Raw genomic sequence first — 51,223 nt, forward strand, 5'->3', positions numbered from 1 at the left:
AGGGTGGCGAGCTCACCGCTCAGGCTCGGGTCCGGCCAGACCGACGTCTGCGGGATGGGCGGTTTCGGCGGCGATGTGCAGGAAGACGCGGCGGACGGACCAGAAGACTCCCGGGGGTTGCCAGGGGGCGGCGGGGAGCTCGTAGCTGGTGTTCAGGTCGAGGGTGCGGACGAGGTCGTCGGTGGCGGCCGCGACCTTCTCGTACTCGGCCAGTACGCCGGCCAGCGTCTCGCCCTCGGTGAGGCGGAACTGGCTCTCCCACTCGGCGATCAGCTCGGGAGTGAACTCGGTCTCCTCAGGCGTGTCCTCGCCACCGCCGTTCTGGGCGAACTCGGCCCACCGGCGCTCGACCGCGGTGACGTGCTTGATCAGGCCGCCGACCGTCAGCGCGCTGACGGTGCTCCGGGTGTTCGCCTGCTCGTCGGAGAGCCCTTCGGCGGTGTACCGCAGGAAGTACCGGTGCTTCCCGAGGAAGTCCAGAAGGTCGGCCCGCTCACCGGTGACACTTTGCTGCTCGTTCACTGTCATGCTTCGAGCCTAGAAGCGGTAGCGGCCAGTTCGTGTCCGCTACCCGGATGATCCCGAGACTCGACGACGTTGCCGGGGTTAGGGTGACGTGGGGCCGCCCGAAACCGTTGTGCACAAGGGTTTTCTCGAATCGAGGGGGCAACACCGTGGGTACTGTCACGACCAGCGACGGGATCGAGATCTTCTACAAGGACTGGGGCAGCGGTCAGCCGATCGTGTTCAGTCACGGGTGGCCGTTGTCGGCCGACGACTGGGACGCGCAGCTGCTGTTCTTCCTGCAGCAGGGGTACCGCGTCATCGCCCACGACCGCCGCGGCCACGGCCGGTCGACGCAGACCGCCGACGGTCACGACATGGATCACTACGCCGACGACCTCGCGGCCGTCGTACAGCATCTCGACCTGCACGACGTCATCCACGTCGGCCACTCGACGGGCGGCGGCGAGGTCACCCACTACCTGGCCCGGCACGGCGAGTCCCGGGCCGCCAAGGCAGCGCTGCTGTGCGCCGTGCCGCCGCTGATGGTGAAGACCGACGCCAACCCGGAGGGCCTGCCCAAGGAGGTCTTCGACGACCTCCAGGCGCAGCTGGCCGCGAACCGCTCCGAGTTCTACCGCGGGCTTGCCTCCGGACCGTTCTACGGATTCAACCGGCCCGGCGTGGAGTCGTCCGAAGCGGTCATCGCGAACTGGTGGCGCCAGGGCATGATGGGCGGCGCGAAGGCGCACTACGACGGCATCGTCGCGTTCTCGCAGACCGACTTCACCGCGGACCTGCAGCAGATCAGCATCCCGGTCCTGGTGGTGCACAGCGAGGACGACCAGATCGTCCCGTACGTCGCCTCCGGCCCGAAGTCGGCCGCGTTGCTGAAGAACGGCGTACTGAAGACCTACAAGGACCTGCCGCACGGCCTCCCCACCACGCACGCAGCCACCCTCAACGCCGACCTCCTCGAGTTCCTGCGGTCCTAGTATCCGTCGCTGTCGGTGCGCACCTGGTAGCCGGGGGCAACCACTGGACGGTTGCCCTCGGTGCCCCTTTGTTTGCAGGGATTCGCGATCTAGTACTGCGTTCCTGCCGGGCGTACTGTGCTGGCACTGTCCACTCGAAGGAGCGTGCGACTCATGCGGAACCTGTTACGTAGTTGCGCCGTACTGGCCGGCTTGGCTCTGCTGGTCACCTCGACCGCGCCCGCCGGCGCGATCGTCGGCGGCGCGCCCGACAACGGGGAACACCCGTACGTCGGCCAGTTGCTGTTCTACGTCCCGGACGCGATCGACCCGCGGTTCGACGATCCGGGCGCCTGGTTCAACTGCACCGGCACCCTGATCGACGCGGACACGGTCGTCACCGCCGGGCACTGCACGTTCGCGGTCGGTGTCGAGGGTGAAGTGCCGGACAACCCGCTGTTCGGCGGGACCGACGTGTGGTTCTCGGTGTCCGAGGCGCCGGACTACTCCGTCCTGCCGCCGAGCTCCACGTTCGTGCCGGATGGCAACGACGAGCGCTACGAGACCTGGTCGGCGATCCTCGACGCCAGCAGCGAATGGGCCGAGGCGGAGTCGACGTTCACGCACCCGGAGTACGTCGACGAGGCGTTCCTGCTGCACGACCTCGGTGTCGTCGAGCTGTCCGAGCCGATCGAGCTCGACGAGTACGGATCGCTGCCGTCGCCCGACTACCTGGACCGGTACGCCGGGAAGGCCAAGCAGCGCGCCCTGTTCGAGTCCGTCGGGTACGGCCTCGAGGACAGCGGCCCGAAGTTCTCCCTCGGCGGTGACACCCGCCGGAAGGCGGACCGCCGGCTGATCAGCTTCAGGGGCGCGTACGGTCTGCGCGACATCGCGGTGATGTTCTCGCACGCCCAGGGCGGATCCACGACCGGAGGAACGTGCTTCGGCGACTCGGGCGGCCCGACCTTCGACATCACCTCGCCCGCCATCGCGGAGCAGAACATCATCGTCGCGGTCACGTCGTTCGGCTTGAACTACAACTGCAACGCCAGCGGCAGCTACCGCATCGACCAGCCCGACGACCTGGCGTTCCTGCTCGATCCCGCCGGGTCCTACTGATCCACGGAGCAGACAGCCCGGGGCGTTCAGGCCCCGGGCTGTCGTTCGTCCGGGTGTTACGGGATGGCTGTCAGGTTGAACGCGAATCGTGCGGTGGAGTCGGCGATGGCGTCGGCGTTGACGTCCAGGGCGGTCAGGTTCGGGTTGGCGATGGTGTCGCACGCCTGGTGGTAGCAGACGTCGTACGCGACGCCCGCCGTACCGCCGAACAGGGCTGCCTCCTGCGGTGTCTTGATGCCCTCGGCGCCGGTGAAGATGCCGCCCGCCGGGATGCCGGCCGTGATGAACGGGCCGTAGTCGGACCGGCCGTCGAAGTCGGTGCCGACCGTGGCCAGGCCGCGGCTGGCGAAGAACGCCTCGAACTGGTCCTCGATCTGCGCCGATCCGGGCGGTCCGGCCGGGAAGCCGGTCGCGTCGGAGTCGTCGCCGTCGTACAGCTTGTAGGCGTAGTTCGGCGAGGCGACCATGTCGAAGTTCAGGTACACCCTGATCTTGTCCCGCTCGGCCTGGGTGAGGCCTTCGACGTACTGGTCGGAGCCGAGCAGACCGACTTCCTCGGCCGCCCAGAACGCGAACCGGACCTTGTTCTTGACCGGGAAGTTGTTCATCTGCAGCGCGGTCTCCAGGATGGCCGCCGTACCCGAGCCGTTGTCGTTGATCCCCGGACCGGCCTCGACGCTGTCGAGGTGCGCGCCGACCATGACGACGTTGTTCGGGTCGCCCTTGCGGGTCTCGCCGATCACGTTGTAGTCGGTCCCGAGGGTCAGCGTGGAGTCGACCTTCAGGTGGACGACCGCGCCCGCGGTGCCGGCGAGCTCGTTGCCGACGGCGAAGCTGGCGAAGACCATCGGCACACCGGCCCGCCACTCACCGATGTCGAGCGGGAACGGGTCGGTCCGGCCCGGCTGGCCCTCGTTGAAGATGATGATCCCGCCCGCACCGGCGAACCCGGCGTTGCGCACCTTCGTGGCGAACGGGCAGGTGCCGCGCTGGATCAGCGCGATGTTGCCCGGGGTGAACGCGGCGAAGTCGGACATCTCGCAGCCGCTGGTCGATGTCGGGGTCGGCGTCGGCGGCAGCGTGACGTCGACCGCCTGCACCGGCGCGGTCACGTCACCCGCGGGCGACGGCTGGAAGGTGAACAGGTCGACGCCGGGCGTGTAGGTCTTCTGCGTCGGCGCCGTCAGCTCCAGGACCGGCGGGCTGTTCTCCACCCAGTTCTCGACGAAGTTGATCGGGTCGAGCGTGACCCGGTACCCGGCCTGCTCCAGCTGGGCCGCGACGTACGCCGCCGACTGGTCGTAGCCCGAGGTGCCGACGGCCCGGTTGCCGCCGTTCCGGTCGGCGATCGCCTGCAACGCGACCATGTGCTTCTGGGCGTTCTGCCCGGTGACCTTCTTGGCCAGGAGCTTGGCGTACGTCTCCTCGATCGGAACGGCTCCGGCCGGTACTTGTTGGGCTGCGACCAGAGCAACGGCCGCGGCGAGACTGATTGCGCCGATGGCGCCACGACGGAACACACGCATGGTTCCCCCCACAAAGCGAATAGACCAATCCCCCAGGCCTGACGCCCTGGCAATGTAACCTGGCCGGCTGCACTCGACCAGAGGTCAGCTTTCCGGAAGTGAAACGTCCGGAACCTGCTCTACCGTGAGGCCATGGGGTTCATGGACGGGTTGACCGGGAAGCACCTCGAGCGAGCGGATCTGAGTGGCGCAATGCTCCGCCACGTCGATCTGCGGAACGCGCGGTTCGAGCAGGTGACACTGACCGGGACGCGGATGCGCGGCGTGGAGCTCGGGCACGTCACGATCGACGGCGACATCGAGGACCTGGTCGTCAACGGGGTCGACGTCGCGCCGTACGTGTACGCCGAGCTCGACCGCCGCTACCCGGACCGGGCGCGGATGCGGCCGACCGACCCGGAGGGATTCCGTACGGCGTGGGACATCCTCGAACGCCTGTGGGACGGGACGGTCACCCGGGCACGGTCGCTCCCGCCGGAGCTGCTGCACGAGAGCGTCGACGGCGAGTGGTCGTTCATCCAGACGCTCCGCCACCTGGTGTTCGCCACGGACGCCTGGGTACGGCGGGTCATCCTCGGCGACCCCCATCCGTGGGACCCGCTCGACCTCCCGTTCGACGGGATGGGCGACGTCCCGGGTGTGCCGTGGGATCGCGCCGTACGCCCCGACCTCGACGAGGTGCTTGCCTTACGCAAGGACCGGATGGCGACCGTACGGCGGTACGTCGACGAGTTGACCGTGGAGCGACTCGACGGCAACACCACCCCGGTCCCGGAACCAGGCTGGCCCGGGCCCGACAGCTACCCGGTCCGCGAGTGCCTCCTCCTTGTCCTCAACGAGGAGTGGCAACACCGCCTCTACGCGGAACGGGACCTCGACGCGTTGGAAGGCTGAAGTACTTCGGCGAGTCGGGTGACCTGGTCGGGATCGGCGGACGCCGGGTAGAGGACGACGTCGGTGGCACCGGCTTCGCGGAGTGCGGTCAAGTGGTCGTCGATCTGAGCGGGTGTGGTGAGTGTGTCCGCGCGGGCGAAGTCGAAGTAGGCGTCGCCGTAGTAGTGCCGGATGTAGTCGTCGGCAACAGTGTCCGCGTGGCGGCCCAACGCGAAGTACCGGCCGGTGACGATGCGCGGCTGACCGGTCCGTCCCGCTTCCTGCCAGGCTTCGCGTACGGCGTTCGCGCCCTGCTCGAGCGTGGACGTCCCGAACAGCGGAGCCACCCAGCCCTGCCCGTGCGCGGCGGCTCGCCGATAGGCGGCAGGCACCAAACCACCGAACAGCAACCCGGGCCGTCCATCGGGGAGCTGTGTCATCGGCCCGCCCTGGCCGCTCAGCTCACCCGCCCACACCTGCCGCCACGTCTCGAGCGTCGTCTCCCACAACCCGGCCAACCCGTCCCTGGACGCACCGCTGGCAGCAAAGTCATCCGGCCAACCGCCCAACCCGAGCCCCGCCGTCAGCCTGCCCCCGGACAGCACCTCCACCGAGGCCAGCTGCTTCGCCAGCAGTACGGCGTTGTTCCGCCACCCGACGTTCAGCACGGTCGTCAACAACTCCACCGTCGAAGTCCGTCCGGCCGCCACGGCCAACGCCGTCAACGGCTCCAGGTTGTCGTACACCAACCGGTCGATCACCCCCACCGAGTCGAACCCCGCCGCCTCGGCCTCGCCCGCCCACTCCCCCACCAACCGTCCGTCGACCCCAGGCACCGCCGCCGGCAAACCGATCCCGACCCTCATCCCACTGCTCCTCTCATCCACAGAAGCAACGTAAAACCCCCACTCACCGGGCGTATTGAACGAATCGGACGAGTAACTGGGGGTTGCGATGGCATTCGAACGGGGGCACGGTCGTGTCAGGGGGTGGTCCTGATGATGCTGGTGGTTGGGGGTACTGGCGACCTCGGTGGGCGGGTGGTCCGGTTGCTGCTGGGGGACGGGCAGGACGTGCGGTGCCTGGTACGGCCGGGGTCGGACGGTGAGCGGCTCGAGGAAGCGGGAGCGAAGGTCGTTCGGGGGGATCTGACTGATCCGGGGAGCCTGGCCGAGGCGTGTCAGGGTGTCGAGACGGTGATCGCCACCGCGACAGTGATCGGCAGGCGGCTGGCCGGCGTACCGAGTCCGTCGATTCACGAGGCCGACGAGCTGGGGATGGCTGCGCTGGTGGACGCGGCCGAGACGGCCGGCGTACGGCGCTTTGTCTATTTGTCGTACGCCGGCGTCGACGCCGGCCTCGGCACGCCGCTCGAACGCGCCAAACTGGCGACAGAACAGCGGCTGAAGCGGTCGGCACTGCGGAGTGTGGTCGTGCGCCCGGACGCCTTCCAGGAGGTTCACCTCGGACCGGTGGGCCGGTTCGACCTCGCTGCCGGCAAGGTGTCCGTGATCGGGTCCGGGATGGCCAAGCAGCGCTGGCTGAGCACCGACGACGCCGCCGCGCTCGTCGCCAAGCTCGCGGCCGAACCCGATCCGCCGGCGTTGGTCGAATTCGGCGGGCCGGAGGCGATCAGCCGGAACGAGGCAGTAGCGATCGCCGAGGACCTCACCCACCGCCGGATCAAGGTCCAACGCATGCCGGCACCGCTCGCTCGCCTGGCGATCCGCATGCTGAACGACAGGAACGACGCGATGGCGTCGGTGTTCGGAGCTGGTCTGCTCCTCGGCACCCAGCCCGCCACCTGGGACGACGAACCCTTACGCCAAAGGGGAATCACGCCACGCTCGGCCACCGACTTCCTCCGCGACCAGGCGAACCGCCTGCCGTAGCGCCGGAATCATTCGGTCAGCTGCACCGTGTCGGCGTGGCGGTGGAAGACCTTCCACTCGCCGTCCTCGCGGCGGTAGAGCTGCGTGACCCGGAGCGTGTACTTGCGCGGCTCACCGTGCAGGCTCGCGGCCGTATGCTCGTAGCCGATCGTGTACGCGATGTCGCCGTACACGTCCGCCGAGATCACCTCGTGCGTGTACGACGTGCAGTCGGAGAAGCTGTCCTCCAGCTTCCCGAAGATCTCCTCCGCCTCCGCCCAGGTGGTCCCGGTCATCCAGGCGCCGAGCACGGTCACCGGATCCTGCCGTGACCAGAGCACCCGCCGGGGGCCGGCGTCGCCGTTGTGGATCGCGACCTCCGCGTCCCGAAGCCGCGTCGTCACCCACTCGAGGAAGTCCGCTCGCTCAGTCATGGTTGCCTCCCCTCTCCTGTTCCGATTGAAGAACGCCGCCCGGGAAACCACCAGGGATCGCAGTCCCGGCCACCCGGGAGAGCGGAATCCAGGACACGGCGATCAATCCCGTTGCCACGAGCAAGGTGAGGCGCGGACCGACGAGCGTGCCGAGCGCGCCGCCGAGCAGCGCGCCCAACGGGAACAGGCCCATCAGCAGGAACCGCATGGTCGCGTTCACCCGGCCGAGCAGCCGCTCGGGTACGACGCGCTGCCGCAGCGTCACCGTCGTGATCGCGTAGACGATCTGCCCGAGCTCACCGGCCGCCGTACTCAGCACCAGCAGCAGCGTGAGCCAACCGGGCTGAGCGAGTACGCCGAGGACGCCGAGCGGACCGGTGATCGCGAGCGAAAGCCAGATGACGCGCTCGGATCCGAACAGCCGCGCCAGCCGAGGGGTGAGCGCCGCGCCGAGCATCGCCGTCACCGATCCGACCGCCAGCACGATCCCGACCAGCGCCGGCGACAGGCCGAGCGTCCGGACCATGAAGATGAAGCTCACCGCCGAGGCGATCGCGAACGCGAAGTTGTTCAGTGCGCTGGTGATCGCGATCGCGCGGATCACCCGGTGCCCGACGACGTACCGGAGGCCTTCTCGGATGTCTGTCCACAGGGTCGCGTCCGTGGCCGGCCGCCGTACCTCCGCGCGCGCCTTGATCGCCAGCAGGGACAAAGCGGACGCGAGGAAGGTGAAGGCCTGGATGAGTACGACGTTCGCCGCGCCGATCGCGGTCACCAGCCAGCCGCCGAGCCCGGGACCAGCGATCTGGCCGGTCGCTCGGACCGTCTCCATCGCCGAGTTGCCGGTGAGCAGGCGGTCCTTGCCGACCACCGTGGGCAGGTAGCTCTGGTACCCGACGTCGAAGAACACCCGCGCGAACCCGGTCAGCAACGACACGACGACCAGTTGCGTGATGGTCAGTACGCCGGCCAGCGCCGCGACCGGGATCGACGCCAGCACCACGGCCCGCACCAGATCGCTCGCCACCAGAATCCGGCGCCGCCGCCACCGATCCACCCACGCGCCGGCCGGCAACCCGATCAACGCGAACGCGACCGTGCTAGAGGCCGTCACCAGCCCCAGCTCGAACGGCGTGGCCCCCAAGGTGAGCACAGCCAGCAGCGGTATCGCCACACCACTGACCTGAGCCCCGAACTGACTGGTCGTCTGCCCAACCAGCAACCACCGAAAATCCCTCGTCACGACAACCTCCACAGAACCGGATGGAATCCCACCCGCCCGCAGAAACTCGTCGCTAGGGGTGGGGCACATTACCGGCCCCACACCCCAAGGGCAACCAGGAGCACTGGGCTACCGGGCCTGGAAAGCTCCCGACGCCCGGTAAGCGGCGTACAGCCCCAGGACCACACGTGTCGGCGGATGCAGCTCGCCAGGAGGCTCGGCAAAGAACCCGAGCTCAACCACCTCGTCCGGGCCCGCGGTCAACTCACCGGTCCACCGGCCGGCCTGGTTCGGCGGCGCCGGCGGGGAGTTCCCAGCGGCCGGTGTCTCGGCTTCGCTGGAACAGGATGCGGTCGGTGGGGTCCACCGCCAGGACCTGTGCTCCCGGCATCAGCAGGAGGCGGGAGCCGACGTGCTGGCGGAGGTGCCAGAGGTACGAGCCTTCATAGGACGGCATGGATGAGAGTGTGGACTGTGTGAAGAGGATGGCGGGGACCCTGCTGGCGGTTGGGCTGGTTTTGGGGTTGGGATGGGCGGTTGTGGTCAGCAGCGCCATGCCTAGTTGGTTTGATCCGGATGAGGCTTGTGTGTTGCGGTTCGGTGGGGCGGACAGTGCTGGGGTGGAGGTGCACACGGGGTGGTTCCCGCCGCGGGCGACCTGTGATTTCGGCGACGGGGACGTGCGGGACTTCATCTCGCTTACCAAGTCGGTGGTGTTCTCGGTCTCCGGCGTGCTGATCGCCGTACTGCTGGTCGTCGGGCTGGTTCTGACGGTACGGCGGCTGAGCGGCGACCACGGTCCGACCACGACCGCGGACGGCGTCGACCTGAGCAAGCGGCGGCGCAGCCACCTCGCCTTCGGCACCCTCGACATCGCGGTCGTCGTCGCCGTGCTGACGGCGGCCAACGTGGTCGCGATCATCCTCGGCGACCTCCCCGGCGGCATCCTGTTCGCGCTCGCCTCGTTGGTCGGCCTCAGCGCGCTGGCCGTCGTACTCGACCGCCACACCGGCCCACTCCCGAGTACGGCGCTCGACAGCCGCCGGCGTGGAACCACGGCCGGTCTGACGGTCTTCGGCGTGATCTTCGCGGCAACCGCGATCACCGGGCAGATGCCGTTCTTCCGGCTGTGGTGCGCGCCGCTGGCCGCGGCGACGTACGCCGCAGTCACCGCCGTCCAGTGGTCCCGCCTACCCCACTACAAACGGGACCACCGAACGGCGCATCACTCAACCCGCTGAGCTTTCCGGCCAGCCGGGGAGGATGTTCTGGTTGAGGTGGAACACGTTCTCGGGGTCGAACTCGCACTTCACCCGCGACAACCGGTCGTAGTTCTCCTGCCCGAACCCGGCGACCACCCGGTTCTGGCCCTCGTTCCCGATGAAGTTCAGGTACACGTACCCGGTCGCCCACTCCTGCAGGTCGCTGCACAGGTCCCGCGACCACTCCCGCCCGCGCGCGTCGTCCGCCGGATCGGACCACAGCCCGAACGGGTGCACCACCCACGCCGCCTTCCGGTGCGGCAACGGCCAGTCGTCGGCACCTCGCAGTACGGCGCCGCCCCACGGGAGCGCGATCTGCTGGGACGGCGACGGCGCCGGCATGTCCGACGACCGGTCGCAGAACAGCTGTACGGCGGGATCCGGGAACGACGAGAGGTGTTCAGCCGACCAGTAGTTGCGGTACCCCGGCGGATCGTCGAGTGCCGAGTTCAGGTCGGCGTACGGCAGCTCCGCTACGAACTCACCGGCCGGACCAAGCCCGAACATCGGCGCGAACGCGTCCCGCGCCTCCGCCTCAGGACCGGCGTACATCGCCCCGGCCGCCACGACCCGCTGCCCCTGCAGATGCTCCGGCACGAACGGCTCCGGCGGCCCGGTCAGGTACAGCACGCCGCCGCCCAGGTTCTCGGACGCGCCGGCCTCGATCATGTCCCGGTACGCGCGGATCACCGCAGGACCGGCCTCCGCCGGCCAGAGCAGCATCGCCAGCGTGGTCGTGGGCAGCTCCTCCAGCCGGAAGGTCAGCGACGTGGCGACCCCGAAGTTGCCACCGCCACCGTGCAGCGCCCAGAACAGCTCGGTGTTCTTTGTCTCGTCGGCGATCAGCAGCCGGCCGTCCGCGGTGACGAGCTCGACCGAGACCAGGTTGTCGCAGGCCAGCCCGAACTTCCGCTCCATCCACCCCGACCCGCCGCCGAGGGTGAGGCCCGCGACGCCGGTCGTCGAGACCCGGCCGCCCGTGGTCGCCAGGCCGTGCGGCTGGCAGGCCCGGTCGAAGTCGGCCCAGGTCGCGCCGCCGCCGACCCGGGCGATCCGCGCGTCCGGGTCGACCTGGACGCTGTTCATCCGGCGCAGGTCGACCACCAGGCCGCCGTCGCTCACCCCGGTCCCGGCGACGCTGTGTCCGCCGCCCCGGACCGCGATCTCGAGCTCCCGCGCGACGCCGTACTTCACCGCCGCCACCACGTCGGCCGCGGACTCGCACTGGGCGATCATCGCCGGCCGCTTGTCGATCATCGCGTTGAAGACCGTCCGGGCCTCGTCGTACGCCGGGTCCCCGCCCGTCAGCACGATGCCGCCGAAACCTTCCGGTCTCGCCCCCGCCGGCCGCTCGATGGTGTCGGACATGGTCTTCCCCCTCGGTGTGCAGCCCACCCCAGCTGACACCGCCGATCGTGCGCCCCGCAGCGGCTCTGGGTCAAGGCTCGATCCCTTACCTGCCGATGACACGATCCCTTGTCCACCAAGGGTTCCTGCCCGGTCACGGCTCGGAACTGCCAGGCAGGGCCTAGGGTGGATGCCATGGACGCGACGGTGATCGGTGGACCCGGCCAGGTGCTGACCGACGACGAGGTGACCAGCTTCGTCGGTGACGCGTTGGGCCGAGCCGGGCTGGAGGGGCGCAGCATCTGCGTGATCGTCCCGGACGCCACCCGCAGCTGCCCGCTTCCGCTGCTGCTGAAGGCGGTCCACCAGGCCCTCGAGGGCCGGGTCGCCAAGCTGACCATCCTGGTTGCCCTGGGCACCCATGCGGAGATGACGCCGGACCAGCTCCTCACCCACCTCGGCGGCGAGTACGACGGCGTCCTGAACCACGAGTGGTGGAAACCGGACACCTTCGCCGACCTCGGCACGATCGGCGCGGACCGGGTCGGCGAGATCTCCGGCGAGATGCTCCGCGACGAGGTGCCGGTGAAGCTCAACCGGGCCGTGGTCGAGCACGACGTCGCCCTGGTCGTCGGCCCGGTGTTCCCGCACGAGGTGGTCGGCTTCTCCGGCGGCAACAAGTACTTCTTCCCCGGCGTCGCCGGCCAGGAGGTGATCGACTTCTCGCACTGGCTCGGCGCCCTGATCACCAGCTCGAGCATCATCGGCACCCCCGGGACCACGCCGGTCCGGGCGCTGATCGACGAGGCCGCGGCGATGATCCCGGCGGAGAAGCTCGCCCTGTCGGTGGTGGCCCAGTCGGGCACGAACGCGTTGCACGCGGTCGCGTTCGGCGACACGATCTCCTCGTGGCGCGCGGCCGCGGAGATCTCCGCGCGGACCCACGTCCGCTACCTCGACCACCCGGTCCAGCGGGTCGTCTCGGTGATGCCGCCGAGGTACGCCGACATCTGGACCGCGGCCAAGGGCTTCTACAAGGTCGAGCCGATCGTCGCCGACGGCGGCGAGGTCATCCTGTACGCGCCGCACGTCACCCAGCTCGCCGCGATGCACCCGGAGATCGAGGAGATCGGCTACCACTGCCGGGACTACTTCCTCGGCCAGTGGGACCGCTTCCGCGACCTGCACTGGGGCGTCCTCGCGCACTCCACCCACCTCCGCGGCGCCGGCACCTGGGACCCGGCGACCGGTGAGCACCTCCGGGTCCACGTCACGCTCGCGACCGGCATCCCCGAAGACGTCGTACGGCGGGCCAACCTCGCCCACCTCGACCCGGCCGACGTCGACCTGGCGGCGTACGAGAAGGACCCGGAGACCCTGGTCATCCCGAACGCCGGCGAGATCCTGCACCGCCTCAAGCACTAGCCCGGCAACATGACCCGCCGGTAACCTACGCAGCTATGACTGGGGCTGAGGTCGTCGTCGTCGGATCCGGGTTCGCCGGGTTGTGCATGGGGATCAAGTTGCGGCAGGCGGGGTGCGAGAACTTCGTCATCCTGGAGAAGGCCGGCGAGCTCGGCGGCACCTGGCGGGACAACACCTACCCGGGTTGCGCCTGCGACATCCCGTCGTACCTCTACTCGTTCTCGTTCGAGCAGAACCCGCACTGGACCCGGATGTTCGCGCCCTGGGACGAGATCCTCGCCTACCTCAAGCACTGCGCGGACAAGTACGGCGTCGCGGACAAGATCCGGTACGGCGCCGAGGTCACCGAGGCCGTGTTCGACGAAGCGACCGGCCGCTGGACCGTCACCGTCAACGACTCCGAGACGATCGAGACCCAGGCCCTGGTCGCGGGCGTCGGCAGCCTGCACCAGCCCAAGCTGCCGCAGATCCCGGGCCTGGACTCCTTCGCCGGTACGGCGTTCCACTCGGCGCAGTGGGATCACTCCCAGGACCTGCGCGGGCGAAACGTCGCGGTGATCGGGACCGGCGCGTCGGCGATCCAGTTCGTGCCGCGGATCGCCATCGAGGTCGCGCAGCTCGACGTGTACCAGCGGACGCCACCGTGGATCACGTCCAAGCCGGACCGCGCGATCGGCCCGTGGGAGCGGCGGCTGCACGAGCGCTTCCCGGCCGGCCAGCGAGCGATCCGCAACGCCATCTACTGGGGACTCGAGGGGCGCGGCGCCGGGTTCGCGGGCAACCCGAAGCTGATGAAAGGCCTTGAGCTCCAAGCGAAACGCCACCTGTACAAGCAGGTCACCGATCCCGAGCTGCGGGCCAAGCTGACCCCCGACTACCAGATCGGCTGCAAGCGGATCCTGATCTCGAACGACTACTACCCCGCTCTCGGCCGGCCGAACGTCGACCTCGTCACCACCCCGATCGCGCGAGTCACCCCGACCGGCGTGGTCACCACCGACGGCACCGAGCGCGCCTGCGACACGATCGTGCTCGGCACCGGGTTCGACGTCTCGGCCAACCTGACCCGGATGCCGATCCTCGGCAAGGACGGCGTCGACCTGGCCGACCACTGGAAGCGCAACGGCATCGGCGCCCACCTCGGCATCACCGTGGCCGGCTTCCCGAACCTCTTCCTGCTGGTCGGCCCGAACACCGTGCTCGGGCACTCGTCGATGGTCTTCATGATCGAGGCCCAGGTCCGGTACGTGATGCAGGCGCTGCACCTGCTCCGGCGGCGCGGAGCGTCGTACGTCGAGGTCCGCGAGGACGCCCAGGAGCGGTTCGTCGGCGGGATCCAGGGCGAGCTCGGCGACACCGTCTGGCAATCGGGCTGCAACAGCTGGTACCTGGACGCCACGGGCCGGAACTCGACCATCTGGCCGGAGTGGACGGTTTCCTACTGGCGCCGCACCCGCCGGCTCGATCCGGCGGACTTCGTGCTGGTCCATTAGGGGTTGACCCGCACTCCCGAAGTAGGAGCACGGGCGGTCGGCCGTACGACCTTGGGATGAAGGCAAGACCGGTCCTCGGGCCGATGTCCGGACGGCTGCTCTGAAGGATTCTTGAGGTATGGAAATCCTTCAGATCGCCGGCGCAGCGGCCATCGTGATCGGCATCGTGGTCACGGTCCTGCTCGCCATCGTGCCTTCGGTCGTGGACCGGTAAGTCTCTCTGCGGAGAGTCAGTCGACGGACAGGTGGACCAGCAGGTCCTGCCGGGTCAGCACGCCCACCGGCTTGCCGTCGTCCAGCACCATCAGGGCGTCCCGATCCTCGAGCAGCTGCACCGCCTTCGCGACCGGCTCACCGGCGCCCAGTGACGGCAGCGCCGGGTCCATGTGCTGCTCGACCATGTCGGCCAGCCGCGCCTTGCCGGAGTACAGGGCGTCCATCAATGTCCGCTCCGACACCGCGCCGGCCACCTCGGCCGCCATCACCGGCGGCTCTGCCCGAACGACGGGCATCTGCGAGACGCCGTACTCCCGCAGGATGCCGACTGCCTCGGCGATCGTCTCGTGCGGGTGGGTGTGGACCAGTGGCGGCATGCTGCCGTCCTTGCGGGCCAGGATGTCGCCGAGCGTGGTGCCCTGGCGCGCACCGAGGAAGCCGTACTGCGCCAGCCAGTCGTCGCTGAAGACCTTGGTCAGGTAGCCGCGGCCGCCGTCCGGCAGCAGCACGACGATGACCGCGTCCGGGTCGTCGAGCTCGTGGGCGAGCCGGATCGCCGCCGCGGCCGCCATCCCGGCCGAGCCGCCGACCAGCATGGCCTCCTCGCGGGCCAGCCGCCGGGTCAGCGCGAACGAGTCCGCGTCCGAGACCTCGATGACGCGGTCGCAGATGGTCTTGTCGTACGTCTCCGGCCAGAAGTCCTCGCCGACGCCCTCGACCAGGTACGGCCGGCCGGTGCCGCCGGAGTACACCGAGCCCTCCGGGTCGGCGCCGATGATCTGCACCTTCCCGCCGGAGACCTCCTTCAGGTACTTGCCGGTGCCGCTGATCGTGCCGCCGGTGCCGACCCCCGCCACGAAGTGGGTGATCCTGCCCTCGGTCTGCTCCCAGAGCTCCGGGCCGGTGGTCTCGTAGTGCGAACGCGGGTTGTTCTGGTTGGCGTACTGGTTCGGCTTCCAGGCGCCCTCGATCTCGCGGACCAGGCGGTCGGAGACGTTGTAGTACGAGTCCGGGTGCTCGGGGGCGACGGCGGTGGGGCAGACCACGACCTCGGCGCCGTACGCCTTGAGCACGTTGCGCTTGTCCTCGCTGACCTTGTCCGGGCAGACGAAGACGCACTTGTAACCCTTCTGCTGGGCCACCATCGCCAACCCGACACCGGTGTTGCCGGAGGTCGGCTCGACGATCGTGCCGCCCGGCTTCAGGTCGCCGGACGCCTCGGCCGCCTCGACCATCCGGACCGCGATCCGGTCCTTCACCGAACCACCCGGGTTGAAGTACTCGACCTTGGCGAGCACGAGGGGCTTGGCCCCGTCCGTGGTCTTGCCCAGCTTCACGAGCGGGGTGTTGCCGACCAGGTCCAGGAGAGAGTCTGCGTAGCGCACATCTTTACTGTAGTGATACGTACGGCTTTCCCCTATTTTCACTTGCGCGGGCGTCACCGCGTGTAATCCTTGACTCATGAGTAGAGCCCGGGCAGCCAAGAAGCTGGCCCAGGCCGCAGCTGTCGGGGGCGGGGGACTCGGACTCATCGGTGCCACGTTGTACGGCGTACTGACCGCTGAGGCCGAGTACGCGAAACGCGTGATCGGACCGATGCGTTACTACCCGACTCCGGGCGACGGCCTGTTCGGCCGGTATCCAGGACATCCGATCACGTTCGCCATCCTCGGCGACTCCAGTGCGGCCGGCTACGGCACCGAGTCACCGGAAGAGACACCTGGCGTCCTGCTGGCGTCCGGTCTCGCCGAGCTGGCCAAGCGCCCGGTGCGCCTGGTCGACGTGGCGAAGACCGGGGCGAAGTCGTCCGACCTGGCCGCGCAGGTCGATGCCGCCCTGCAGGCCGGGCCGCACGTGGCGGTCATCCTGATCGGCGTCAACGACGTGAAGGCGAAGATGCCACCGTCGACGTCGGTTCGGCTGCTCTCGGCCGCGGTCCGCAGGTTGCGGGCCGCGCACTGCGAGGTGGTGGTGGGCACCTGTCCGGACCTCGGCGCGGTCCGGACGATCATGCCGCCGCTGCGGCAGGTCGCCCGGTCCTGGAGCCAGCGGCTGGCCGCCGCTCAGACCATCGCAGTGGTCGAGGCAGGCGGCCGAACTGTGTCCCTCGGGTCGCTGCTCGGCGAGGTGTTCCGGACCAACCCGTCGATGTGGGGGCGGGACAACTTCCACCCGTCGGCGATCGGGTACGCCGCCGCGTCCGCCGCGCTGCTGCCGTCGGTCGCGGCCGCGATGGGGGTCGGGCCGGAGTCGTTCGTGCACCCGGAACAGTTCCGGGGCGAGGCGATCCTGCCGATCGCGGAGGCCGCCGTACAGGCTGCCCAGACGGCCGGCACGGAGGTCGCCGCCACCGAGGTCGCCGGCCGCGAACGCGGTCCGCGCGGCCGCTGGGCGACGCTGCGGCATCGGCGCCGGCACCCGAAGGCGGACGTCGAGCGGGTCGACGAGCCAAGCTCCGAATCGCAGGACGCCGTACCGGTCTGCCATTAGCTTGACGCCGTTGTGCGTCCGCTGAGGGCTACTTTCATGAAGAGAGTCTTGCCTAGCGACGGCTGTGTGGTGCACAGTCGATAACTACGCGGTACCCCGATGACGGGAGGCGAACATGGGCTTGAACCACTCCGAGGAGACGCACCAGCGTTTGGTGGAGAAGGTGCCCAGGTGCACCGGACGCGAGATGACCGAGTGGTTCCAGCTGATGAACGACGGACCGTCGTTCCTGCGCTTCGACGACAGAGTGAGATGGCTCTCCAGCGAGTACGAGCTCGCGCACGGGCACGCGACCGCCATCGTCCACGAGTACGACCTGCGCCGAGCGCACCGCCGTATGGGCTGACGAGCCGAACAGGAGTCTGATGCAGGAGGCCTGCCCTTTCAGGTGGAGGGGCAGGTCTTCCTTGTTGTGCGTGGACATGCACCACGCGTGAAACGCCGAAGGGCCGGCCCAATTGGGCCGGCCCTTCGGGTTGGTGCGTGTGATCAGTCGCCGCCGCGCAGGATCGCGAGGATGCGCAGCAGGTTCCAGTACAGCCAGACCAGCGTGACGGTCAGGCCGAACGCGGCCCGCCAGGCCTCGCTCTGCGGGGCGCCGTGCTTGACCCCCTGCTCGATCATGTCGAAGTCGAGGATCAGGTTGAACACCGCCAGGCCGGCGCCGAGCGCGGCGAACAGCAGGCCCATCGGGCCGAAGCCGCCGATCCCGGAGTTGAAGCCGAACAGGCTGGCGACGAAGTTGATCAGGATCACGCCGGCGAAGCCCATGGTGGCGATGATGACCATCTTGGTGAACCGCGGCGTCACCTTGATCGCGAAGTACTTGTACGTCGCGAGCGTCAGACCGGCCGTGACCATCGTCGCCAGCACGGCCTGCACGATGATGCCGGAGTCGCCGACCCATCGCGCGATGAACTCGCTGCCGATCCCGAGGAACACACCCTCGGCGGCGGCGTACACCATCACCAGCGCCGGGTTGACCTTACGGGAGAAGGACAGCACCAGGCCGAGCGCGAACGCCAGCAGGGCGCCGGCCAGGAACGCGGGGGTGACCAAGGTGTCCGGAACCATGTACCAGGCGATCGCGGCGAAGAGCACGACGACGCCCAGCGTGGCGGCGGTCCGGACGATGACGTCGTCCATCGTCATGGGGCGGCTTCCGGCCGGCGCGCCTTGGTACTGCTGGGGCGGCACACCGGGTCCGCCGTACTGGCCGGGCTGACCGTTTCCGTAGGGACCCGGCTGACCGTACGGAGCGGCCCCCGGATAAGCCTGGCCTTGGCCAGGCGCGAACGCACTCGACCGGTTCAGGACCGGGTTACTGCTCTGCATTGTCATCCTCCTGGTAGCCCACATCCGGGGCCGTACAGAGATACTACGGTCCCACCCTTAACAACTGCTGAGGAACAGTCACCTGTTCCCCAACCGAAACCGCCCAATCGGCAAACGGTTGCACAACTCAATCGGTTGACGATCCAAATGCGGGCGCTGCTCGAGGTCGGGGCGGGCGATCCGGGCCGCCGCGGTGAGCAGGAAGCGGCCGCGGACCTCGCCGGCGTGCTGGACGGCGAGCTCGATCCCGGCGTTCGCCGGCAGGCCGTCGCGCTCGACCTTCAGCACCCGCCCGCCGCGCGTCACCGTGCCGTCCGCGTTCAGCACCGGCGCGCCCGACAGCTTGCCGCCAGCAACGAATTTCGCCCGTCGGGACGCCCGGGCTTGTTGCCGCCGGCCCCAGATCGCGATCTCGGTGACCGACCACCGAAAACCCGTGGAGGATCCGCACCCGCCCGCGTAGCTTGGCGACCGGCTCGGCCGCACCCAGGCCGGCGAAGAGGGCAGCGACGACAAGCTCCGCTGGATCGGATGAGAGGAGACAGGCGTGGTGGGTGAGCTGTGGGGTGTGGAGGCGGCGCGGCGGTATGACACTCCGGGGACGGGGATGTTCGCGCCGGAGGTGCTGGGGCCGACGGTCGAGCGGTTGGCGGGGCTTGCCGGGGGCGGGCGGGCGCTCGAGTTCGCGATCGGGACCGGGCGGGTTGCGGTGCCGTTGGCGGCGCGTGGCGTGCCGGTGAGCGGGATCGAGTACTCGCCGGCGATGGTCGACCAGCTGCGGACCAAGGTGGACGAGGACGCGATCCCGGTCGTCCTCGGGGACATGGCGAGCGTGCGGGCGCCCGGCGAGTTCACGCTGGTCTACCTGGTGTTCAACACGATCTCCAACCTGCTGACCCAGGAGGCGCAGGTCGAGTGCTTCCGGAACGCGGCCCGCCACCTCTCCCCCGGCGGCGCCTTCCTCATCGAGCTCTGGGTCCCCGAGCTCCGCCGTCTCCCGCTCGGCTCACCGGCAACCGTCGGCGTCGCTGAGCCCGGCTACATCCTGCTCGACACGTACGACGTACTCCACCAGCAGGTCGTCTCCCACCACTTCCACTTCGACGCCGAGGGCACCCGCGCCGAGCTCTTCCGCTCCCCGCACCGCTACATCTGGCCCGCCGAGCTCGACCTGATGGCCCAACTCGCCGGCTTCACCCTCGAATCCCGCCACGCCGACTGGTCCGGCACCCCCTTCACCGCCGACTCCCCTTCCCACGTCTCGGTCTACCGTCTGCGCGGGTAGGTCAGGTTTCCGAGAAGCCGCCGATCTGCTCCAGCACGTCCAGCCAATCCATCACCACGTCGGCCTCGACCATCACGCCACCCTCGAACCGATTCATGCTCGTCCCAGTGAAGCGCACCCGCCGCCCGGTGGGCTCGACACCCAGAAACCTGCCCTTGTGCGTCCCGTGATAGACGAAACGCACCGCCATCCGGTCCCCTTCGACCAATCGCTGCGTCACAGTCCCCGCGTAGTCCGGAAAGGCCTGCCGGATCTCGCCGATGCCCTCCTTGAACTGCCCTGCCAGCTCCGGCCCCATCAACCGGTCGAACGCGTCCAGCTCCCCCGCCGCGATCGCGTCGGTGATCGCCTGGTCGATCCGCACCATCTCGTCGCGGTCCATACCACCACCCCTCGTTCGACGCTAGAACGCAGGATGAGCAGCGGCAAGGTCCGGCGGCGTCAGGCTGGGGCGGCGCGGGTCAGCTGGTCGCGGACCGAGGAGTCGAGGTCGCCCCAGGATTCGGTGATCTTGCCGTCGCGCAGGCGGTAGAGGGCGAACTCCGGGGCCGTGATCACGCGGCCGGTCGCCGGTACGTCGAGGAACGTGCCGGAATGCGTTCCGGTGTCGATCAGGTGTGAGGACAGCAAGTCCCCGTCGACGAGCAGGTGCTGCAGCTCCCAGTGGTAGTCCGGAAAGGCGTCGACCACCGACCGCAGTCCGGCGGCGTACCCGGCGAGTCCCATCGCGTCCCCGTTGACCCGGACGTCGTCCGCGACGAACTCCCCGAGCTCCTCGAACCTGTGCTCGTTACACCTGTCCAAGTACCGCCGGTAGAAGGCTTTCATCGGCCCATCGTGTCACCATCGGTACATGACCTATCCCTCTGGAGAGGGAGCATTCCGGCAGGTGAGATCACACCTGAGAGGGTTTGTGAAAGTTTTCACGAGTGCAGTAACCTGAAGTAGACATGAAGTCGGAGATCCACTCAGGGAGAGTGAACCGCATGACAGCCCAGGTGCCGCACATCCTCGTCGTCGGAGGCGGTTACGTCGGGATGTACACCGCGTACGGACTGCGTCGCGCGGCCAGGAAAGGCAAGATCCGGGTCACCGTGGTCGACCCGCGCTCGGTGATGACCTACCAGCCGTTCCTGCCCGAGGCGGCGGCCGGATCCGTGGAACCGCGGCACGTGGTGGTGCCGCTGCGCAAGACGCTGAAGGGCTGCCGGGTGGTGACCGGCCGGGTGACCGGGATCGACCACGAGAACAAGGTCGCCAAGGTGATGCCCGAGGAGGGCCCGGAGTACGAGCTGGCCTACGACCAGGTCGTGGTCGCGCTCGGCTCGATCGCCCGGACGCTGCCGATCCCCGGCCTGGCCGAGGAGGCGACCGGGTTCAAGAACGTCGAGGAAGCGATCGCGCTGCGCAACAAGGTGCTGGACCGGCTCGACGTCGCTTCGTCGCAGCCCGACCCGGCGCTGCGCAAGTCCGCGCTGACCTTCGTCTTCGTCGGCGGTGGGTACGCCGGTGTGGAGGCGTTCGCGGAGCTGGAGGACATGGCCCGCTACGCGACCCGCTACTACGACAACATCAGCCCTGACGACATGCGCTGGGTGCTGGTCGAGGCGACCGGCCGGATCCTGCCGGAGGTCGGCGAGGAGCTGGGCAAGTACACGGTCGACCAGCTGCGCAAGCGCAACATGGACATCAAGCTGGAGACCCGGCTGGAGTCCTGCGAGAAGGGTCACGTGATCCTCAGCGACGGCGAGGAGTTCGACGCCGACACGATCGTCTGGACCGCCGGCGTGAAGGCGAACCCGGCGCTCGCGGCGACCGACTTCCCGCTGGACGAGCGCGGCCGGGTCAAGTGCCTGGCGAACCTGCGGATCGAGGGTGTCACGGACGCGTGGTCGGCCGGCGACAACGCCGCCGTACCGGACCTGACCAGCGAGCAGCCCGGTGTGTACTGCGCGCCGAACGCGCAGCACGCGGTCCGGCAGGCACGCACACTGGCCGAGAACATCCTGCGCGTGGTCGACGGCAAGGCGCCGGAGGACTACCGGCACAAGTACGTCGGCTCGGTCGCGAGCCTCGGCCTGCACAAGGGCGTCGCCCAGCTGTATGGCGTGAAGGTCAAGGGCTGGCCGGCCTGGTTCCTGCACCGGACCTACCACGTGTCCCGGGTCCCCACCTTCAACCGGAAGGCCCGTGTCATTCTCGACTGGACGCTGGCGCTGTTCTTCCGTCGTGAGGTGACCAGCCTCGGCAGCCTGCAGATGCCGCACGAGGAGTTCCGCCGCGCGGCCCGGTCCTAGTCGCCACTACGTCCACATGTTCAGGGCTCGAGGGTCTTGAACAAGTGGACGTCCTCGTTGCCGCCCGGGATGCCCAGGGTCCGGCCGGTCTCGACGTACCCGTGCCGCTGGTAGAAACCGGGCGCCTGGAAGGTGAACGACGAGACGGCGACCCGGTCGCAGCCGCGCCGCTTCGCCTCGGCCTCGGCGGCCAGCAGCATCTTGCTGCCCCACCCGTCCTTGCGGCTGTCCTCGCGGATCCACACCATGTCGATCCCGCACAGGCCGCCCCAGGTCCACGCGGCCAGTCCGCCGACCAGCTCACCGGCGTCGTCGGCGATCTTGATCGAGAACGCGCCGCGGTCCGCGGCGCCCGTGGCGGCGGTGTTGAAGTCGTCGAGTTCCCGGCTCAGTCGCTGCTCGAGCTCGGCGTCGTGTTCACCGACGGTCAGGTTCGCGTTCACGCCGCCGAGTATGCCAACTCAGCGGTCGACGGGCGGCGTGCCCCAGTCGGTGGGTGCGGCGCGGGGTGGTCGCCTCGGTCTTCCAGGCGACGCCGCCGCGAGCGCGCTGTCCTTCCAGGTGCCGAAGGCAACGACCGGCTGGTCGAAGGACGCGGTGAAGTAGAGCCGGTACTACGACTTCCGGTTGTTGGTCCCGCCGTTCGCCCGCCGGCCGCAGAACGCGCCGGTCAGCACCGAGCCGGTCACCTTCCGGCCGGCCGGTTCGATCGAGATCTCCGCGTCCTCGCTGCCGTTCAGCGAGTTCGACGTACGGAAGAGCAGGTTCGCGGCTTGGTCGGCCGAATTCAGGGACGGGTGGGGGTTGCGACCTGATGCCCTAGGCCTGGCCGAGTAGTCACTATCGACTAGTTCATAGTGACTATTTCGGAGAGGTGAGCCTCCATGGTCAAGGCCAGGAACGCTCTGTTCGTCTACGCCGCGCTGGCGGCCCTGCTGACGCAGGTGCCCTCGCCCTTCCCGCTGCGGATGCCGGAGCCGCGCGTGCCGATGCTGCTCGTGCTGGCGGCGACCGCGGGTGTTCTCGGCCTGCTGCTCGCCGTACGCCCGTCAGCGCCGCGCGCGGTGGTGCTCGGGCTGGGCTGGGCGCAGTGCCTGCTGACCATCGCGCTCGGGTTCGTGGTCGGGGACATCCTGGTGATGTTCTGCTGCTGGATCGCCGTACCGATCCTGGCGCTGCTGGCCGGGCAGCTCGCGCGACGGCCGCACCGGGCGCTCGTCGCGGCGCACGCGATCAGCGCGGCCGCGTGGGTCGGGATCGCGTGCGCAGTGGTCACGCTGGCGGTGATCGGGATGACGACGAAGGACCTCGACACCGCGCTGATCGTCTACGAGCTGATCTCGTACTTCGACATCACCGTGCTGCCGTGGGCCAACTTCGCCACCACGCTGACCGGGATCGCGCTCGGCCTGACCACCCGCTGGGGCCTGATCCGGTACCGGTGGGTGGCGGCCAAGATGATCATCTCGTTCGCGATCCTGGCCTCGGCCTTCGCGTACGTCGAGGACTCGGTGGGCGCGGTGATCGAGAAGGCCGAGCACCTTGCGGCGACCGGGGGTACGACGGATCAGCTGGGCGCGGGTGGAGGCGTGGTGTTCGCGGGGTTCGGGCTGCCGCTGCTCAGCCTGGTCGCGGCGATGTTGCTGTCGCTCTACAAGCCGGGCGGGAAGACCCGCTGGGGCCGGCGGGACGGGCTCAAGATCGCGCGAGTGACTCGTCTCGCGGAAGAGACCGTCGGTCTGTTACTGCGTCCGGTGCAGGGCAAGCTGCCGACTTGGGAGCCGGGAGCCCATATCGACCTCGTGCTGCCGTCGGGCTTGGTCCGGCAGTACTCGCTGGCGGGCGCACGGGACGGCGGATTCGAGGTCGCCGTACTGCGTGAGCCCGACGGTCGAGGCGGATCGGCGGAGATTCACCGGCTGAAGGCAGGCACGCGCATCGGGTGGCGTGGGCCGCGGAACAAGTTTCCGCTGGTGGACGCGCCGTCGTACCTGTTCATTGCCGGGGGCATCGGGATCACGCCGTTCCTGCCGATGATCGCGGCGCTCGGGGATCGCGACTGGCGCTTGCTCTATCGGGGACGCTCTCGGGCTTCGATGGCCTACGCGGACGAGCTGGGTCGCGACTCCCGCGTGACGCTGCTGCCGGCGGACGAGGTCGCGCGGCCGGAGCTCGCCGTACTGCTGGCTCAGGTCGCCCCTGGTACGGCGGTCTACTGCTGTGGACCGGAGTCGTTGATGAAGGCAGTCGAGCAGGCGATGCCGGCGCACGCCACGCTGCACACCGAACGGTTTGCGGCGACGGAACGGCCCGGCGAGGCAGAGCCTTTCGAGGCGGTGTTGCAGCGCAGTGGAGTCGTCGTCCAGGTGCCGGCCGAGCGGAGCCTGCTCGACGCGATCCATGACGTCGACCCGACGCTGGACGCTTCCTGCGAGGATGGGATCTGCGGGAGTTGCGAGGTCCGCGTCCTCGGTGGGCTGCCGGACCATCGGGACGACGTACTGCAGAATCATGAGCGGGACCGGACCGACCTGATGTACCCGTGCGTGTCGCGGGCGAAGGGCCGGCGGATCGTTCTGGACGTCTAGTGGGAGGGCGAGCATGGCAGGTGTGAGCAACCCGCTCGGCCTCGTCGTGCTCGCGTTCCTGCAAGAACGGCCGATGCACCCGTACGAGCTCGGCCGGCTGCTGAAGAACCGCAACAAGCAGGAGAGCATCAGGTACCGGCATGCCTCGCTCTACATGGTGGTGAAGCAGCTCACCCGGGACGGGTACATCGAGCCGCAGGAGACCAGCCGGGCAGGGCAACTGCCGGAGCGGACCGTCTACGCGCTCACACCGGCCGGTCGGGAGGTGCTGACGCGGGAGATGCGGGAGCTGGTCGCCGTACCCGCGAAGGAGTATCCGCGGTTCGAGGCTGCGCTGGCGTTGATCGTCGTACTGCCGCCGGCCGAGGTCGTCACGCTGCTCGGGGAGCGGCTGCAGGCGTTGAAAGAGCGGATCGCCTACCTGCGGGACAAGCAGCGGGGCGACGTGGAGTGGATCCACCTGATCGAGTACGAGTACCAGCTCGCGCTCGCCGAGGCCGAGGAGAAGTTCGTACGGCGTTTCCGCGCGTCGGTGGAGCGTGGTGACGTCGGGGAGCTCTGGCAAAGCCTGCACCCACCGCGTTAGTCGTGCAGCATGCCCGCGTCGTGCACCAGGAGGGCGATCTGGACGCGGTTGTTCAGGTCGAGCTTGGTGAGGATGCGGGAGACGTGCGTCTTCACCGTCGGGACGCTGAGATAGAGCGTCGAGCTGATCTCGGCGTTCGACTTGCCCTCGCCGACGGCCACGGCGATCTCGCGCTCGCGGTCGTTCAGCTCCGCCAGCCGGTCGAGAGCTTTGGTCTTGCGCTGGTCGGTGCCGGACGACGCGACCCTCGTGATCAGGCGCTTGGTCACGGCCGGCGACAAGACGGGCTGTCCGGCGGCCACTCGCCGTACCGACTCGACGATCTCGGCGGGCGGGGTGTCCTTGAGCACGAACCCGGCGGCGCCGGCTCGGAGGGCACGCAGCACGTGTTCGTCGGCGTCGAAGGTGGTGAGGATGACGATCTCGGGGGCGTTCGGGCGACGCCGTACCGCCTCGGTCGCGGTCAGGCCGTCGGTGCCGGGCATCCGGATGTCCATCAGCACGACGTCGGGCGCGAGCCGGTCGATCAGCCCCTGGACGCCGCTGCCGTCGCCTGCCTCGCCGACCACGCGGATGTCGGGTGCGCCGCCGAGCATCAACTTCAGACCGGCGCGCAGCAGCGGATCGTCGTCGACGATCAATACCCGAATACTCATCCACGTCCTCGCTTCGCTCCGGGCGCGGATGAGGCACAAGATGGGCTGTGCTTGATGATGAACTCGCTCCGCTCGTTCATGCGGGCCACGGTAGCCAAGCGAAGAGGCGGAATTCGCCGTCGGGGGTGCGGCCGTGCTCGATCCGGCCGTCGACGAGCGCGGCGCGTTCGGTGAGGCCCAGCAAGCCCTTGCCGTCTCCACGTCGGCGGTTCGGGGCGGGGTTGCGCACTTCCACCTCGAGGCCGTTGCCTGGGGCACCGGTCACGCTGATCTGCACCGGCTCGCCGGGCGCGTGCTTGAGGGCGTTGGTGAGACCCTCCTGCACGATGCGGTACGCCGTACGGCCGACATGGTCCGGCATCGCGCCAGGAGCGTCCAGGACGAGCTCGACCGGAAGGCCGGCCTCTCGCGAGCCATCGACGAGCACCGGGAGATCGGCGAACGTCGGCTGCGGGAGCTCGCCGACGGGCGCCCGCAGTACGCCGATCACCTCGCGAAGATCCTGGAGCGCCTGGTGCGCGCTGGCCCGGATGATCTCGGCGGCGCCGGCGACCTCTTCGGTCGACGCGTCGGGCCGGTAAGCGAGAGCGCCGGCGTGGACGCTGAGCAGGGACAGCCGGTGGCCGAGTACGTCGTGCATCTCGCGGGCGATCTCCTCGCGCGCCCGCAGCTGGGCCTGCTCCGCCTGCAGCTTGGCGACGATCTCGGCACGGTCGGCCCGGTCGCGCAGCGTCTGCAGGAGCTGACGGCGGGACCGGATGTAGAGGCCCCAGACGACGAGCGCCACGTAGAACGACACGGCCGCGATGGCGACGGCCGCGGGGTCGTCCGGCTTGTTCCGCACGTCGAGGTAGATGACCAGGCTCACTGCGTTGGCGACGAAGACCCCGAGCGAGACTCTCAGCGGCCGGTGGATGGCCACGGTCAGAATCAGGATCAGGGTCGCACCGCCGGCTGTGTCCGAGAACGTCCCGATGGCCGCGCCGACCAGGGCGAGTTGGACCGGCCAGCGGCGCCGGAACCACAGGGTCAGGCAGAGCGCCATCCCGAAGTAGAAGTCGAACGCCAGCAGGTTCGGGCTGATCGGGTCCTTGCTGCCCTCGTCGTACAGCAGGAAGCCGGTGAACACCGCGACCACGAAGGCAAGCGAGTCCACGGCCCAGTCCCGCGCGCTGCGGCGCGGACGTGCGGACCTGGACTCTGCCATGGCACGAATGTAGCGGTGCGTAAGCGCTCTCCGGCGTTCTCGCGGCTGTCCGGATACCGAAGTCGGGTCATCGGCTACTTAGGTCGGGCGGTAGGTTGCCGGGCATGAGTCAGCTCGCAGTCACCGTCATCGGCCCCGACCGCCCGGGCATCATCGCGGACGTCACCGAGGCCCTGGCCGGGACCGGAGTCAACCTCGAGGACTCCACGATGACGCTGCTGCGCGGCCACTTCGCGATGATGATCGTCTGCTCCGGGCCGTTCGAGGAGGTCAAGACCGCGGTCGAACCGCTGCGCGGCGAGCTCGTGATCACGGTCCGCAAGGTCGGCCCCGAACACGAGCACGCACCGATCGGACCGTCGTACATCCTCAGCGTGCACGGCGCCGACCGGCCCGGGATCGTGGCCGCGGTGACCCGGATGATCGCGTCCGCGGGCGGCACGATCACCGACCTGACCACGCGGCTGGCCGGTGAGCTGTACGTGCTGACCGCCGAGGTCGAGCTGCCGCTGACCGCGGAGCTGGAGATGCTCAACCGCGCCCTGGAGATCACCGCCGAGGAGCTCGGCGTCGGCGTCACCCTGCGCCCGGCGGAGAGCGACGAGCTGTGACGGTCATCGCCGCCTGGTCCCCTGCGGAACTCGGTGTCGAGGGCACGGTGCTCGACGTACTGCGTGCTCCGCACCCCGTCCTCGCCACCGAGGGCGCGACCGTGGACCCGCTCGACCCCGCCATGATCCAGCTCGCCGCCGACCTGGTCGCCACTATGCGCGTCTCCCCCGGCTGCGTCGGACTCGCGGCACCACAAGTGGGCGTCGCGGCGCAGATGTTCTCCCTCGACGTCACCAACCACCCGAAGACGCGAACGTGCCACGGAGTCTTCGTCCTCTGCAACGCGGTCGTCGTCGAGGCTTCCCGGCAGGAGAAGGGCCGCGAAGGCTGCATGTCCGTCCCCGACTTCACCGGCGACGTCAAACGCGCCACCCGCCTCACGGTCACCGGCACCCTCCCCGGTACGACGGAGCAGGTCACCATCACCACCGACGCCTTCGAAGCCCGCGCCCTGCAACACGAAATAGACCACTGCAACGGCAAACTCTTCCTGGACCGAGTAGCCGGCGCCCACGCCGTCTACCCCCGCAAGGTCTACAAATAGAACCGTGGGTATCCCCTCGCCGCCTGCTACGCGCGCTCCTGCGTCGCGCACTACGCCGCCAGCCCCACCCACCCTCTTCCCGCTCGCGAAGCTCGCTAGATCTGCTCGCCCCGCTCGCGGCGCGCTCGCTCCGCTCGCTCTATCGACGGCGGCGTAGTCGGCGCATGCTGCCGCCGTCTAAGCCCCCGCTGCCGCCGGAACCCCCATCGGGCTCACTCAGCTTGTATGGTCAGTGCTTGCCGCACAGCCCGGGTGGCGGAACGGCAGACGCAGCGAGCTTAAACCTCGCGGCCGAAAGGCATACGGGTTCGAATCCCGTCCCGGGCACACCCCACGCTGACCTGCGAATATCACGCTGTGACATAAGCGGAGACTTATCAACCCCTGCAGTAGTTGCACAGTCAGTTGCAGCCGCCGTCACGACCACAACGCCTTACCCACACGCTCAGCCGCGTCCCGTGTCAGCTTGTCTCGCACCTGCGCGTAGCGCTTTGTCACCGCGAGCGAAGAGTGCCCGAGGATCTCTTGAAGCACGCTGATGTCAACTCCTTGTTCCAGGAGCAACGTCGCGGCGGTGTGGCGGGCATCGTGATGCCTCGCGTCCCGCACACCACTAAGCGAGAGCATTGCCTTGAACTCGGCCCAGTCACGCCGTGGGTTGATCGGCCTGCCGTGCCGATCCGCGAAGACAAGGTCCCAGTCCTCCCACGAGGCGCCGGCCGCCAAACGCTCAGTGGCTTGGGTAACGCGGTGGGCCCGAAGCTGCTCGACCAATGGAGCAGGAATGGGGACCTAACGTACCTTCTTGCCCTTGGGCTTTCGAAAGACCCACTCGCCGCCGGTTCGTACCTTGCATGTTGGCGATGCGGAGTACTGCTGCACTTTGACACTTACGCGTCAAGGCCTTCATCCGCCGACTCGGTCTCAAGCGTTCCGCGCGACCTCTAAGCTCAGCCGACCGGAACTGCCGTGACCTCGAAGTGTGCCTCGAAGGTCCCAGTCTCGTCGGTTTCGGAGACGTTTGAGGTGCAAGTGATGAGGTCCGGGCTGTTGGCGTCCTTGCCCCCGGCCCAGGTCTTGGACTCACTGAACGGTTCGGGTGTTCCACCAGTCGGCGTGAAGGTCCCCTCAATGGAGAACGTCACGGCGTGGTATTTGGTGTCATCGATCCAGCCGTTGCGGCCCGCGGTGACGATCAGCGTGTCTTCGCCATCGCAGACCCACTCCTCGGGGGACTTTTGCTGCGGTTGCGCAGCCGCCGGCACTGCTGTCCCAATAAGGGCGATCGTCGACACGACGCCCGCGATCAGCATCCTGCGCATGGCACTGCCTCCTTCCCATTGCTGTCGTAGCTTTTTCGTCATGCCCACCGCCAGCGCCCGGCGCGGGAGCTGGCGGGGTGAGTTCCCCAGGAAGACCTAGTGACAGTGGAAGAACTCGTTGACCGTGCCGTCGGGCCGGACGTTGAAGTGATCGACTTGGTTGGTGCGGATCGTTGACCCGTCCGAGCCGGTGGCGTGGAGGTTGAACGTGAACGTGCCGTTCACGGTCGCCCCGTTGGCGTTGAAGCCTCCCCAGATCGTGACCTTGCCGGTGTAGCTCGGCAGGGTCGGGTCCTCGAGCGGCACCGCGACGAAGGTGCCGGTCTGGGTGAAGGTTTCGTGCACGCGGCCGTCATCGAAGGTGGTCGTGTGCACTATCAGGTTGGTGGTGGTGGTGATCGTGTAGAGCGGTCCTTCGCCCGAGCAGATGGGATCGGGAATCACATCGACGAAGGTCTCGACGAGGTTCTTCTGGGTGGTGGTCTCGGTGACCGGTGGCGCGCCGAACGCGGGCGCTCCGGTGAACAACAGGCCCGCGATCAGCAGGCCGACCATCAGTAGCAGGCGACGAAGCATTCCATGCCCCCTCTTGCGAGATGGAGCTCTGTGCGCCGGGCGGTTGTGACGTTACTCGCGCCTGGCTGAGGGAACCAGGGCTGATCCGGGGCGACGCCGGCGACTCCAGACGAGCTGACCGACGCCATGGGTTTGAAGTAGGCAGTCCGTGGTCGTAGTTGCACCGGTAGTTGCAGTTCACCCCGATTCGCGCACGTTCCGGGGGATACAACAACCAGGTGACGAGCGCGGTGCGGACCGTGACGAACCTCGCTGGACAGAGGCTGGTCGAACTCAAACCTCGCGGCCGAAAGGCCTACGAGTTCGCATCCCGTCCCGGGCACATCCCGTTCCGATTTACTTAGATGCCGCATCAGAAATGTAAGCCACAGGCTTCAGCAGACCCGACGATTGCACTAGTGGTTGCCGCTACCTCGGTGATGACGCCCACCGGGCCTTCCCGATTTTGCCCCGAGAATCTCCTGCACGAATCGGATATCGACCCCCTGCTCCAACATCATCGTCGCCGTATGACACGGAACTGTCAGCGCTGGGTCGGCGGGCGTTCCTTCTGGGGGCATGGGTGGCCGGCACGATGTCCGGAACCCCGCGGAACTCTATTGGCACCGGGCTCTGCGCCTTCACCGACGCCGTCGCCGTCTCCGGCGCCTTGGAGCTGAGCGTGATCGCCACCGCCGAGAAGTCATGGTTCGGCCCGGCCGAAGTCATGACTCCCTTGTTGGCGTCGACCAGCGATCTGGCGGCGGTCACAAGCTCGACTCGGCTGTAGGTGGCCTCCCGGATGGTCACCGGCACTGGCTGACTCGCCGCGAACTGCCGCAGATCGCCCGGGGATCACCTTTCCAATAGACCACGACGGACTTGTGGTCGTTGAGAATGCGAATGCTGCCCGTGTTCGGGTCGGGTCTCGTCGAGCCACTGCATCAACGCTTGAGCCGTATCCTCTTCGGGCGTTGGGCTGAATTTCCCCCGGACCGGGCCTTCAGGGTCCGTTGGATCACCCCTCTTGGATCGGCGCCGCTGGTTGAGTTCCGAGCGATCAAGGCGATCCGAACACATGCGCGTCGACCTGAACACCGCCAAGTCAGACTTAACCTCGCGACCGAAGGGCATACGGGTTCGAATCCCGTCCCGGGCACGCGCAGTCGACCCACGGGTCTCCGCAGACGCTCTCTTCGTCCTCTTCGTCGCTCCGCTCCTCAACGCGCCCGCCCGTGGAGTCGTCCCGCACAACCCGCTACGCCAGTTCCCAACCCACCCCCGGCTTGTCGCCGGTACCCTCCTCACCGGCTATCGCTGGCGTCTACGGGCTGCCGCCCCGCCCGCGCGCAACCGCGCGACCGACCGCCCCGCGAACTGGCTGCGAGTGGGCACCTCTCGTGGTCGCGCTTCCTGCTCGATAGGGCCTGAGCGGTCGGCCCGGTCCGAAGGGGGTGAGCCGGATTCGAACCCGACCACGGTGCGCCCCGCGTCTGCCCCGGTCGTGTCCCCGGCAGTGGCCGATGATGCGTGTCATCGGATCCACCAGTTCAGCTGGCAATTGCAACCGGCAGCGTTGTCCCGGGCCCTCGCCGGCCGCCTCGCGTGCGTGCTGTTTCCGCACGGCACGGGACTGGCTAGTCGCCGGAGTGGCCCCAGAAGGTTAGTTCGGTGGGGGTGCCGCGGTCGTCGTGGAGGATGGCGCAGCGGCCGACCCAGCGGGCTCGAGGGAGCTTGTCGTCAAGCTCGGTAATGTCGGCTCGGGTTGGTCGATCCGTGCCGATTGCGGCTCGGACCTCATCGGCGGTGGCTGGGATGATCGTGCCTTGGTCGTACCAGTCTCGCGGTTGGTCGGGGTCGACCACTCGGAGGACGTCAAGGATGGAATGCGTTCCCTCCTCGCGCACGTACTCGTCTTCGAACAGGTCTTCCAGCCGCGTCGGCCGGGGTGGGCGGTTGGCGGGCGTGAAGTATTCGCTGTCGCCGTACCACCAGTACTCGCCAGTGGTGAATACCTGCTGCCGCAGGTCCTGCAGAGCTTGGCTGAGATCCTCCTGGTAAGGGACGAAGTATCTCCACTCGGACGCACCCATACACGACTCCCGGCTAGCTCAGCGGCGACCTGAACAACACACGGCGCGACACTACAGGGCAAGCCCGCAATGAGGCGCTCAGATCTTCGCGATCGTTGGGACTGGTGAGCGCGCTCGTCACGCCGGTCGTTCGGTGCCTTCGTTGTCTGCGTCGCTCGGCGTGGGGGTGGTTTGGGCGGTCAACGCGTGGGTTTTCGCGGATGGGCCCAGGAGGCGCCAGCGGCGGTATGCGTCGACCGGGCGGTGCGTCTCGACGTACCCGCCACTTGGGAGACGGATTACTTGGCCGGTTTCGATGCCGTGGGTTGCGATCTGGGCGTCGCTTGCCTGCAGGCCGACGCAGATGCGGCGGGTGATCATGAATGCGGCGGGTGGGCCGAGGATCAGGAGGATCTGGAAGGCGTGGATGAGCGCGTTGACGGAGAGGTGGAAGAGGACGGCCATGGTGTCGGCGGCGGCTGCGGCCCAGAGGACGCCGTAGAAGGTCATTCCGGCTACGCCGATGCCGGTTCGGGTCGGGTTGTGGCGCGGGCGTTCGAGGAGGTGGTGCTGCCTCCGGTCGCGGGTCAGTCGCTCCTCGATGAACGGGTAGAGGGCCAGGAGCGCTAGGAACAGCGTGCAGATCGCGACCGGGAGCAGTACGGCCACGGTGTAGGTCTTGCCCCACAGGACGAATTCCCAGCCTGGTGCCAGGCGGAGCGAGCCGTCGAGGAACGCGAGGTACCACGCTGGGCCGACGCCGGCTGAGGCGTTCGCGGGATCCGCGGGGCCGTACAGCCACACCGGGTTGATGGTTGCCGTCGCGGCCATGAGGATGACGACCCCTGCGACGAAGCAGAACAGGCCGATGCTCTTGACCGCGGCCACAGTCGCCGGGCGTCCCACCACGTTGTCTTCGGTTCGCCCGGGCCCGGTGCGCTGTGCGGGCTGGCGCTTGAGCGCGAGGACTGCGCCGGCAACGAAGAGGAGGACAAGCACGGCGGGCAGTACGACGACGTGCAACGGGTAGAACCACGAGATCACATCGCCCGGGAAGTCTCCCCCGAACAGCAGGGCCGCAAGGGCTGTGCCGACGAGCGGAGTGGCCTGCAGAACACCGTCGAGTACGGCGAGGCTCATGCCGGACGCCATGTCGTCCGGGAGTGATGTGCCGGTGAGGGCTGCGCCCAGCGTGACGATGAGCAGCCCGAAGACAACGAGCCAGTTCAGGCGACGTGGCCGACGGAACCCGCCGGTGAAGAACAGCCGCAACAGGTGCAGCGTGATCGCCGCGACCATGATCAGCGTGGACCAGTGGTGGATCTGACGGATCAGCAGGCCACCGCGGACCTCGAAGGTGATCGCCATGACCGAATCCAGTGCCCGGGACATCCCTACGCCGTTCAGCGGTGCGTACGGTCCGTCGTACACAACGTGATCGACCGACGGTTCGTAGTACACGGTCAGGAAGACGCCGCTGAACACGATCATGACGAAGCTGTAGAAGGCGATCTGGCCGAACAGCAGCGACCAATGATCGGGGAACACCCTTGCTCGCAGGTTGCTCCATGGACGGTGCATGGCCCGACCTCCTTGGTCCTCCTCCACGCCGGCCGCAATCCGCGGTCATACGTACGACCCCGCAGCCCTCCCCCCTGTGACGCGCCGTGTCACACATCACGATCACGCCCACCCCACGGGTGCTCCGCAGCCCCTCTCTCGTCGCTCCGCTCCTCAAGCGCGCTCCCACCCGCCCCCCGGCTTATCCCCGGTACCTTCCTTGCCTGCTGTCGTCGGCGTCTGCAGGCTGGTCGCCCACGACGTCCGGGCTGCGGCCCAGCCTGCGCGCTGACTTCGGGGCTATCGCCCGGCCTGCGCGCTACCGCGCGACCGACCGCACTGCATGTCGCACTCGCGCGCCGAGTGAGCCCTCTCGTGCTTGGTGCAGTGAAGGAACCGCTGACGCTCCGAAGCTGTGCGCCGGATGCCCGGTGATGTCGCGGCACCCGCGACGCCGGGTGCCTAGCGTTGTCCGGGGCTGCGTGCCGGGCGCTGGCATTGTCCGGGACCCGCGCGCCGGATGCGCCAAGGATCCCCAGTAGGTGAGCGCGGCGTCGTTCGGCTTGATCGACAGGATCCGCGCATCGTTTCAGTAAGTCAGGGGATGCCGGCGATGGATTTTGCTCGGGTGAGGACTGTGTCGAGCATGGGGGCGGTTAGTTTGCCGGTGAAGGTGTTTTGTTGGCTGGGGTGGTAGCAGCCTAGGACGGTGACTGGGCCGATTTGGTGTTCTACGGCGTGGCCGAAGGGTGGGCGGGGTTTGGGGACGGGAGCGCCGGTTGCGGCCAGGGCGGTCAGGAGGGCGTCGTAGCCGAACTTGCCCAGGCAGATGATGGCTCGGGTGGTGGGGAGGGCGAGCTCGAGTTCGCGGCGGAACCAGGGGGCGCAGGTGTCGCGTTCGGTGGGGGTGGGTTTGTTCGCGGGTGGGGCGCAGCGGACGGCGGCGATCATGCGGGTGGCGATGAGATGGAGGCCGTCGCCGGCGTGTTCGCTGGTGGGCTGGTTGGCGAGGCCGACGCGGTGGAGGGCGGCGAACAGCCAGTCGCCGGAGCGGTCGCCGGTGAAGACGCGGCCAGTACGGTTGCCGCCGTGCGCCGCCGGGGCGAGGCCGGCGATCAGGATCCGTGGCTCGGCGGCGCCCCAGCCGGCGATCGGGCGGCCCCAGTAGGGCTGGTCCGCGAACGACTTCCGCTTGCCTAAGGCAACGTCTTCCCGCCACTCCACCAACCGCGGGCAGGCGCGGCACACCGACACGCGCGCCTCGAGCTCGGCCAGATCATCCGTCCGTGCCAGCCGCTCCACCGCTGCAGCGTCGGCCGCCACCGGAGTACGTCGTACGGCGGGATCGTCCGGCCACCCCGTACCGGGCGGGACCGGGCTCTCGAACAACTCGCCCGTCAACGGATGCGGCAGCTTCATCCCCTCAGACTAAAGTCATGAGCGTCGTAGGAGTCGTCGCATCGGCAGCCGGCGGAGTCGAGCCGGTGCGGTCGCACCCTCGGCGACCAGACGAGCCACGGCCGCATCTTCCCCAGGGTGAACGCGGCCCACGCGAGGCATCCCGCGTGGGCCGGTCACCTGGACGCCCTCAGGTCGGCGGGCGTCGTGCTGGTGGAGTGGGAGTTGCTCGAGCCGCGGTCCGAGGACGGGCGATCGTTGCCCTGGGACCGCATTCTCGAGTCAGCTGACAAGCTCCTCTAGGACGGGCTCGGCGGGAGCAGCATGCTGCGCCCGGCGGGCGGCCGGGATCGCCAACGCCAGCAGTACGGCGACCGCGCAGAAGGCAGCCAGGAGAAGGAACGTGTCGGTGAAGCCGGACTCGGCGGGGAGCCCGCTGGCTTGCAGGTGACCCGTGATGATCGAGCTGGCAATCGCCGTACCGATCGAACCGCCGATGGTGCGGATGTTGGCGTTCATGCCGGTTGCGGCGCCGGTCTGCTCGCGCGGCACGTTCTGCACGATCAGGCTGGTCATCGACGCGTAGGCCAACCCGAGTCCGAGGCCGAACAGCGCGGTCGACAGTGCCACCTGCCACGGCCGGTCGTGGAACTCGGCGAAGGCCACGGACGCGACCAGACTGAGCGCCGAGCCCCACACCACCTGCGCCTTGACGCTGAACCACGGCGCGATCGGCCCGCTCAGCGAACCGCTGATCGCCATCGTCACCAGCATCGGCAGCATCAGCAGCCCGGCCTGGGTGACACTCGAGCCGAACCCGAACCCGGCGACCGTCGGGATCTGCATGAACTGCGGCACGAACGCGTACACCGCGAACATCGCAGCACCGAACAGCAGCGCCACCAGGTTCGTCGTCCAGACCGCCGGCAGCCGCATCATCCGCATGTCGATCAACGGGTTCCGCGACCGGAGCTCGACGGTGATCCACGCGACCAGCAGTACGGCGGCCGCCGCAAACAATCCGATTGTCAACAATGAGCTCCAGCCCCAGGACCGGCCGGCGCTCAACGGCAGCAGCAGGGCGACGAGCCAACCCGACAGCAACGCGGCCGCCAGCCAGTCGATCCGGCCCGGCACGCGCTGCGGCGACTTCGGAATGCAGAAGCGAACCAGCACACCGGCCACGGTGATCACGACCAGCGGGATCCAGAACAGCCAGCGCCACCCGAGCGCCTCGACGATCGGGCCGGCCAGCACGATCCCGAGCCCGCCGCCGACCGCGATGACAGCGGACAGTACGCCGACCACCGACGGCACCCGCTCGGACGGGAACTCGTCCCGGATGATGCCGAACGCCAACGGGAACACCGCCCCGCCGAGGCCCTGCACCACCCGGCCTCCGATCAGTACGCCGATGTTCGGGGCGACCGCTGCGATCAGGCAGCCGACCGCGAGCGCAGCCAAGGCGATCAGCAGGGTGCGTTCCTTGCCGACCATGTCACCGATCCGGCCGAGCAGTGGGGTCGCCACCGAGACCGACAGGAGCAGTGCGGTGAACACCCAGGTGACGGTGCTCGCCGTCGTACCCAGGTCGCGCTGGATGACCGGGAGGGCCGGGCTGACCAGCGACTGCAACATCGAGAACGCGGCCACGACGGTCGCCAGCACGGCCAGCGTGAGCCGTGCGGAAGTGCCATTTCCAGGCATGCAGAAGTCCTTCGAAGAGGTGTGCGTCCGCCGCGAGCGCGGCGTGCGAATCCCCGGCCTGGTAAAGTCGAGGTATGCCTCCACTATAACGGAGGCATGCCTCCGGTTCCAAGTCGATAGGGTGCAGTGTGGATCAGACCAGGCCGGCGTTGCAGGTCGACGTACGGCGCCCGCAGCGGGCCGACGCGCGGCGGAACTTCGACGCGCTGCTCGCCGCCGCCCGGGACGCGTTCGCGGCCAAGGGCGTCGAGGCGTCGCTCGAGGAGATCGCTCGCCAGGCCGGGGTCGGCATCGGCACGCTCTACCGCAACTTCCCGACCCGGCAGGACCTGCTCAACGCGGTCTACTTCGGCGAGATCGAGGAGCTGTGCATCGCCGCGGAGGAGGTCGCGGGCCTGCCGCCGTGGGAGGCGCTGACCACCTGGCTGCGCCGGTTCGTCGGGTACGCCGCGACCAAGCGGGCGATCTGGGAGTCGCTGAACCGCGAGTCGGAGAGCTTCAAGGCGGCCCGCGAGGCGATGTACGCGGCCGGCACACCGTTGTTCGAGCAGGCGCAGAAGTCCGGCGACGCCCGCGCCGACGTGAACTTCGACGACGTACTGCGGATGGTCAGCGGGCTGACCGCTGGGAGTTTCGTCGACGAGGCGCAGCGCGATCGGGTGCTGGCGATCGCGTTGGACGGGATCCGCGTCCGCTAGGCGATGGAGAGTGCGACGCCGTCCAGGATGTCGTGCTCGGACACCAGCACCTCGTCCACGGCCATCCGGTCGTACAGCCGCTGCAGGATGAGCGCTCCGGCGCCGATCACGTCCACGCGTCCGGGGTGAATCGACCGTACGGCGGAACGCTCGGCGCGGGCGGAGTCCGTCAGCCAGGCGGTGGTGGCGCGGAGGTCTGCTCCGGAGATGCGGGCGTGGTGGATGCGCGAGCGGTCGTACTCGGGAAGGTTGAACGCGACGGCGGCGACTGTGGTGACGGTGCCGGCGACGCCTACCAGCGTTCTTGCCTGGTTGATCGGCACTGAGGTGGCGTCGAGCAGGGCGTCCACGTCTTTGGTGATGGCGGCGAGCTCGGCGGGGGTAATTGGGTCGGATCTGACGTGGCGTTCGGTGAGGCGGACCGAGCCGATGTCGAGGGATTCGGCTGCGAGCACGCCGGAGGTGTCGCCGAGGACCAATTCTGTGGAGCCGCCGCCGATGTCGGCCACCAGGTACGGGCCTGGGACGTCGAGGGCTTCGGTCGCGCCGCGGAAGGTGAGCTCGGCTTCCTCGGCGCCGGAGATGATGTCGGGCTCGACGCCGAAGCGCTGGGAGATCCCCGCGAAGAACTCGTCCCGGTTGCTCACATCCCGCGCCGCCGACGTCGCCACAAACCGGGTCCGCGCCGCCCCCGCCGCCTGAATCACCCCGGCAAACTCATCAGAAGCCGCAAACACCCGCTCCAACGCCTCAGCCGCGAAAGCACCAGTCGCATCCACCCCCTGCCCGAGCCGCACGATCGTCATCCGCCGATCCACCTCGTGAAGCTCACCATCGACGAGGTCGGCGATCAAAAGGCGAAGAGAGTTTGTGCCGCAGTCGATCGCGGCGACCCGCTCAGACACACGGGCCTCGGCGGCCCCAGTCTTCTAGGGCTTCTAGGGTTTCGTCGCCTAGGGGGTTGGTGCCGGGGCCGGTGGCCAGGGAGTGGCCGGCTAGGACGTGGAGGCATTTGACTCGGGTGGGCATGCCGCCGGCTGAGATGCCGGCGATTTCTTCTACGTGTTCGATGGATTCGCGGTGGGCCAGGTAGGAGTCGTGAGCCGCGCGGTACGACTTGGCCAGGTCCTCGTCCGAGGCCAGGCGTTCGGTCATCTCCTTCATCAGGCCCTCCGCCTCGAGGGTGCCGATGGCGGAGGCGAGGCGGGGGCAGGTCACGTAGTACGTGGTGGGGAACGGGGTGCCGTCCGGCAACCGCGGCTCGGTTTCGACCACGTCGGGGAGGCCGCAGGTGCAGCGGTGGGCGATCGAGCGGATCCCGCGTGGGGTCCGGCCGAGCTGCTTGCCGATCGCCTCGATGTCTTCTGGGCTGACGCTCAACGGGTTGCCTTCGGCGACGGGGTGAGGATGGGTTTCGGGGTCGGCTTGGCCGGGGTCGGCCTCACCGGGGTCGTGGGCTTGCCGGCGCCCTCGACACTCCCCCACAGCTTGGTGTACCAGGTCGGCTTCTCCGGTTCCGCCGTACCGTCCGAGGGGGCCGCGGGCTCCGGCGGCGCGCCGACCGGCTTGCCGTCCGCGCCGATCACCCGGTAGCCGACCTCGCCCGGCATCACCCAGCCGAGCCGCTGCCGCGCCTGCGCCTTCACGTACGCGTCGTCGTCCCAGCGGGCGATCTCGTCGTTCAGCTCGGCGACCCGCTTCTCCCGGTCGCGGATCTCCTGCTGCAGCGCGGTGATCTGCTGGTGCTGGTCGAACCACACCCGCAGGCTCTGCGCGTACGACACGATCAGCGCGCCGAGGACGAGCAGCACGACGGCCGCCCGGCCGGTGAGGTTGCGGGAGCCGCGGGTCCGGGCCGGACCGGGCGTGGTTCCTGTCGTACGGCGTTTGGGCTGGTCGCCCCGCCGGGCCGGTGGACGCGACTGGGTACGGCTCGACGGACGCGAGCCGGGGCGCGAACCGGATTCCCGACGGGGCGGCACGTCAGGTCAGCCCTTGAACCGCGGGAAGGCCGAGCGGCCGGCGTACTTCGCCGCGTCGTCGAGCTCCTCCTCGATCCGGAGCAGCTGGTTGTACTTCGCGGTCCGGTCGGACCGGGCCGGGGCGCCGGACTTGATCTGGCCGCAGTTCGTCGCGACCGCGAGGTCGGCGATGGTGGTGTCCTCGGTCTCGCCGGAGCGGTGGCTCATCATGCAGGTGAAGCCGCTGCGGTGGGCCAGGTCGACCGCGTCCAGGGTCTCGGTCAGCGAGCCGATCTGGTTCACCTTCACCAGCAGCGAGTTCGCGGCCTTCTCGGTGATGCCGCGCTGCAGCCGCTCGACGTTGGTGACGAACAGGTCGTCGCCGACGAGCTGGGTCTTGGCCCCGAGCTCGGTGGTGATGGCCTTCCAGCCGTCCCAGTCCTCCTCGTTCAGCGGGTCCTCGATCGAGACGATCGGGTACGACGCGACCAGGTCGGCGTAGTACGCGATCATCTCGTCGGCCGACTTCTTGCCGCCCTCGAACGCGTAGACGCCGTCGGTGTGGAACTCGCTCGCGGCCACGTCCATCGCCAGCGCGATGTCGGTGCCGAGCTGCAGGCCGGCCTTCTCGATCGCGATCACGATCAGGTCCAGCGCCTCGCGGTTGCTGGCCAGGTTCGGCGCGAAACCGCCCTCGTCGCCGAGGCCGGTGGACAGGCCGCGCTCCTTCAGCACCGCCTTCAGCGCGTGGTAGACGCCGGCGCCCTGCATGACGGCCTCGGCGTACGTCGGCGCGCCGATCGGGGCGATCATGAACTCCTGCACGTCGACGTTGCTGTCCGCGTGCGCGCCGCCGTTGAGGATGTTCATCATCGGCACCGGCAGGACGTGCGCGTTCGGGCCGCCGACGTAGCGGAACAGCGGCAGGCCGGCCGAGTCCGCGGCCGCCTTGGCGACGGCGAGGCTGACGCCGAGGATGGCGTTCGCGCCCAGCTTGGCCTTGTTCGGGGTGCCGTCCAGATCGAGGAGGGCCTGGTCGATCAGCCGCTGCTCGTGGACGTCGTACCCGACGATCTCCTTGTCGATGTCCTCCAGGATGGCCGTGACGGCCTTCTGGACACCCTTGCCGCCGTACCGGGCCTTGTCGCCGTCGCGGAGCTCGACGGCCTCGAACTGGCCGGTGGACGCGCCCGACGGCACTGCGGCCCGGGCGACGGTGTCGTCGTCGAGGAGAACCTCGACCTCGACAGTGGGGTTGCCGCGCGAGTCGAGGATCTCGCGGGCGCCGACGGCCTCGATGGTGGCCACATTGACTCCCAAGTTCTCGATGACGAATCGGTTCTGAGCCTAGCTGGCAGACCAGCGGGCAGGTGGACTGTGTCCTCGCCTAGCCGAACCCACCGCCCTGGTCAGGGTCGGCCTCCACAATCGCATCCGGTGGCACGAAGCGGGTCAGTAACACTCCGTTGGGAGCCCGATAGACGGCGAGATTGCCGGGATCCACACCCAGCAAGACTTCCACAGCCGATCGCCGGCCGACATGACTGTCCTTGGACGGCGCCAGATGGACATGAGTACGCCGTCCCGGCAGCAAGCCGTCCCGCCGGATCGCGGCCAGGGCTTGCCGCTGCGTCCCGTGCCAGAGCAGGTGGTCGGGGTACACCCGTTCCCAACTGTTCTCCAAGGCTTCACGGGTCACCGGCATCCCGTCGAGCGAGTGCCCCTGACACGCCCGGATCCGCTCGCCGTCGACCTGCAGCCGCTGCTTGTCGTTCAGCTCGACGGCCGCGTCGAGATCTGCGCGCTCCATCCCCAGCAGATGCAGGACGTCGGAGATCGCGGCCCAGCCGTCCGCACTCATCGTGAGGCCGCGCTCACCTGCTGTGTGCCTGAGCAGCCTGGAGATCCTCCGGCTGTCCCTGCTCACAGCAGCATCCCCTTCAGCTCCTCCACCCGGTCGCCACGGTCGGCTCGCGTGACGACGTAGTACCGCACCGGCGGCAGGTCCTTGACCGGGATCTTCCGTACGGCGCCCGTCGTACGAACGGACCCGTTGACCACGGCCGGACCTACTCCTAGACGGACGAAGTGGACCAGCAGTTCCCACCCCTCCGCCTCCACCGCGACGGACCACCGGATGCCTTGGTCCAGCATGCTCCGCTCCAGCTGCTGCCGATGCGGACGCCCCTTCGGCGGTACGACGAGCGCCTCGTCCTGCAGCTCCTTCAGCCGCACGCTCCGCCGGTCGGCCAAGCGGTGATCCGACCGCGTGATCAGGGTCTGCGGGTACTGCGCCAGCAGCGTGCACTCGAGGTCGTCGGGCGGCACGGTGAGCGCGGTGACTCCGAGATCGGCCGCGCCCTCGCGCACCGCCTGGAGGGTCTCGGCGGCGTCACCGGTCTGCAGCCGCAGTTCGCGGCCCTTCGCCAGGTAGCGGCGGATGGGATCGCCGAGCAGATAGAGGTAGCTGCCCGATCCCGCGATGAGGACGAGCGGCCGCGGCGGGGCGGCGTCCAGGGTGTCGAGGAAGTCGGCGGCCCGGTCGCGGGTGTCGTTCGCGAAACGCGGCCAACCGCTCGCCGGCCTCGGTGAGCTGCAGGATCCGGCCCTGTTTGGCGTAGAGCGGCCTGCCGAGGCGTCCTTCGAGTTTGCGGATGCGGGTGTGGAGGGCGGGCTGGCTGACGTGCAGCTCCTCGGCCGCGCGGGTGAAGTTCCGGTGCTGCGCGAACACCGCGAACGCTTCCAGATCCTCCGCGACCAGTTCCATCGACAGAAACTATAGCTGGCCGGATGATTATTAGTTCTGCTGAAGAGCTGGCGCGGTCAGCCTGGTGACATGAACAGATTGGGAATCGACATCGGCCGGGTGATCATCGACGGATCCTCGGGGACCGGTGACACGTCGTTCTTCTCCGGCGACACCGCGGCCATGCTGCGGACCCCCGCCGTGCCGGGGGCTTTCGAGGCGATCGCGCGGCTGGTGCCGTTGTTCGCGGACACCTGGCTGGTCTCGAAGTGCGGGCCGCGGGTGCAGCAGCGGTCGCTGGAGTGGTTGCGGCACCACCGCTTCTTCGAGCTGACCGGGATTGCCGAGGGCAACGTCCGCTTCTGCCTTCAGCGACCGCAGAAGGCGATCCACTGCGCCGACCTCGGCATCACGTACTTCGTCGACGACAAGCCGGACGTGATCGCCGCCATCACGCCGGTGGTGCCGCACCGCTACCTGTTCAAGAACTGGCCCGCCACCGAGGCCGCGATCCGCCGCGACCTAGACGCCGAAGCCACGCCGGGCGTCCGCGAGCCCCTTACGGTTCTCGGCCGGGTCGGCGATCCCGGTGCGGATGTCCTTTGAACACCGCCACGCGAAATACCCGGCCTGGAGGGCGTACCGGACCTGCAGAAACGCGTCGAGTCCGCCCTCGACCTCACCCCGCAACTCCGGTCGCGCCTGCAGGTACGCCGGTACGACGACATCGGGCCCGCCGACGTACATGACGGCGGAGGCCAGGTCGTACAGGACCGGCCCGTGCATCGCCGCACCCCAGTCGATCAACGCGATGGTGCCGTCGGCCTGGCGCATGAACGCCTCGGGCGACGGGTCCCCGTGCAACCCACCCCAGGTCAGCTGACCGAGCCGCCGTACGCCGTCCATCGCGCCCTCGACGGCCGGCCGGATCCACTCCTCGAGGTCCAGCCACGGCTCGAAGAACTGCAGGAACCGAAGCCAGTCGGCGACCTCGCCCGCGGCCGTCCGGCTCGCCTGATGGACCCGCCCCAGCATCTCGCCGACCGCGGCGGCATCTGCGTCCGTCAGCGGCACGCCGTCGACGAACTCGAGGACGCCGACCAATCGGTCGTCGTCTGCCTCGACCAGGCGTCGCGCGTTGCTGGGCACCGGCCGGCCGGTCACGAACCCAGCGTCGGCAAGCCGGGCCGCAAGTTCGAGCCCGGGCCCGAAGCCCTCGTCACGCGCGCCGACCGCCTTGACGACAACTCGCCAGCCATCGCCTTCAGCGAGCCATGTCGTCGACCCCATCCCGCCGGGCAACTGCGCGACGCTCGTCGGCTTCCGGGACCAGCGCTCCGCGAGCAGCTCGGCAATCTCCACCCGCCACACCCTGCCAGCTCGGCAGCCGGGCTCGCACGGGGTTTTCAGCCGGCGGATTCGGCCGTGCGGATCTCCTGGGCCAGGTGGTGAATGGTGGTGCGCAGGGCCTGCTCGGCGTCGACGCCCAGCGTGCGGGACTCGCGGACCAGCGCCAGGAGCTCCTGACCGATCCGCTCGGTGTCGTCCGTGGGCTCGGTCGGCTGGACGTCGGCCGGCAGGAGCTTGGCGGCGCGGCCGAGCACCTTGTCGGCGAGTGCAAGAGCCGGGAGGGCGCTCGGAATGCCTTCGAGGACCGAGGTGCGCTGCTTCTCCGCGGCCTTGATGGTCTCCCAGTTCGCCTCGACGGCGGCGGCGTCGGCTGCGTCGACCGTGCCGAACACGTGCGGGTGGCGGCGGATCAGTTTCTCGACGATGTCGCCGGCCACGTCGTCGATCGAGTAGCCCTCGTCCGGGTGCTCCTCGGCGATGCGGGAGTGGAAGGCGACCTGGAGGAGGAGGTCGCCGAGCTCCTCGCGGAGGTGGGCGCGGTCGCCGGTGTCGATGGCTTCGAGGGTCTCGTAGGTCTCCTCGAGCAGGTACTTCGCCAGGCTCTCGTGGGTCTGCTCCTGGTCCCACGGGCAGTTCCGGCGCAGCCGGTCCATCACCCGCACGAGGTCGATCAGCCGCGCGCCCGGTACGTCGTACGAGCCGTGCAGGATCTCCACGGCGTACGGCGGCCGCGGCTCGCGACTCACCTGATCAGCCACCACCCGCAGCAGGCCGGGCTCGCCGTCCTCCCCGACCAGCCAGGCAACCTGGCGACCCGCAGCCGCCGCGTCGCTGAGCCAGGCCCAGTGCTCGGCAACTCCACCATCAACTTGTGTGACCACAAGACCGGAGCCAACCAAGGCCTGCACATCCGGCCGCAGGTCGGCCGCGCCGATGCTGTCGGCGCCGGCGAAGGCTTGCCAGGCTGCGTGAGTCAGGAGGCCTGGGGCTACTCGGGGGCTGGTCAGGACGACCTTGATTGCGCCGCCCGTGGTGTCACCAGGCATGCAGTGGCCTCAGCCCTGGCCCTGCTGGGCGTTCTCGGCGGCTTCGCGCTTGGCCTTGGCCTGGGCGGACTCCTCGGACAGCGAGCCGGAGACCTTGTTGTCGATCGCCCCGTCGGTCCACTGGCCGAAGCGCGGCGAGATCTCGACCTTCATGTCCTTGGAGGCTTCCTTGACCAGCTGGATCCCGGCCTGCTGCGCCTGCTGCACGTTCGGGTCCTTGACGCCGCTGCCACCGCCCAGCTTGATGGTGGCGACCGCGGACGCGGCCACCTGGTGCAGGAAGCCGCGCGCCACCGGGTCCGCCTCGAACTTCGCGAACGCGGTCGGGTCGTTGACCACCAGCTTGGCCGCCTCGGCCGTCTCGGCATCGCTGACGCTGATCGACCGCTGCCGGCTGACCTGCGACACCAGCGCGTTGTTCACCAGCTCGCTCAGCGCCACCGCGGTGCTGAACTGCTGGCCGAGCGCCGAGCTGACCGCACGCGAGGTCTCGTCGACGTCGCCGACGGTGATCTCGGTCTTGCCGACCACGGCCGCCGCACCCGGGTGCGTGCCCGCCGCGCAGCCGCCGACCAGCAGCACCGACGCCACTGCCGCACCGATGGCCCGAAGCCGTCGCCCTCTGCTCACCGAAAGTCTCCTCGCTCTGTCCGTCGAAACTACACCGAGGCCCCGACCGGCTCGGCGATCACGTCGTCGATCAGCCGGGTGCACCACTGCAGCAGCTCCTGGTCGCGGAGCGGCTGGCCGGCGACCGGCCGGGTGGCAGGTCTCGGCACCAGGATGGTACGCAGTTGCGGCTTGACCAGACTCTTCGGGTACAGCCTGTTCAGCCGCAGCACCTTCGAGTCGGGCAGCTCGACCGGCCCGAACCGGATCAGGTTGCCCTGCAGCGTCACGTCGTGCAGCCCCGCCCGGCGGGCGTGATTGCGGAACTTCGCCACCTCGACCAGGTTCAGCACCGGCTGCGGGATGTCGCCGTACCGGTCGTGCAGCTCCTCGACCAGCTCGGCGATACCGTCCTCGTCGCGTACGGCGGCCAGCCGCTGGTACATCTCCAGCCGCAGCCGCTGCGACGGGATGTAGTCGTGCGGCAGGTGCGCGTCGATCGGCAGCTCGATCTTGACCTCGGGCTCCTCGGCCTGGGTGTCGCCGCGGTACTCCGCGACCGCCTCGCCGACCAGCCGGACGTACAGGTCGAAGCCGACGTCGGCGATGTGCCCGGACTGCTCGCCGCCGAGCAGGTTGCCCGCGCCGCGGATCTCCAGGTCCTTCATCGCGACCGCCATACCGCCGCCGAGGTCGGCGTGCTGGGCGATGGTGGCCAGCCGGTCGTGGGCGGTCTCGGTCAGCGGCTTCTCCGGCGGGAAGAAGAAGTACGCGTACGCGCGCTCCCGGCCCCGGCCGACGCGGCCGCGGAGCTGGTGCAGCTGGGACAGGCCGAGCAGGTCGGAGCGCTCGACGATCATCGTGTTCGCGTTCGAGATGTCGATCCCGGACTCGACGATCGTCGTGCAGACGATCACGTCGGAGCGCTTCTCCCAGAAGTCCTGGATGACCTGCTCGAGCGTGTGCTCGTTCATCTGGCCGTGCGCGACGCTCACCCGCGCCTCGGGGACCAGCTGGCGGATCCGGGCGGCCGCCTTCTCGATCGTGTTCACCCGGTTGTGCACGACGAAGACCTGCCCCTCGCGGAGCAGCTCGCGCCGGATCGCGGCGGTGATCTGGCCTTCCTCGTAGGCGCCGACGAAGGTCAGCACCGGGTGCCGCTCCTCCGGCGGGGTGGCGATCGTGGACATCTCCCGGATGCCGGTGATCGACATCTCCAGCGTCCGCGGGATCGGCGTCGCCGACATCGTCAGTACGTCGACCGCCGTCCGCAACCGCTTCAGCTGCTCCTTGTGCTCGACGCCGAACCGCTGCTCCTCGTCGACGATCACCAGGCCGAGGTCCTTGAACTGCACCTCGCCGGACAGCAGCCGGTGGGTGCCGATCACGACGTCCACGGTCCCGTCGGCCAGCCCGTCCATGGCGGCCTTGGCCTCCTTGTCGGTCTGGAACCGCGACAGCGGCGCCACGTTCACCGGGAAGGCGGCGTACCGCTCGGCGAAGGTCGCGTAGTGCTGCTGGACCAGCAGCGTCGTCGGCACGAGTACGGCGACCTGCTTGCCGTCCTGCACGGCCTTGAAGGCGGCCCGGACGGCGATCTCGGTCTTGCCGTAGCCGACGTCGCCGCAGACGATCCGGTCCATCGGGATGACGCGCTCCATGTCGCGCTTCACATCGTCGATGGTGGCCAGCTGGTCCGGCGTCTCCACGAACGGGAACGCGTCCTCGAGCTCGCGCTGCCACGGGGTGTCGACGGCGAACGCGTGCCCCTTGGTCGCCTGGCGGGCGGCGTACAGCTTGATCAGCTCGCCGGCGATCTGCCGGACCGCCTTGCGGGCGCGGCCCTTGCGCTTGGCCCAGTCGGCGCCGCCCATCTTGTCCAGGGTCGGCTGCTCGCCGCCGACGTACCGGGTGACCTGGTCGAGCTGGTCGGTCGGCACGTACAGGCGGTCGCCGGGCTGGCCGCGCTTGCCCGGGGCGAACTCGATGACGACGTACTCGCGGGTGGCCTTCTGCGCCCCGCTGCCGACGGTCCGCTGCATCATCTCGACGTACCGGCCGACGCCGTGCTGCTCGTGCACGACGAAGTCGCCGGGCTGCAGCTCGAGCGGGTCGATGGTCTTCTTCCGCCGGCTCGGCATCCGTTGCTGCGAACGGCGTTCGGCCGCCGACCGCTGACCGGCGAGGTCGTTCTCGGTGAGCACCGCGAGCTTGATGCCGTCGGCAATGAACCCGTGGTCGAGCTGGCCCTGCGAGATCAGGACGACGCCCGGCTCGGGGATCTGCTCGATCCCTTCGACCGCACGGGCCGGCAGCTCGGCCTCGGAGAACACCTCGGCCAGGCGCTGCGCCGGACCGTGGCCCTCGGTGACGCAGACGACGCGCCAGCCGTCCCGCAGCCAGCCACGGATGTCCTCGACCGCGGCCGCGGTCTCACCGCGGTACGGGTCGACCTCGTGCGCCGCGATGGCCCGGGTCCGGACCGCGCCGGCCTCGGTGTCGATGTCGAAAGCGACCCGCTCACCCATCGAGTCGCGCAGCTCCGGGCCGTCCGTGGGCGCCGCCGCGAACGGCGACATGCTCCACCAGGCCAGGCCGTTGCTCAGCGCATGCGACCGGACATCGCCGAGTGACATGTACGCCGCCGCGCCCAGGTCGATCGGCGCCTCGCCACCACCGGCAGCGGCCGCCCAGGACGCCTCCAGGAACTCCTGGCTGGTCGCGACCAGGTCGTGCGCCCGAGCGCGCACGCGCTCCGGGTCGCTGACGACGACGTGCGTGCCGGCCGGCATCAGGTCGACCAGCAGCTCCATTTCGTCGACCAGCACCGGCGCCAGCGACTCCATGCCCTCGACGGCATGGCCTTCAGCCAGCTTCTCGAACAGCTCGGCGAGCTCCGGGTGCTCCTTCGCCAGTACGGCGGCGCGCGACCGCACCTCGTCGGTCAGCAGCAGCTCGCGGCACGGCGGAGCCCACAGGCCGTGCTCGGCGATCTCCAGCGAGCGCTGGTCGGCGACCGCGAAGTACCGGATCTCCTCGACGTCGTCGCCGAAGAAGTCGACCCGCAGCGGGTGCTCCTCGGTCGGCGGGAACACGTCGATGATGCCGCCGCGGACCGCGAACTCACCGCGGCGCTCGACCAGGTCGACCCGGTGGTACGCCGCCCCGGCGAGCGCCTCGACGACTTCCTCGAGCTCGACCGTGTCGCCGACGTGCAGCTGCACCGGCTTGAGGTCGGCCAGGCCGGCGACCTGCGGCTGCAGCACGGATCGCACCGGCGCGACCAGGATCTTGATCGGCCCGGTCGTCTCGTCCGACGGGTCCGGGTGCACCAGACGGCGCAGTACGGCGAGCCGTCGGCCGACTGTGTCGGACCGGGGCGAGAGCCGCTCGTGCGGCAGCGTCTCCCAGGCCGGGTAGTACGCGACGGTCGCCGGGTCCACCAGGCACTGCAAGGCCTCGGTGAGCTCCTCGGCCTCGCGGAAGGTCGCGGTGACCGCGAGCACCGGCCGGTCGGCGCCGTTCTGCTCGGAGGCCAGCGCCGCGAGCAGGACCGGGCGGATCGGGCCGGGCGCGCTCAGGTCGAGAGTGGTGACGGTGTCGGTCTTGGCGTCGCGAACGGCCTCGGCCACCACCGGATCGGTGACCAGGGTGTCTACCAGGCCGCCCAGTTTCACGAGTTGTACTTCCCTTGGGTTGCTTCGAGGCCGTCGGTCAGCAGTGACTCGACCGCGTCCGCCGTACGGTCCACCGCGAACGGCAGGTCCTTGCGCTCGGTCGAGGAGAACTCGTTCAGGACGAAGTCGGCGGGGTTCTGCCGGCCCGGCGGACGACCCACACCGAACCGGACTCGATAGTACTCACCGGTGCCAAGCGACTTCCGCAGCGACTTCAGCCCGTTGTGGCCGTTGTCGCCGCCGCCGAACTTGGCCCGCAGCACGCCGAAGTCGATGTCCAGCTCGTCGTGCACCACGACCAGGCCGGTGGGCTCGATCTTGAAGAACTTCAGCAGCCCGGACACCGGGCCGCCGGACTCGTTCATGTACGAGCGCGGCTTGGCCAGCACGGTCCGGATGCCGCTGATCCGGGTCTCGATCACCTCGGCCCGGACCTGCTTGTGCTGCTTCCACTTGCCGCCGGCACGCGCGGCCAGCTCGTCGGCGACCAGGTGGCCGACGTTGTGCCGGGTGCGGGCATAGGAAGGGCCGGGATTCCCCAGTCCGACGACCAACCACACGTCGTCCGCCACGGATCCCGGCCCTCCTGAAGGTTCTGCTGCGCTGAGGAGACTACTCCGCGGCGGCGGCCACCGGCTCCTCGGCCGGAGCCTCCTCGGTCTTCTCGTCCCGCTCGATCCCGGCCTCGGCCTCGGCGTCGGACAGCTCGGCCTCGAGCTGCTCGGCGGTCTGCTGGGCGGTCACGTTCACGATGAGGGTGTCCGGCTCGATGGCCAGGGTGGTGCCGCTCGGCAGCTGGATGTCGGAGGCGTGCACCTGCGCGCCGACCTCGAGGCCCTCGACGGAGACGGTGACGCCGTCCGGAATGTGGGTCGCCTCGGCCTCGACCAGGATGGTCGGGTGCTCCAGCACGACCAGGGTGTCGCTGACGGCCTCGCCCTCGACGTGAACGGCGATGTCCACCTGGACCTTCTCGCCGCGCTTCACGATCACCAGGTCGACGTGCTCGATGAAGCCCTTCAGCGGGTCGCGCTGAACCTGCTTCGGCAGCGCCAGGTGGCTCTCGCCACCGGCGACCTCGATCAGCAGCAGGGCGTTGGCGGTCTTCAGGGCCAGCATGGTGTCGTGACCGGGCAGCGTGATGTGCACCGGGTCACTGCCGTGGCCGTACAGGACTGCGGGAACCTTGTTGTCCCGGCGGATTCGGCGGGCAGCACCCTTGCCGAACTCCGTGCGCGATTCGGCTTGGATCTTGACCTCGGCCACGAGATGAACTCCTCAGTGCGTTGCGGTGATCTGTTGTCTAGGTGGAACTCGGCTGCGGCCTCAGCGGGCGCCTTGTGACCCCGGAGAAGGCGTCAGGCAACGAACCACCGCGTCGATCACGGAGCCGCGCCCAACAGTTCTCGGGGGGCGTCCCTCGCCGAGGCAACCAAAACAGTCTACCCACCACCCCGCCCGGACAGGAAATCCGTTCCTCGGCTGCGCAAACGAGGGCCCGGACGGTGAATTTTCCCCAGCGGGCTATACCGGAATTCGGTGGCCCGGCGGTTCGCTAGCGTGCACGCGTGCTCGCGGCCCCGGTGCTCCTCCTGCTGTTCGTCTTTCTGCTGATCACGCTGCTGATCGTGTCGATCGTCGTGATCCACAACAAGGGCTCGGCGGCCCTGCGGCGGCGGGCGGCGGAGGCGGCGCAGTCCGGCTGGACCCTGGCGCCGCCCAACCCGTGGCTGACCGACGTCGCCGCGCGGTTGTTCACGTACGGCGAGCCCGGGGAGATGTTCGCCGGGGAGTTCCGCGGCCGCGGGATGTGCGTGCTGGACTACGCCTTCTCGACCGGCGGGGCGAACGGTCAGCCCCAGCGGCGGATCGCGCACCTGGTCGCTCTCAACCTGCCGGTCCCGCTCCCACCGCTGACGCTGACCAAGGAATCGGCTTTCCAGCGGCTCGCCGGCGGTGACCAGGAGTTCGAGAACCAGGCGTTCAACGACAGGTTCAGGGTCGACTGCGCGGACGACCGGTTCGCCTCGGCGGTCCTGACGCCGCGGATGATGGAGTGGATGCTGTTCAACGGCGGCCTGGAGTGGCAGGTCGCCGGCAACGCGCTGGTCTCCTGGGGCGACAACTCGTTCGTCGTCCGCGACGTGCTGGCCCGCCTGGAGGCGATGCAGGGCGTGATCGAGCGCATCCCGCCGTACGTCTACCGGGACTACGGCCCGCCGGCTACGTGAGCTTGGTCCAGACCTGGCGGAGCGCTCGGGCCGCGTCGCCTTCGAGCCCGGCCTCGTCCAGGGTCTCCGCGAGCTCGTCGAACTCCGGACCCCAGCGCCAGGCGACGCGGCGGAGCTGATCGGGCAGAGCCGGGTCGCTCAGCGAGCCGGCGTCGCCGCGGACCTGCTGTGCGGTCAGGGCCTCGGTCACGCCGTGCTTCTCGGCCAACTGAAAGGCGAGGACGGCCAGCGCCGCCTTGCCCTTGTTGTAGAGCGCGTACGACGACTTGGCCGCGCTGGCCGCACCTGGTTCGGCGCCGACCACCATGGGCGTGACCGCGGTCCCGGCCCACAGCCCGGCGGCCTGCTCGGCGGCCGCGCCGGACAGCATCAGGTGCGTCGGACTCGGCCCACCGGTCGGCGGTGGGCCGACCACTCCGGCG

58 protein-coding genes and 1 tRNA gene are annotated in these 51,223 nt (G+C 69.0%); 23 read left to right on the plus strand and 36 right to left on the minus strand.

Going from position 1 to position 51,223, the window contains the following annotated elements; translation table 11 throughout:
• Positions 1 to 12: 12 nt before the first annotated feature.
• A complete protein-coding gene (locus ACWCOV_RS33315) occupies positions 13 to 528 on the minus strand; it encodes a DinB family protein (RefSeq protein WP_449833324.1) in 516 nt (171 codons plus the stop codon).
• A gap of 146 nt (positions 529 to 674) precedes the next feature.
• Between ACWCOV_RS33315 and ACWCOV_RS33320 the strand changes: the two genes are divergently transcribed.
• Entirely contained in the window at positions 675 to 1,499 is an 825-nt protein-coding gene (locus tag ACWCOV_RS33320) for an alpha/beta fold hydrolase (RefSeq protein WP_449833325.1), read from the plus strand.
• A 153-nt stretch (positions 1,500 to 1,652) separates the two neighbouring features.
• The gene (locus tag ACWCOV_RS33325) at positions 1,653 to 2,600 is read left to right on the plus strand and encodes a S1 family peptidase (protein ID WP_449833326.1); all 948 of its coding nucleotides are present in this window, start codon (positions 1,653 to 1,655) and stop codon (positions 2,598 to 2,600) included.
• Between the two features lie 56 nt (positions 2,601 to 2,656).
• Here the strand turns inward: ACWCOV_RS33325 and ACWCOV_RS33330 are convergent, their stop codons facing one another.
• The gene (locus ACWCOV_RS33330) at positions 2,657 to 4,126 is read right to left on the minus strand and encodes a M28 family metallopeptidase (RefSeq protein WP_449833327.1); all 1,470 of its coding nucleotides are present in this window, start codon (positions 4,124 to 4,126) and stop codon (positions 2,657 to 2,659) included.
• 132 nt (positions 4,127 to 4,258) lie between these two features.
• On the opposite strand from ACWCOV_RS33330, the gene ACWCOV_RS33335 reads away from it, so the two are divergent.
• Positions 4,259 to 5,020, plus strand: a complete 762-nt coding sequence (locus ACWCOV_RS33335; RefSeq protein WP_449833328.1) for a DinB family protein — start codon at positions 4,259 to 4,261, stop codon at positions 5,018 to 5,020.
• On the opposite strand, the gene ACWCOV_RS33340 is transcribed toward ACWCOV_RS33335, so the two are convergent.
• Positions 4,984 to 5,865, minus strand: coding sequence for an LLM class flavin-dependent oxidoreductase (locus ACWCOV_RS33340; RefSeq protein WP_449833329.1), 882 nt, complete (start codon positions 5,863 to 5,865; stop codon positions 4,984 to 4,986). The genes ACWCOV_RS33335 and ACWCOV_RS33340 overlap by 37 nt on opposite strands.
• 132 nt (positions 5,866 to 5,997) lie before the next feature.
• On the opposite strand from ACWCOV_RS33340, the gene ACWCOV_RS33345 reads away from it, so the two are divergent.
• Positions 5,998 to 6,891 (plus strand): SDR family oxidoreductase, encoded by an 894-nt coding sequence (locus tag ACWCOV_RS33345; protein ID WP_449833330.1) that lies wholly within the window; start codon positions 5,998 to 6,000, stop codon positions 6,889 to 6,891.
• A gap of 8 nt (positions 6,892 to 6,899) precedes the next feature.
• Here ACWCOV_RS33345 and ACWCOV_RS33350 read toward each other — a convergent pair whose 3' ends face one another.
• The 3 genes from ACWCOV_RS33350 to ACWCOV_RS33360 form a co-directional block, all read right to left on the minus strand.
• Positions 6,900 to 7,304: a nuclear transport factor 2 family protein gene (locus tag ACWCOV_RS33350; RefSeq protein ID WP_449833331.1), complete on the minus strand. Its 405-nt coding sequence runs from the start codon at positions 7,302 to 7,304 to the stop codon at positions 6,900 to 6,902.
• Complete coding sequence (locus ACWCOV_RS33355; RefSeq protein WP_449833332.1) at positions 7,297 to 8,616, minus strand: MFS transporter; 1,320 nt, start codon at positions 8,614 to 8,616, stop codon at positions 7,297 to 7,299. The genes ACWCOV_RS33350 and ACWCOV_RS33355 overlap by 8 nt, the downstream gene beginning before the upstream one ends.
• 175 nt (positions 8,617 to 8,791) lie before the next feature.
• Positions 8,792 to 8,983 carry a hypothetical protein gene (locus ACWCOV_RS33360; RefSeq protein WP_449833333.1) on the minus strand — a complete coding sequence of 64 codons (192 nt, stop codon included), beginning with the start codon at positions 8,981 to 8,983 and terminating at the stop codon, positions 8,792 to 8,794.
• A 163-nt stretch (positions 8,984 to 9,146) separates the two neighbouring features.
• Between ACWCOV_RS33360 and ACWCOV_RS33365 the strand changes: the two genes are divergently transcribed.
• Positions 9,147 to 9,767, plus strand: a complete 621-nt coding sequence (locus ACWCOV_RS33365; RefSeq protein ID WP_449833334.1) for a hypothetical protein — start codon at positions 9,147 to 9,149, stop codon at positions 9,765 to 9,767.
• Here the strand turns inward: ACWCOV_RS33365 and ACWCOV_RS33370 are convergent.
• A complete protein-coding gene (locus ACWCOV_RS33370; protein WP_449833335.1) occupies positions 9,756 to 11,156 on the minus strand; it encodes an FAD-binding oxidoreductase in 1,401 nt (466 codons plus the stop codon). The two genes, ACWCOV_RS33365 and ACWCOV_RS33370, sit on opposite strands and share 12 nt — an antisense overlap.
• Before the next feature lie 174 nt (positions 11,157 to 11,330).
• Here ACWCOV_RS33370 and ACWCOV_RS33375 point away from each other — a divergent pair, with 174 nt between their 5' ends.
• A complete protein-coding gene (locus ACWCOV_RS33375; RefSeq protein ID WP_449833336.1) occupies positions 11,331 to 12,560 on the plus strand; it encodes a lactate racemase domain-containing protein in 1,230 nt (409 codons plus the stop codon).
• 35 nt (positions 12,561 to 12,595) lie between these two features.
• Positions 12,596 to 14,053, plus strand: coding sequence for a flavin-containing monooxygenase (locus tag ACWCOV_RS33380; protein WP_449833337.1), 1,458 nt, complete (start codon positions 12,596 to 12,598; stop codon positions 14,051 to 14,053).
• A 230-nt stretch (positions 14,054 to 14,283) separates the two neighbouring features.
• On the opposite strand, the gene ACWCOV_RS33385 is transcribed toward ACWCOV_RS33380, so the two are convergent.
• Positions 14,284 to 15,654 (minus strand): cystathionine beta-synthase, encoded by a 1,371-nt coding sequence (locus ACWCOV_RS33385; protein WP_449833338.1) that lies wholly within the window; start codon positions 15,652 to 15,654, stop codon positions 14,284 to 14,286.
• 76 nt (positions 15,655 to 15,730) lie between these two features.
• Here ACWCOV_RS33385 and ACWCOV_RS33390 point away from each other — a divergent pair, with 76 nt between their 5' ends.
• Complete coding sequence (locus tag ACWCOV_RS33390) at positions 15,731 to 16,759, plus strand: SGNH/GDSL hydrolase family protein (protein WP_449833339.1); 1,029 nt, start codon at positions 15,731 to 15,733, stop codon at positions 16,757 to 16,759.
• A gap of 115 nt (positions 16,760 to 16,874) precedes the next feature.
• Positions 16,875 to 17,105: a DUF4287 domain-containing protein gene (locus ACWCOV_RS33395; RefSeq protein ID WP_449833340.1), complete on the plus strand. Its 231-nt coding sequence runs from the start codon at positions 16,875 to 16,877 to the stop codon at positions 17,103 to 17,105.
• A 143-nt stretch (positions 17,106 to 17,248) separates the two neighbouring features.
• Here ACWCOV_RS33395 and ACWCOV_RS33400 read toward each other — a convergent pair whose 3' ends face one another.
• Together ACWCOV_RS33400 and ACWCOV_RS33405 are read right to left on the minus strand one after the other, a co-directional pair.
• Entirely contained in the window at positions 17,249 to 18,094 is an 846-nt protein-coding gene (locus ACWCOV_RS33400) for a Bax inhibitor-1/YccA family protein (protein ID WP_449833341.1), read from the minus strand.
• Between the two features lie 78 nt (positions 18,095 to 18,172).
• Complete coding sequence (locus tag ACWCOV_RS33405; protein ID WP_449833342.1) at positions 18,173 to 18,610, minus strand: hypothetical protein; 438 nt, start codon at positions 18,608 to 18,610, stop codon at positions 18,173 to 18,175.
• A 31-nt stretch (positions 18,611 to 18,641) separates the two neighbouring features.
• Here ACWCOV_RS33405 and ACWCOV_RS33410 point away from each other — a divergent pair, with 31 nt between their 5' ends.
• Positions 18,642 to 19,379: a class I SAM-dependent methyltransferase gene (locus tag ACWCOV_RS33410; protein ID WP_449833343.1), complete on the plus strand. Its 738-nt coding sequence runs from the start codon at positions 18,642 to 18,644 to the stop codon at positions 19,377 to 19,379.
• Between the two features lies 1 nt (position 19,380).
• On the opposite strand, the gene ACWCOV_RS33415 is transcribed toward ACWCOV_RS33410, so the two are convergent.
• Both ACWCOV_RS33415 and ACWCOV_RS33420 read right to left on the minus strand, forming a co-directional pair.
• Positions 19,381 to 19,761 carry an ester cyclase gene (locus ACWCOV_RS33415; RefSeq protein WP_449833344.1) on the minus strand — a complete coding sequence of 127 codons (381 nt, stop codon included), beginning with the start codon at positions 19,759 to 19,761 and terminating at the stop codon, positions 19,381 to 19,383.
• A 59-nt stretch (positions 19,762 to 19,820) separates the two neighbouring features.
• Positions 19,821 to 20,207, minus strand: coding sequence for an ester cyclase (locus ACWCOV_RS33420; protein ID WP_449833345.1), 387 nt, complete (start codon positions 20,205 to 20,207; stop codon positions 19,821 to 19,823).
• Between the two features lie 158 nt (positions 20,208 to 20,365).
• On the opposite strand from ACWCOV_RS33420, the gene ACWCOV_RS33425 reads away from it, so the two are divergent.
• Entirely contained in the window at positions 20,366 to 21,676 is a 1,311-nt protein-coding gene (locus ACWCOV_RS33425; RefSeq protein WP_449833346.1) for an NAD(P)/FAD-dependent oxidoreductase, read from the plus strand.
• A 20-nt stretch (positions 21,677 to 21,696) separates the two neighbouring features.
• On the opposite strand, the gene ACWCOV_RS33430 is transcribed toward ACWCOV_RS33425, so the two are convergent.
• The gene (locus ACWCOV_RS33430) at positions 21,697 to 22,119 is read right to left on the minus strand and encodes a GNAT family N-acetyltransferase (RefSeq protein ID WP_449833347.1); all 423 of its coding nucleotides are present in this window, start codon (positions 22,117 to 22,119) and stop codon (positions 21,697 to 21,699) included.
• Between the two features lie 10 nt (positions 22,120 to 22,129).
• On the opposite strand from ACWCOV_RS33430, the gene ACWCOV_RS33435 reads away from it, so the two are divergent.
• From ACWCOV_RS33435 to ACWCOV_RS33450, 4 genes are read left to right on the plus strand one after another with little or no spacing between them, the layout of a single operon-like run.
• A complete protein-coding gene (locus tag ACWCOV_RS33435; RefSeq protein ID WP_449833348.1) occupies positions 22,130 to 22,282 on the plus strand; it encodes a hypothetical protein in 153 nt (50 codons plus the stop codon).
• Positions 22,283 to 22,303: 21 nt separating this feature from the next.
• Positions 22,304 to 22,513 carry a hypothetical protein gene (locus tag ACWCOV_RS33440; protein WP_449833349.1) on the plus strand — a complete coding sequence of 70 codons (210 nt, stop codon included), beginning with the start codon at positions 22,304 to 22,306 and terminating at the stop codon, positions 22,511 to 22,513.
• A gap of 47 nt (positions 22,514 to 22,560) precedes the next feature.
• A complete protein-coding gene (locus ACWCOV_RS33445) occupies positions 22,561 to 24,264 on the plus strand; it encodes a PDR/VanB family oxidoreductase (protein WP_449833350.1) in 1,704 nt (567 codons plus the stop codon).
• Between the two features lie 13 nt (positions 24,265 to 24,277).
• Complete coding sequence (locus ACWCOV_RS33450; RefSeq protein ID WP_449833351.1) at positions 24,278 to 24,850, plus strand: PadR family transcriptional regulator; 573 nt, start codon at positions 24,278 to 24,280, stop codon at positions 24,848 to 24,850.
• Here ACWCOV_RS33450 and ACWCOV_RS33455 read toward each other — a convergent pair.
• Together ACWCOV_RS33455 and ACWCOV_RS33460 are read right to left on the minus strand one after the other, a co-directional pair.
• A complete protein-coding gene (locus tag ACWCOV_RS33455; protein ID WP_449833352.1) occupies positions 24,847 to 25,506 on the minus strand; it encodes a response regulator in 660 nt (219 codons plus the stop codon). The genes ACWCOV_RS33450 and ACWCOV_RS33455 overlap by 4 nt on opposite strands.
• A 76-nt stretch (positions 25,507 to 25,582) precedes the next feature.
• Complete coding sequence (locus tag ACWCOV_RS33460; RefSeq protein WP_449833353.1) at positions 25,583 to 26,713, minus strand: sensor histidine kinase; 1,131 nt, start codon at positions 26,711 to 26,713, stop codon at positions 25,583 to 25,585.
• 104 nt (positions 26,714 to 26,817) lie between these two features.
• Between ACWCOV_RS33460 and ACWCOV_RS33465 the strand changes: the two genes are divergently transcribed.
• From ACWCOV_RS33465 to ACWCOV_RS33475, 3 genes are all read left to right on the plus strand, one after another.
• Positions 26,818 to 27,324, plus strand: coding sequence for a glycine cleavage system protein R (locus ACWCOV_RS33465; protein WP_449833354.1), 507 nt, complete (start codon positions 26,818 to 26,820; stop codon positions 27,322 to 27,324).
• Complete coding sequence (gene def, locus ACWCOV_RS33470) at positions 27,321 to 27,869, plus strand: peptide deformylase (protein ID WP_449833355.1); 549 nt, start codon at positions 27,321 to 27,323, stop codon at positions 27,867 to 27,869. Before ACWCOV_RS33465 ends, def begins: the two co-directional genes overlap by 4 nt.
• 246 nt (positions 27,870 to 28,115) lie before the next feature.
• Positions 28,116 to 28,196 (plus strand) — tRNA-Leu (locus tag ACWCOV_RS33475).
• 90 nt (positions 28,197 to 28,286) lie between these two features.
• Here the strand turns inward: ACWCOV_RS33475 and ACWCOV_RS33480 are convergent.
• The 3 genes from ACWCOV_RS33480 to ACWCOV_RS33490 form a co-directional block, all read right to left on the minus strand.
• Positions 28,287 to 28,643, minus strand: a complete 357-nt coding sequence (locus ACWCOV_RS33480; protein WP_449833356.1) for a tyrosine-type recombinase/integrase — start codon at positions 28,641 to 28,643, stop codon at positions 28,287 to 28,289.
• A 176-nt stretch (positions 28,644 to 28,819) separates the two neighbouring features.
• Positions 28,820 to 29,191, minus strand: a complete 372-nt coding sequence (locus ACWCOV_RS33485; RefSeq protein WP_449833357.1) for a hypothetical protein — start codon at positions 29,189 to 29,191, stop codon at positions 28,820 to 28,822.
• A 96-nt stretch (positions 29,192 to 29,287) separates the two neighbouring features.
• On the minus strand, positions 29,288 to 29,767 hold the full coding sequence (locus ACWCOV_RS33490) for a hypothetical protein (RefSeq protein WP_449833358.1): 480 nt from the start codon (positions 29,765 to 29,767) through the stop codon (positions 29,288 to 29,290).
• A 574-nt stretch (positions 29,768 to 30,341) separates the two neighbouring features.
• Between ACWCOV_RS33490 and ACWCOV_RS33495 the strand changes: the two genes are divergently transcribed.
• Entirely contained in the window at positions 30,342 to 30,536 is a 195-nt protein-coding gene (locus ACWCOV_RS33495) for a hypothetical protein (protein ID WP_449833359.1), read from the plus strand.
• A gap of 847 nt (positions 30,537 to 31,383) precedes the next feature.
• Here the strand turns inward: ACWCOV_RS33495 and ACWCOV_RS33500 are convergent.
• The 3 genes from ACWCOV_RS33500 to ACWCOV_RS33510 form a co-directional block, all read right to left on the minus strand.
• On the minus strand, positions 31,384 to 31,839 hold the full coding sequence (locus ACWCOV_RS33500) for a hypothetical protein (RefSeq protein ID WP_449833360.1): 456 nt from the start codon (positions 31,837 to 31,839) through the stop codon (positions 31,384 to 31,386).
• A gap of 117 nt (positions 31,840 to 31,956) precedes the next feature.
• Positions 31,957 to 33,399, minus strand: coding sequence for a cytochrome bc1 complex cytochrome b subunit (gene qcrB, locus ACWCOV_RS33505; protein WP_449833361.1), 1,443 nt, complete (start codon positions 33,397 to 33,399; stop codon positions 31,957 to 31,959).
• Between the two features lie 576 nt (positions 33,400 to 33,975).
• Complete coding sequence (locus ACWCOV_RS33510) at positions 33,976 to 34,797, minus strand: uracil-DNA glycosylase (protein ID WP_449833362.1); 822 nt, start codon at positions 34,795 to 34,797, stop codon at positions 33,976 to 33,978.
• Positions 34,798 to 34,914: 117 nt separating this feature from the next.
• On the opposite strand from ACWCOV_RS33510, the gene ACWCOV_RS33515 reads away from it, so the two are divergent.
• Positions 34,915 to 35,079: a hypothetical protein gene (locus tag ACWCOV_RS33515; RefSeq protein ID WP_449833363.1), complete on the plus strand. Its 165-nt coding sequence runs from the start codon at positions 34,915 to 34,917 to the stop codon at positions 35,077 to 35,079.
• Here ACWCOV_RS33515 and ACWCOV_RS33520 read toward each other — a convergent pair.
• Positions 35,059 to 36,483: an MFS transporter gene (locus ACWCOV_RS33520; RefSeq protein ID WP_449833364.1), complete on the minus strand. Its 1,425-nt coding sequence runs from the start codon at positions 36,481 to 36,483 to the stop codon at positions 35,059 to 35,061. The genes ACWCOV_RS33515 and ACWCOV_RS33520 overlap by 21 nt on opposite strands.
• A gap of 128 nt (positions 36,484 to 36,611) precedes the next feature.
• Here ACWCOV_RS33520 and ACWCOV_RS33525 point away from each other — a divergent pair, with 128 nt between their 5' ends.
• The gene (locus ACWCOV_RS33525) at positions 36,612 to 37,181 is read left to right on the plus strand and encodes a TetR/AcrR family transcriptional regulator (protein ID WP_360536971.1); all 570 of its coding nucleotides are present in this window, start codon (positions 36,612 to 36,614) and stop codon (positions 37,179 to 37,181) included.
• Here ACWCOV_RS33525 and ACWCOV_RS33530 read toward each other — a convergent pair.
• The 7 genes from ACWCOV_RS33530 to ACWCOV_RS33560 all read right to left on the minus strand — a co-directional run bounded on the left by ACWCOV_RS33530 (position 37,178) and on the right by ACWCOV_RS33560 (position 41,909).
• Positions 37,178 to 38,086, minus strand: a complete 909-nt coding sequence (locus tag ACWCOV_RS33530) for a Ppx/GppA phosphatase family protein (protein WP_449833365.1) — start codon at positions 38,084 to 38,086, stop codon at positions 37,178 to 37,180. The genes ACWCOV_RS33525 and ACWCOV_RS33530 overlap by 4 nt on opposite strands.
• Positions 38,079 to 38,561, minus strand: coding sequence for a DUF501 domain-containing protein (locus tag ACWCOV_RS33535; RefSeq protein WP_449833366.1), 483 nt, complete (start codon positions 38,559 to 38,561; stop codon positions 38,079 to 38,081). Before ACWCOV_RS33535 ends, ACWCOV_RS33530 begins: the two co-directional genes overlap by 8 nt.
• Complete coding sequence (locus ACWCOV_RS33540; RefSeq protein ID WP_449833367.1) at positions 38,558 to 39,163, minus strand: FtsB family cell division protein; 606 nt, start codon at positions 39,161 to 39,163, stop codon at positions 38,558 to 38,560. Before ACWCOV_RS33540 ends, ACWCOV_RS33535 begins: the two co-directional genes overlap by 4 nt.
• Before the next feature lie 6 nt (positions 39,164 to 39,169).
• The gene (gene eno, locus ACWCOV_RS33545; RefSeq protein ID WP_449833368.1) at positions 39,170 to 40,450 is read right to left on the minus strand and encodes a phosphopyruvate hydratase; all 1,281 of its coding nucleotides are present in this window, start codon (positions 40,448 to 40,450) and stop codon (positions 39,170 to 39,172) included.
• Between the two features lie 79 nt (positions 40,451 to 40,529).
• Entirely contained in the window at positions 40,530 to 41,069 is a 540-nt protein-coding gene (locus tag ACWCOV_RS33550; RefSeq protein ID WP_449833369.1) for an RNA 2'-phosphotransferase, read from the minus strand.
• Positions 41,066 to 41,626, minus strand: coding sequence for a LysR family transcriptional regulator substrate-binding protein (locus tag ACWCOV_RS33555; protein WP_449833380.1), 561 nt, complete (start codon positions 41,624 to 41,626; stop codon positions 41,066 to 41,068). Before ACWCOV_RS33555 ends, ACWCOV_RS33550 begins: the two co-directional genes overlap by 4 nt.
• Positions 41,535 to 41,909, minus strand: coding sequence for a helix-turn-helix domain-containing protein (locus ACWCOV_RS33560; protein WP_449833370.1), 375 nt, complete (start codon positions 41,907 to 41,909; stop codon positions 41,535 to 41,537). The genes ACWCOV_RS33555 and ACWCOV_RS33560 overlap by 92 nt, the downstream gene beginning before the upstream one ends.
• 69 nt (positions 41,910 to 41,978) lie before the next feature.
• On the opposite strand from ACWCOV_RS33560, the gene ACWCOV_RS33565 reads away from it, so the two are divergent.
• Positions 41,979 to 42,494, plus strand: a complete 516-nt coding sequence (locus ACWCOV_RS33565) for a hypothetical protein (protein ID WP_449833371.1) — start codon at positions 41,979 to 41,981, stop codon at positions 42,492 to 42,494.
• Here the strand turns inward: ACWCOV_RS33565 and ACWCOV_RS33570 are convergent.
• From ACWCOV_RS33570 to ACWCOV_RS33595, 6 genes are read right to left on the minus strand one after another with little or no spacing between them, the layout of a single operon-like run.
• Positions 42,411 to 43,250 carry a phosphotransferase enzyme family protein gene (locus ACWCOV_RS33570; protein ID WP_449833372.1) on the minus strand — a complete coding sequence of 280 codons (840 nt, stop codon included), beginning with the start codon at positions 43,248 to 43,250 and terminating at the stop codon, positions 42,411 to 42,413. The genes ACWCOV_RS33565 and ACWCOV_RS33570 overlap by 84 nt on opposite strands.
• Positions 43,251 to 43,294: 44 nt before the next feature.
• Positions 43,295 to 44,284, minus strand: a complete 990-nt coding sequence (locus tag ACWCOV_RS33575; protein ID WP_449833373.1) for a MazG family protein — start codon at positions 44,282 to 44,284, stop codon at positions 43,295 to 43,297.
• Positions 44,285 to 44,293: 9 nt separating this feature from the next.
• A complete protein-coding gene (locus ACWCOV_RS33580; protein ID WP_449833374.1) occupies positions 44,294 to 44,914 on the minus strand; it encodes a hypothetical protein in 621 nt (206 codons plus the stop codon).
• Positions 44,915 to 44,943: 29 nt separating this feature from the next.
• Entirely contained in the window at positions 44,944 to 48,570 is a 3,627-nt protein-coding gene (gene mfd, locus ACWCOV_RS33585) for a transcription-repair coupling factor (protein ID WP_449833375.1), read from the minus strand.
• Positions 48,567 to 49,142 carry an aminoacyl-tRNA hydrolase gene (gene pth / locus ACWCOV_RS33590; RefSeq protein ID WP_449833376.1) on the minus strand — a complete coding sequence of 192 codons (576 nt, stop codon included), beginning with the start codon at positions 49,140 to 49,142 and terminating at the stop codon, positions 48,567 to 48,569. Before pth ends, mfd begins: the two co-directional genes overlap by 4 nt.
• Before the next feature lie 40 nt (positions 49,143 to 49,182).
• The gene (locus tag ACWCOV_RS33595; protein WP_449833377.1) at positions 49,183 to 49,836 is read right to left on the minus strand and encodes a 50S ribosomal protein L25/general stress protein Ctc; all 654 of its coding nucleotides are present in this window, start codon (positions 49,834 to 49,836) and stop codon (positions 49,183 to 49,185) included.
• 302 nt (positions 49,837 to 50,138) lie between these two features.
• On the opposite strand from ACWCOV_RS33595, the gene ACWCOV_RS33600 reads away from it, so the two are divergent.
• Entirely contained in the window at positions 50,139 to 50,801 is a 663-nt protein-coding gene (locus ACWCOV_RS33600; RefSeq protein ID WP_449833378.1) for a hypothetical protein, read from the plus strand.
• On the opposite strand, the gene ACWCOV_RS33605 is transcribed toward ACWCOV_RS33600, so the two are convergent.
• The coding region (locus ACWCOV_RS33605) for a DUF1932 domain-containing protein (protein ID WP_449833379.1) at positions 50,794 to 51,223 on the minus strand (430 nt) is incomplete at its 5' end. The genes ACWCOV_RS33600 and ACWCOV_RS33605 overlap by 8 nt on opposite strands.

The organism is Kribbella sp. NPDC002412 (genome assembly GCF_053592935.1).

Coding starts and splice junctions, on each gene's coding strand:
- ACWCOV_RS33575 (WP_449833373.1), bottom strand. CDS start 44,284: ATGCCTGGTGACACCACGGGCGGCGCAATCAAGGTCGTCCTGACCAGC.
- ACWCOV_RS33330 (WP_449833327.1), bottom strand. CDS start 4,126: ATGCGTGTGTTCCGTCGTGGCGCCATCGGCGCAATCAGTCTCGCCGCG.
- ACWCOV_RS33460 (WP_449833353.1), bottom strand. CDS start 26,713: ATGGCAGAGTCCAGGTCCGCACGTCCGCGCCGCAGCGCGCGGGACTGG.
- ACWCOV_RS33340 (WP_449833329.1), bottom strand. CDS start 5,865: ATGAGGGTCGGGATCGGTTTGCCGGCGGCGGTGCCTGGGGTCGACGGA.
- ACWCOV_RS33510 (WP_449833362.1), bottom strand. CDS start 34,797: ATGAAGCTGCCGCATCCGTTGACGGGCGAGTTGTTCGAGAGCCCGGTC.
- ACWCOV_RS33445 (WP_449833350.1), top strand. CDS start 22,561: ATGGTCAAGGCCAGGAACGCTCTGTTCGTCTACGCCGCGCTGGCGGCC.
- ACWCOV_RS33345 (WP_449833330.1), top strand. CDS start 5,998: ATGATGCTGGTGGTTGGGGGTACTGGCGACCTCGGTGGGCGGGTGGTC.
- ACWCOV_RS33400 (WP_449833341.1), bottom strand. CDS start 18,094: ATGCAGAGCAGTAACCCGGTCCTGAACCGGTCGAGTGCGTTCGCGCCT.
- ACWCOV_RS33425 (WP_449833346.1), top strand. CDS start 20,366: ATGACAGCCCAGGTGCCGCACATCCTCGTCGTCGGAGGCGGTTACGTC.
- ACWCOV_RS33465 (WP_449833354.1), top strand. CDS start 26,818: ATGAGTCAGCTCGCAGTCACCGTCATCGGCCCCGACCGCCCGGGCATC.
- ACWCOV_RS33420 (WP_449833345.1), bottom strand. CDS start 20,207: ATGAAAGCCTTCTACCGGCGGTACTTGGACAGGTGTAACGAGCACAGG.
- qcrB (WP_449833361.1), bottom strand. CDS start 33,399: ATGCACCGTCCATGGAGCAACCTGCGAGCAAGGGTGTTCCCCGATCAT.
- ACWCOV_RS33390 (WP_449833339.1), top strand. CDS start 15,731: ATGAGTAGAGCCCGGGCAGCCAAGAAGCTGGCCCAGGCCGCAGCTGTC.
- ACWCOV_RS33490 (WP_449833358.1), bottom strand. CDS start 29,767: ATGCTTCGTCGCCTGCTACTGATGGTCGGCCTGCTGATCGCGGGCCTG.
- ACWCOV_RS33370 (WP_449833335.1), bottom strand. CDS start 11,156: ATGTCCGACACCATCGAGCGGCCGGCGGGGGCGAGACCGGAAGGTTTC.
- ACWCOV_RS33565 (WP_449833371.1), top strand. CDS start 41,979: ATGAACAGATTGGGAATCGACATCGGCCGGGTGATCATCGACGGATCC.
- ACWCOV_RS33350 (WP_449833331.1), bottom strand. CDS start 7,304: ATGACTGAGCGAGCGGACTTCCTCGAGTGGGTGACGACGCGGCTTCGG.
- ACWCOV_RS33495 (WP_449833359.1), top strand. CDS start 30,342: ATGTCCGGAACCCCGCGGAACTCTATTGGCACCGGGCTCTGCGCCTTC.
- ACWCOV_RS33395 (WP_449833340.1), top strand. CDS start 16,875: ATGGGCTTGAACCACTCCGAGGAGACGCACCAGCGTTTGGTGGAGAAG.
- ACWCOV_RS33315 (WP_449833324.1), bottom strand. CDS start 528: ATGACAGTGAACGAGCAGCAAAGTGTCACCGGTGAGCGGGCCGACCTT.
- ACWCOV_RS33335 (WP_449833328.1), top strand. CDS start 4,259: ATGGGGTTCATGGACGGGTTGACCGGGAAGCACCTCGAGCGAGCGGAT.
- ACWCOV_RS33455 (WP_449833352.1), bottom strand. CDS start 25,506: ATGAGTATTCGGGTATTGATCGTCGACGACGATCCGCTGCTGCGCGCC.
- ACWCOV_RS33520 (WP_449833364.1), bottom strand. CDS start 36,483: ATGCCTGGAAATGGCACTTCCGCACGGCTCACGCTGGCCGTGCTGGCG.
- ACWCOV_RS33375 (WP_449833336.1), top strand. CDS start 11,331: ATGGACGCGACGGTGATCGGTGGACCCGGCCAGGTGCTGACCGACGAC.
- ACWCOV_RS33380 (WP_449833337.1), top strand. CDS start 12,596: ATGACTGGGGCTGAGGTCGTCGTCGTCGGATCCGGGTTCGCCGGGTTG.
- ACWCOV_RS33435 (WP_449833348.1), top strand. CDS start 22,130: ATGCCAACTCAGCGGTCGACGGGCGGCGTGCCCCAGTCGGTGGGTGCG.
- ACWCOV_RS33560 (WP_449833370.1), bottom strand. CDS start 41,909: ATGGAACTGGTCGCGGAGGATCTGGAAGCGTTCGCGGTGTTCGCGCAG.
- ACWCOV_RS33360 (WP_449833333.1), bottom strand. CDS start 8,983: ATGCCGTCCTATGAAGGCTCGTACCTCTGGCACCTCCGCCAGCACGTC.
- ACWCOV_RS33485 (WP_449833357.1), bottom strand. CDS start 29,191: ATGCGCAGGATGCTGATCGCGGGCGTCGTGTCGACGATCGCCCTTATT.
- ACWCOV_RS33355 (WP_449833332.1), bottom strand. CDS start 8,616: ATGTGCCCCACCCCTAGCGACGAGTTTCTGCGGGCGGGTGGGATTCCA.
- ACWCOV_RS33415 (WP_449833344.1), bottom strand. CDS start 19,761: ATGGACCGCGACGAGATGGTGCGGATCGACCAGGCGATCACCGACGCG.
- ACWCOV_RS33500 (WP_449833360.1), bottom strand. CDS start 31,839: ATGGGTGCGTCCGAGTGGAGATACTTCGTCCCTTACCAGGAGGATCTC.
- ACWCOV_RS33325 (WP_449833326.1), top strand. CDS start 1,653: ATGCGGAACCTGTTACGTAGTTGCGCCGTACTGGCCGGCTTGGCTCTG.
- ACWCOV_RS33450 (WP_449833351.1), top strand. CDS start 24,278: ATGGCAGGTGTGAGCAACCCGCTCGGCCTCGTCGTGCTCGCGTTCCTG.